Consider the following 56897-nt stretch of genomic DNA (forward strand, 5'->3'; position numbering starts at 1 on the left):
TTTTGCCTGGCGGCAATAGCGCAGTGGAACCACCTGACCCCATGCCGAACTCAGAAGTGAAACGCTGTAGCGCCGATGGTAGTGTGGCATTCGCCATGCGAGAGTAGGACACTGCCAGGCACCCAATACAAGAAACCCCGCTTACTCGAGCGGGGTTTTTTATTGCCTGAAATTCACGTTATCCATCCATATCTGGTTGATTTACCACCACAATTGTATCGTTATACAACCTGATCAGCACAGGGCAGCTCCATGTTGACTATCCCATCTTCCAGCTGAATATCGATCTTGAAACCGAGCCGTTTGGCCAGATTGATCATGCCGCGATTGCTGGGCATGGTCATGCCAGAGAGCTGGCCTATGCCACGCTCTCTGGCATAGCGCACGATCTTTTCCATCATCAACTTGCCGAGTCCGAGCCCTTTCAAGTCTGAGCGGACCAGGATGGCAAACTCCGCATCCGATTGATCCGGGCTGGCAATGGCTCGCACTACTCCCAGGATCTGCTGGCTGAAAGGGCCGTCCTGACCCACGGCGACGAAGGCCATTTCCCGGTCATAATCGATCTGGGTCATGCGGGCCAGCTCCTCATGCCCCAGCTCCCCCACGTCGGCGAAGAAGCGTTTGTACCTGTCTTCATCAGACACCTGCCGTACGAACTGCTTGTGGGCCGGCTCGTCTTCGGGGCGGATGGGGCGCAGCAGTACATGACTCTGATCTTTCAGCCAGGCACCCTCTTCCAGCTCGGTGGGATAGGGGCGAATGGCCAGTGGCAGCACTTGTTGTCCTCGCTCTGCCAGGACGAGCCGGGCATCCAGGATCACCATCTCTTCACCACAGGCCTGCAGCGGGTGCAGATCCAGTTCTTGTATCTCGGGGAAGGCCAGCAGCAGCTCGGAGAGCTGGCACAGCACCTGGCCGAGGGCGTCGATATCGAGCCGTACTGGACTGGCCTGCTCGCGGATCTTGCCATCCTTGAGGGCACCAATGATCTGGTAGCGAGCCAGTGCCTGGTTGAGGGGAGGAAGGGCCGCGACCATCTCGCGGGGCTCGGCACCCGACTCCCCGAGCAGGATGACGGGGCCGAAGACCGGATCCTGCTGCAAACGGATCCGCAGCTCCAGACCCCCGCTGCGGCGTGCCATGCGTTGTACTAGAAGCCCTTCTATGCGGGCGCCAGGGTCGTGCTGACGTACCCTGTCCAGAATGGCATCCGCCGCTTGGGCGACTTCTGCCGAGGTGCGCAGGTTCAGCATGACACCGTGTACATCGGATTTGTGGGCGATGTCGGGAGATCGCAGCTTCACCGCTACGGGGTAGCCAATCTGTTCTGCAGTCAGTGCGGCCTCGATGGCATCGGAAACGATCCAGGTCGCGAGGGTGGATAGCCCGGCTGCCTGCAAGATGGGGTGGGCCAGATGGGTATCCAGTACCCGCTGCTGGCGGTCCAGCGCTTGCCCAAGGAGCTGCTGGCAGCGCTCGACATCGAGCCTGTCGCCCTGCAGGGAGGCCGGGGTTTCCATCAACTGCTTCTGGTTGCGGCGATATTCCACCATGTGCATGAAGGCCGTGACGGCGCTTTCCGGGGTGCGATAGGTCGGGATGCCCGCCTCGTTGAACAGGCGTCTCCCCTCCTGGGCGGAGTATTCGCCTGCCCAGTTGGTCAGGATGTTGAATCGTCTGGCCCTGGGATGCTGCTTGATGAAGTCGATCAGGCTGCTGGCGAGGGTGACGCCTCGGGCGGTGAGGGACGGTGCATGGATCAGCAGGATGGCATCGGCACCGTCCCCTTGGAGCAGCGTCTCGAGTGCACTCTTGTAGGCCACGATATCTGCATCGCTGCCGATGTCGAGGGGTGGCATCGCCAGCTTGCCTCCCCGAGACAGCAGTACGTCTGCGGCCATGTTGGCGAGGCCGCGCCCGTTGGAGAGGATGGCGAGCCGCTCCCCCTTGAGGGTCAGGGAGTGGCTCAGGGTCTCGACAGTAGCAAACAGTTCGTGGGTATCCCGGACGCGCAGCATGCCAGCCCGGCGGATGGCGGCATCATAGACATTGTCGAGACCGTTGGCCGGGTCGTGCCGACCGCTCTTGAGGATCAGGATGGGTTTGTTGCGCGAGGCGGCACGGGCGGCGGAGAGAAAGTGCCTGGCATCGTGCAGCTTGTCCATGTAGATCAGGATGGCGCGGGTCGTCCCGTCCCGGGAGAGCTGATCCAGCAGTTGGCCAAAGTTGATGTCGCAATGATCGCCCAGGGAGATGAAGGCCGAGAAGCCGATTTCGCGCTGCTTGGCCCAATCCAGGATGGTGGTGCTGACCGCTGCCGACTGGGAGAGAAACGCCACCTGTCCCGGAGTCGCTGCAATGGGGGAAAAGCTGGCGTTGATACCCTGCCCGGGGAGCAGCATGCCCATGCTGTTGGGGCCGAGCAGCCGGATGCCGTATTGCTGGCACAGATGCTTGAGCCGCAGGCGCTCGTCAGTGGAGAACTGGGCGGCCAGTATGATGGCGGCTCCGGTTCCTTTCTTGCCGAGCTCCTCGATGAGCGGCAGCACCCGTTCGCGCCGGGTACAGACGATGGCGAGATCGGGGGAGAGGGGAAGGCTCTCTATGTCCGGATAGGCGAGCACGCCAGCGATGGCCTGGCTGCGGGGGGCTACGGGTAGTATAGGGCCCTGGAACTGACCCGCCAGCAGGTGCCGAATGACCACATGGCCTGCCTTCTGCGGATCACTGGAGGCGCCGATGACGGCGATCGAGTGAGGTTTGAAGAGCCGATCCAGGCCGCTTTGTTTCATGGGCACTCCTCGTGGTGGCCCCCGGGGCGAGGGGGGCGGATGGTGCCAGTCTAATACGCTTTGCGTGCGGGTTCTGTGACCGATTGCGGATCACGATCTGGCCAGTGCGCTGGCGCGCAGATAAAAGCGCAGCTCCCCCTGAATGCATTGCACCGTGGCGAGGTGCCTGTCCTGGAGATAGATCTCCTGCTCCCGATCGAGTTCATGGCGCTGGACCCCGAGACTTTGCAGATATTCTGCGAACAGGATGGCACTGCGGATTTCGACAAGATGCTGGCTCACGCTCTATTCCTTGATGGTGGCTGGATGGTGCCGGCCAGTGTCCCCTCTTCTCCCCCACTTTCATACTGATACATTTGACACTTACTGTGGCTCCGACGCCTGCCGGATCAGCGAAGGCCTCCCTGGCCGCGTGCGGTGTCCCAGAAGGCGCGGATCAGCGGCTCTTCCAGCCGCTTCTTGAGCACGGCGATGCCGACGTCGAACGCCTTGAGCGCCGGTTTGGGCTCGACCACACGCACCTTGTCCCCCATGGGGCTGTGATCGATGACGGCGGCAGGCACGACACCTACACCGAAGCCGAGGGCCACCATGGCGACGATGCCCTCGTTGCCCGCCACTTCTGCATAGATGTTGGGAGCTATCCCCTTGTTGCGAAACCATTGATCACAGCGCTTTCGGGCCAGCCCCTGTTCGGAGAGGATCAGCGGCAGGCGCTCCCAGTCAGGTTCGCCCTGGGGGAACCACTGACCCTGCTGGGGGGCATTGCGGGGGGCGATGAACACCAGAGGGACTTGTTGCAGGCTGGCGAATTCCAGCTTGGACGAGAGCGCATCCGGCCTCGCTGCGATGGCGAGATCGGCTTCGTCAGCCAGGATCTTGTCCACTGCCAGTGCCGGGTCGCCGGTCTCCAGCTTGATCTCCAGCTGGGGATAACGGCGACGAAAGCGTTCCAGTACCTCGGGCAGCAGAAAGTAGCTGGCGGTGACCGAGCAGAACACCCGCAGCCGCCCTTGCAGCGGCTCGTCGCTGCGCTTGAGCTCCTGTTTGAGTTGGCGCCACTCCTGCAGCAAGGCACCGCCAAACTCCCGTAGCTTGTCACCAGCAGGGGTGAGCCGCACCGAGCGGTTGTCCCGCTCGAAGAGCACGCAGCCGGTCTCCTGCTCCAGTCGCTGGATGGCGCGGCTCAGGGTGGAGGGGCTGACCGCCATGGCATCGGCGCTTTTGCCGAAGTGGAGGGAGTCGGCGAGGTGGAGAAACAGTTCGAGATTGCGAAGGTCCATCTTTTTATTCCTGCGGCGTTGTCAGGCGCCCTGTAGCACGATGGCTCGGCGGCGGGAGATTACGGGAAATCACATTTCAATTCCTGCAACGTACTGTTTCGAATATATCAGTTCAGGCAATAAGTGTCCCGCGCTATAGTGGTTTCGACAACGCCGCTATCCGGCATGGAATCAATCGAACGGAGCAATCACCATGGCTAACTATTTCAACACCTTGAACCTGCGTCAGCAGTTGGCCCAGCTGGGCAAGTGTCGTTTCATGCAACGCGAAGAGTTCGCGGACGGCTGCAACGTGCTGAAGGGCAAGAAGGTGGTGATTGTGGGCTGTGGCGCCCAGGGCCTGAACCAGGGTCTGAACATGCGCGACTCCGGGCTGGACATCTCCTACGCCCTGCGCAAGGCCGCCATCACCGAGAAGCGCGCCTCCTGGCAGAAGGCTACCGACAACGGCTTCGTGGTCGGCACCTATGAAGAGCTGATCCCGACCGCCGATCTGGTGCTGAACCTGACTCCGGACAAGCAGCACTCCGACGTCGTCAAAACCGTGATGCCGCTGATGAAGCAGGGCGCCGCTCTGGGCTACTCCCACGGCTTCAACGTGGTGGAAGAGGGTCAGCAGATCCGTTCCGACATCACCGTCGTGATGGTTGCACCCAAATGCCCGGGCACCGAAGTGCGTGAAGAGTACAAGCGTGGTTTCGGCGTACCGACCCTGATCGCCGTCCACCCGGAGAACGATCCCCAGGGTGAGGGCATGGCCATCGCCAAGGCGTGGGCCTCTGCTACCGGTGGCGACCGTGCCGGCGTGCTGGAATCTTCCTTCGTCGCGGAAGTGAAATCCGACCTGATGGGCGAGCAGACCATTCTGTGCGGCATGCTGCAGGCCGGTTCCCTGCTCTGCTACGACAAGCTGGTTGCCGAGGGCACCGACCCGGCCTATGCCGGCAAGCTGATCCAGTTCGGCTGGGAGACCATCACCGAGGCCCTGAAGCAGGGCGGCATCAGCCTGATGATGGACCGTCTCTCCAACCCGGCCAAGCTGCGTGCCTTCGAGCTCTCCGAGCAACTGCGCACCCTGATGCGTCCGCTGTTCGAGAAGCACATGGATGACATCATCGCTGGCGAGTTCTCCCGCGGCATGATGGCTGACTGGGCCGAAGACGATGCCAAGCTGTTCGGCTGGCGCGAAGAGACCGGCAAGTCCGCCTTCGAGAATGCCCCTGCCTATGCCGGCAAGATCGCCGAGCAGGAGTACTTCGACAATGGCGTGGTCATGGTGGCCATGGTCAAGGCGGGTGTCGAGCTGGCGTTCGAAACCATGGTGGCCTCCGGCATCTATGAAGAGTCCGCCTACTACGAGTCTCTGCACGAGCTGCCGCTGATCGCCAACACCGTCGCCCGCAAGCGTCTGTACGAGATGAACGTGGTCATCTCCGATACCGCGGAGTACGGCAACTACCTGTTCGCCAACGCCGCCGTGCCGCTGCTGCGCGAGCACTTCATGCCGACCCTGCAAGCAGGGGACCTGGGCAGTGCCCGTGCCGAGAGCAAGGCGGTGGACAACCTGGCCTTGCTGGCTGCCAACGAAGCGACCCGCAACCACCCGATCGAGAAGATCGGCCAGACCCTGCGTGGTTACATGAAGGACATGAAGCGTATTGCCGTCGGCGGTTAAGCCTTCGCTGAGCGGCATCGGAAGGGGCGGGGATGACGATCCCCGTTACTGGCTGGCTTAGACACCTGGCCTGTCGTCCGGATGATGCAAACAGACAGATTGAAGCCTATAAAAAAGCCCCGCTCATCGAGCGGGGCTTTTGCATTCTGGAGGGCGGGAGAATCAGGCCTTCCAGGCTTTCCAGGTGTTGATCAGGCCGTTGGTGGAGCCGTCGTGGCTGGTGACGGCCTCATCGGTGCCCAGCTCCGGCAGGATCTTGTTGGCCAGCTGTTTGCCCAGCTCCACACCCCACTGGTCGAAGGAGAAGATGTTCCAGATTGCGCCCTGTACGAAGATCTTGTGCTCGTACATGGCGATCAGGGAGCCGAGGGTTTTCGGGGTCAGCTGCTTGAACAGGATGGAGTTGGTCGGGCGGTTGCCTTCGAACACCTTGAACGGCACCAGATCCTTGACTTGCTCCAGCGTCTTGCCGGCGGCCAGGAACTCGGCCTCCACCGCTTCCTTGCTCTTGCCGAAGGCCAGGGCTTCGGTCTGGGCGAAGAAGTTGGCCAGGAGCTTCGGATGGTGGTCACCGATGGGGTTATGGCTGATGGCCGGCGCCAGGAAGTCGCAGGGGATCAGCTTGGTGCCCTGATGGATCAGCTGGTAGAAGGCGTGCTGGCCGTTGGTGCCCGGCTCACCCCAGATGATGGGACCGGTCTGGTAGTCAACCGGATTGCCGTCGCGATCCACGTACTTGCCGTTGGACTCCATGTTGCCTTGCTGGAAGTAGGCAGGGAAGCGATGCATGTACTGATCGTACGGCAGGATGGCTTCGGACTCGGCACCATGGAAGTTGTTGTACCACAGGCCGATCAGGGCCAGCAGTACGGGCACGTTCTGCTCATAGGCGGCAGTGGCGAAGTGCATGTCCATCTCGAAGGCGCCTTGCAGCAGGGCCTCGAAGTGCTCGAAGCCGAGGGAGAGGGCGATGGGCATGCCGATGGCGGACCAGGAGGAGTAACGGCCGCCGACCCAGTCCCAGAACTCGAACATGTTGTCGGTGTCGATGCCGAACTCGGCCACGGCCTTGCCGTTGGTAGACAGGGCGGCGAAGTGCTTGGCCACGTGAGCCTTGTCACCGGCGTGACCGAGGAACCAGTCGCGGGCGGTCAGGGCGTTGGTCATGGTCTCCTGGGTGGTGAAGGTCTTTGAGGCCACCAGGAACAGGGTGGTTTCCGGATCGATCTTCTTGAGCGTCTCGGCGATGTGGGTGCCGTCGACGTTGGAGACGAAGTGCATCTCCAGGTGATTCTTGTAGGGGCGCAGGGCCTCGGTGATCATGACGGGGCCCAGATCGGAGCCACCAATGCCGATGTTGACCACGTGCTGGATGGCCTTGCCGGTATAGCCCTTCCACTCGCCACCGATGACCTTCTCGCAGAAGCCCTTCATCTTGGCCAGTACGGCGTTCACTTCCGGCATCACGTCCTTGCCGTCAACCTCGATGGGACGGTCGGAGCGGTTGCGCAGGGCGGTGTGCAGTACGGCGCGTCCTTCGGTCATGTTGATCTTGTCGCCGTTGAACATGGCGTCGATGGCGCTGCGCAGATCGGTCTCGCCAGCCAGGTTCACCAGCAGCTTGAGGGTCTCTTCGGTGATCAGGTTCTTGGAGTAGTCGACCAGGATGTCGCCACCGAAGGTGAGGGAGAACTTGTCAAAACGCTTGGGATCCTGTGCGAACAGATCCTTGAGACGCATCTCCTTGTTGGCTGCAAAATGGGCTTCCAGTGCCTGCCAGGCCTGGGTCCGGGTTGGATTGATATTTTTCATAGGATTATCAGTCTTCCAAGTTGTGTTTGAACCTTGCAGGCAAGGCTCCCGCCAAACCTTATTATGCGAGCATTATACCGGGCACTCCGTGCGCCCCGTGTAACAGAGCATTACCAATTGTCTGCAACGAGGGAGTGTACAACCAAAACAGTGCGATTATGAGTCACCCAGTACCCCGGGATCTTGCGTTCGCGCATGCTTGTTCGGGTTGAAAAGGCTTTCATTTCAAGGGGAGCACGGCCGTGGCTCTGGAAAGCTGGCGTGACAGATAAAAGGGTATTCAACAGACGCTCATCGGACGGTTTTTTGAGCAGACGCAAATGGCGGGCAACAGACGCTGGCTACCATATGAGCCGAATGGACGAGATCTCCCAGGGATGGCCAAGGTATGGAATCAATGGTGTGGAATGAGGAGATCGAGATGAAAGCCCTGTTATCCCTGTTTGCCCTGAGCCTGATCGCCACCGGCCTCATCGGTTTGCTGACCCTGACGCTGGCCAATGCGGCGCCGACGCTGGAGATCCGCGTGATGGTGGTGATCGGAGCCGTGCTGGGGGGCTATGTGCTGATGCAGCCCCTGCTCAACCGGGTTGCACGCCGGCTGGGGTGAGAACGCGGTGCTATCTGGTGCGCAAGACCGGCCTGTGGCCGGTTTTTTCATGTCACAGAAGGCAGAAACGACAGTGCCAGCCCGAAGGCTGGCACTGGAGAACGTACACCGAGGATCAATCCGCCGTCTTCTGCATGTGAACCACACGCTGGGGGAAGGGGATCTCAATGCCCTCGGCGTCGAAGGTGAGCTTCACCTTCTCGTGGAAGTCGAACCAGACACCCCAGTAATCACCGGTCTTGACCCAGGGACGCACCACGATGTTGACTGAGGAGTCGGCCAGCGCGGCAACGGCAATGGTGGCTGCCGGCTCCTTCAGGATGCGGGGCTCTTCGCTCACCAGCCGCTCCAGGATCTGTTTGGCCTTGCGCAGGTCGGAGCCGTAGCCGATGCCGAAGGTCATGTCGACGCGGCGGGTATCCATGCGCGAGTAGTTGACGATGGTGCCGTTGAGGATGGCGGAGTTGGGCACTACCACCATCTTGTTGTCACCCGAGGTGAGGGTGGTGGTGAAGAGCTGGACCGATTGCACCACGCCATTGGTGCCTGCCACCTCGATAAATTCCCCTGCCTTGATGGGGCGGAAGATGATGAGCAGGAAACCGGCGGCAAAGTTGGAGAGAGAGCCCTGCAGCGCCAGACCGATGGCCAGACCGGCGGCACCGATAATGGCGACGAAGGAGGCGGTCTGCACCCCGACCCGGCCCAGGGCGGCGATCACCACGAACACCAGGATGGTGTATTTGAGGATGCTGCCGACGAAGTGGGTAACGGTGGTGTCCAGCTTGCGGGTCTGCATCACCTTGACCACGCCACCGCTGAGAAGGTTGGCTGCAATGTAACCGACCAGCAGGGTGATCAGGGCGGCGGCGATGTTGACCGCATACTCGATGATCAGTCCCTGGTTGTTGGTCAGCCAGGTCTGTGCTTCGGTAATGATCTCGGGTTCCATAGGATGTCCTGTTGGTGTGAAGATTTATGGCAGATGAATGTAACACTTGAGCGCGACAAGCTGGGTCGCATCTGGTGCTTGTCTCTTCTTTTGTGCCACAAAAAGCAAGGGAGGCCAAGGCCTCCCGTTTTGTCACAACCCTGCTGGCGCAGGAGCGCATCGAATGTACGCACTCAGCTTTGCAGCAGCTGGCTGCGGATAAACTGCCACTGATCTTCAAACCCGGCAGTGGGTTTGATTTTGAGCTCGGAGCAGACGTGCATTGGTTGATGCGGTCTGCTGGCTCAGCTTTGCAGCAGCTGGCTGCGGATGAACTGCCACTGATCTTCAAAGCCGGCAGTGGGCTTGATTTTGAACTCGGAGCGGACGTGCATTGGTGGATGCGGTCTGCTGGCTCAGCTTTGCAGCTGCTGGCTGCGGATGAACTGCCACTGATCTTCAAACCCGGCGGTGGGTTTGATTGTGAGCTCGGAGCAGACGTGCATTGGTTGATGCGGTCTGCTGGCTCAGCTTTGCAGCAGCTGGCTGCGGATAAACTGCCACTGATCTTCAAAGCCGGCAGTGGGCTTGATTGTGAACTCCGAGCGGACGTGCATTGGTTGATGCGGTCTGCTGGCTCAGCTTTGCAGCAGCTGGCTGCGGATGAACTGCCACTGATCTTCAAACCCGGCAGTGGGTTTGATTTTGAACTCGGAGCGGACGTGCATTGGTTGATGCGGTCTGCTGGCTCAGCTTTGCAGCAGCTGGCTGCGGATAAACTGCCACTGATCTTCAAACCCGGCGGTGGGCTTGATTTTGAACTCCGAGCGGACGAACTGGCTGATGCGGCCCTCGGTATAGGCCAGCAGCAGGTTGGCCAGCATGGTCTCGTCGAGCTGGAAGCCCTGGCCTTCCCGCAGCCGTTTCTCGCGCAGTACCTGCTTGATCTGGGTCTCCAGCTTGTCGAACAGGATGCTGATGCGATCACGCAGCCGATCGTGTTCGCCCAGCAGGGCATCGCCATTGAGAATGCGGGTGATGCCGGGGTTGCGCTCGGCGAACACCAGCAGCAGCTGCAGTATGTGATGGCAGCGGGACATGGTGTCCTTCTCTTCGGCCATGATCAGGTTGACCCGTGACAGCAGGGAATCCTCGATAAAGTCGATCAGCCCCTCGAACATCCTCGCCTTGCTGGGAAAATGCCGGTAGAGGGCCGCCTCGGACACGCCCACCTCGGCCGCGAGGCGTGCCGTGGTGATGCGCTGGCCCGGGCTGGTTTCCAGCATGTGGGCGAGTGCCTGCAGGATCTGATCGCGCCGACTCTGTTTCTGGTTACTGCTTGCCACGGATTCCCCTAAAAAAAACAATGGCTTGATTCTATTATTTGGCACGTGCCCCAGGGGGCCGTGTGGTCTTGTTATTGGCGACCAGAAGAACCAAACCCGCCTTCACCCCGTTCACTCTGATTGAATTCGTCGACCAGCTGGAAGCTGGCCTGTACCACCGGCAGGATCACCAGCTGGGCGATGCGCTCGCCAGGCTGCATGGTGAAGCTGTCGTTGCCACGGTTCCAGACCGAGACCATCAACTGACCCTGGTAGTCGGAGTCGATGAGGCCGACCAGGTTGCCCAGCACGATGCCGTGCTTATGGCCGAGGCCGGAGCGGGGCAGGATGGTGGCGCACAGACCCGGATCCTGGATGTGAATGGCCAGCCCGGTCGGCACCAGCGTGGTGTCGCCCGGGGCCAGGGTCAGCGGGGCATCCAGCAGGGCGCGCAAGTCCATGCCAGCGGAGCCCGGTGTGGCGTAGGCGGGCAGCGGGAAGTCGGTGCCGATGCGGGCATCCAGGATTTTCAGTTCAATTTGTGTCGTCATGAATCTTTTTCAATTGGATCGCCTGGCGATCGGGTGGTACTGCAGGAGCCTGGGGCTCCCGGCATGTTCAATGGGCTCAGGGTCGATAATGGCGTGCAATCAGGGCGACAAGATGACGGGCGAGCGTCAGCTTATCGGCCAGGGGCAGGGCGGCTTGACCCCCTTGCCAGAAGACGGTCAGGGCGTTGTCATCGGCATTGAAGCCCTGGCCTGCACGGGACACATCGTTGGCTGCGATCATGTCCAGCCGCTTACGTCGAAGTTTGTCGAGGGCGTATTGTTCCACATCCACGGTTTCGGCGGCAAATCCGACGGTGAAGGGTTTCTCTGACAACGCCCCCACATCGGCGATGATGTCGGGGTTTTTGACCAGGGTCAGCTGCATCTGGTCGTTGTCGCCGGTCTTCTTGATCTTTTGCTCGGCCACCTGGGCGGGACGGTAGTCGGCGACGGCAGCGCAGCCGATAAAGAGGTCGCACTCACCGACCCGGCTCATCACCGCTTCGTGCATCTGCAGGGCACTCTCCACATCGATGCGGGTAACGCCGGCCGGGGTGGCCAGTGCCACCGGGCCGCTCACCAGGGTCACCTCCGCGCCCGCTTCGCGCGCGGCGCGGGCGATGGCGTAGCCCATCTTGCCGGAGCTGTGGTTGCTGATATAGCGCACCGGATCCAGCGCCTCGCGGGTCGGCCCGGCGGTGAGCAGCAGCCTGACGCCTGCCAGGAGCGGTTCGGCGGCGAGCTGCTGGCAGCAGCGTTCCACCAGTTCCAGGGGATCCAGCATCCGGCCCGGGCCCACGTCGCCGCAGGCCTGGCTGCCGGAATCCGGCCCCCACAGCTGAATGCCGCGCTCGGCGAGGGTCTGGAGGTTGGCCTGGGTAGCAGCGTTGCGATACATCTGCTGGTTCATGGCTGGCGCCAGGGCGACAGTCGCCGGGGTGGCCAGGCAGAGGGTGGTGAGCAGCTCGTCCGCCATGCCGGCGGCCATGCGGGCCATCAGGTTGGCGCTGGCGGGTGCGATCAGCACCAGATCGGCCCACTTGGCCAGTTCGATGTGGCCCATGCCCGCCTCGGCAGCCGGGTCCAGCAGACTGTCGGCCACCGGGTGGCCTGAGACGGCTTGCAGGGTCAGCGGGGTAATGAACTCCTTGGCTGAGCGGGTCATCACCACTCGCACCTCGGCCCCCTGATCTTTCAGGCGACGTACCAGTTCGGCACTCTTGTAGGCGGCGATCCCGCCACTGACACCCAACAGGATGCGTTTATCGGCCAATCTCATCTGCTGCTTCTCTTCCGGCTCACTCTGACTGGTCGGCTAAGATAGCACAGGCAATGGGTGGCGACAGAGGCTGACATGGGGGAGTTGTGGTCGGGCTCGCGGGATTCTTTGCTATGTTTTCTCTCATTAGCCATGAGGGAGAGACAAATGAGCATCAAGGAGTGGCCGGAAGAGGAGCGCCCGAGGGAAAAGCTGCTGCGCCGAGGGGCGGCGACGCTCTCCGATGCCGAACTGCTGGCCATCTTCCTGCGCACCGGGGTCAGCGGGTTGAGTGCGGTGGATCTCTCCCGCCAGTTGTTGCAGCAGTTTGGTTCCCTGCGGGCACTGCTGGGAGCCGAGCAGCAGGATTTTTGTGGCGCTCACGGGCTGGGACCTGCCAAGTATGCCCAGTTGCAGGCGGTGCTGGAGATGGGGCGGCGCCATCTGGCCGAACAGTTGCAACGGGGAGAGGCGCTCACCTCGCCCGGGCTAACCCGGGACTTTCTGCAAGCCCAGTTGCGGGATCGGGGGCGGGAGGTGTTCGCCCTGCTGCTGCTCGACAACCAGCACAGGGTCATCCGGTTTGTCGAACTTTTTTACGGCACCCTCGACTCGGCGAGCGTCTGGCCCAGAGAAATCGTGCAGATCGCGCTCAAACATAATGCAGCCGCCGTGATTCTGGCGCATAATCACCCGTCCGGCGTGGCCGAGCCCAGTCGGGCGGACCGCCAGATCACGGATCGGATCCTGGCCGCCCTGGCCCTGGTCGATATCAGAGTGCTTGATCACCTGGTGATCGGTGATGGCATCACGGTTTCTTTCGCAGAGCGTGGTTGGTTGTGACTGGGCTCTGGCACTGTATTAGTTGATCTTTGATCACGGATGCTGTATAAAATGCCGCCTTCTGTTTGCCCCGCAATCGAAGGCCAGCGGGGCAGATATTTGCTCGAGCAATGAAGTAAGATTTGGAGAGACTGACATGTCTAGAGTATGCCAAGTAACCGGCAAGCGCCCGGCAGTTGGTAACAACCGTTCGCACGCTAACAACGCTACCAAGCGTCGTTTCCTGCCGAACCTGCACACTCACCGTTTCTGGGTTGAGAGTGAAAAACGCTTCGTGAGCCTGCGCGTATCCGCAAAAGGCATGCGTATCATCGACAAGCGCGGCGTTGAAGTGGTTCTGGCTGAACTGCGTGCCAGCGGCGTTAAGGTATAAGGAATTAGATCATGGCTAAAGGTATTCGCGATAAGATTCGCCTGAACTCCAGCGCCGGTACTGGTCACTTCTATACCACTACCAAGAACAAGCGCACCATGCCCGAAAAAATGGAGATCAAGAAATTTGATCCCGTGATTCGTCAGCATGTGATCTACAAAGAAGGCAAAATCAAGTAATTACTTGGTTTCGCTGCAAAAACCCGGCCTCGTGCCGGGTTTTTTTATAGCTGGAATTCAGTACACTGCCGATTCGAAGGGAGGCTAGCCATGTTCAAACTGAGCCGCAAAGGCTGGAACAACGTGATCATCGTGGTCGTGTTGATCGTCATTACCCTGTTGCACCGGCTGGAGCAGGCCCAGCAGGAGAACAGTACCAAACGCGCGCGTCCACTGTTGCCGGAGAGCGCCGTGGTGCTGACCTGGCAGGGGCCGAGCTGGCAGATAGAGCGTATCGGCCAGGGCTGGCGCAGCGCGCCGGATCTGGGGCTTGGCAGCGCCCAGCTGGCGGCCCGCATCGAGATGTGGCAAGGCTGGCTGCTGCCCCCCGGCGAGCCCGTGCGCGGCACCCCGGTGACCCTCAAGATCTGGATCGCCGGACAGAGCGATCCGGTGGAAGTCGGGCTCTATCAGGACGACGGCAAGTTTGCCGCCCTGCTGCCCTCCTCGACCTGGCTCAGCCTGAGTCAGGCGCAATACCGTGACCTGATGCGTCCCATTCCCTGAACGAGAGATCGCCCATGCCTGAATTACCGGAAGTCGAAGTCAGCCGCCAGGGCATCTCCCCCTGGCTTACCGGCATCAAGGTGACCCGCGTGGTGGTGCGGGACGGCCGCCTGCGCTGGCCCGTGCCCGGCGAGATCCAGGAGCTGGTGGATCTCGTCATCCACCGCGTCAGCCGCCGCGCCAAATACCTGTTGCTGGAGACCGACTTCGGCACCGCCATCCTGCATCTCGGGATGTCCGGCAGCCTGCGGGTGCTGGACATCGGCACCCCGGCCGAGAAGCACGATCACGTGGATATCGAGCTGGCCAACGGCAAGCTGCTGCGGCTCAACGATCCTCGCCGTTTTGGCGCCCTGCTGTGGACCCGCGAACCGGCCGAGGCCCATGCCCTGCTCGCCAAGCTGGGGCCGGAACCCCTCACCGATGCCTTCCATGCCGATTACCTGCGGGAGCGGGCGAAGGGTCGCAGCACCGCCATCAAGCAGTTCCTGATGGACAACCACGTGGTGGTCGGGGTGGGCAACATCTACGCCAACGAGGCGCTCTATGCCGCCGGCATTCATCCCAGGCGGGCGGCGGGCAACATCAGCGCCGAGCGGCTGGGCACCCTGGTGAGCGAGATCAAGCGGGTGCTGGCCGAAGCCATTCGCCAGGGGGGCACCACCCTCAAGGATTTCACCAGCGCCGACGGCAAGCCTGGCTATTTCGTCCAGCAGCTGCAGGTTTACGGCCGTGGCGGCCAGCCCTGTTTCCACTGTCACACCCTGCTCACCGAGGTGAAGATGGGCCAGCGAACCACGGTGTTCTGCTCCCACTGCCAACGCTGAAAGTGGGATTTTTGAGCCGGGATCGGCCAAGTTGTAAGAGAGTATTTCCGGTCTGTTGAAGCGGCGTCAGCCCATGACTACTATCTCGCCAGTTCAGGCTGCGAGGTAATAAAATGACAGCTAAATCAATAGACTGGGAACAATTATCCCGGCAGGGGCACTATTGTGCCCACGATATGGCCCGCTTCCTCTATCCCGAAGACAGCGCCCGCAAGATCTTCAATCGCGGCAAGTTTTTGCTGCGCAGTCTGCTCTACCGTGCGCAGTTGAACCGGGTATTCGAGCTGTTCCAGAGCGCCCCCCTGCGGGCGCTTCCCGCCCGCCACCCCGAGCTGCTCGACAAGCCGATGCGCCCCTATCGCTTCGCCTGCTCGACGGTGAACCAGCGGGTCAAGATGGTGGAGGATCACTACCGCCTGCTGCTGGGCCTGTACCCCGAGCTCATCGACCCGCTCTATCTGGGGGAGGGGGTAGTGCTGGGCCATTATCCCGATGGCGGCTGGCGCATCGTGCTGCGTCACGACGGCACCTTCCGCCGGGAGGCGGAGCTGGCGCTCTCCATCGTCAACGCGCGGGGGGAGCGACTCTACAGCTGTGCTTTCTCCCTGGCGGGCAGCGAACAGGAGCTGGCCCTGGTGATCGGGTCGGTGCAGGGGCCGGAGCCCTGTGTCGAACAGCCCCAGGAGCAGGTACGGGCATTGACCCGGGCGGGTCAGGGTCTGAGACCCAAGTCGCTGGTGGTGATGCTGGTGATGTCTCTGGCCGGGGCCATGGGGGCCCACCGGGTCTGTGCGGTGCGCATGAAGGCTCACATCTTCCAGGCAAGACGGTACAGCAAGAAGAAGAAAGCCTGCCTGCAGGCGGACTACGACGAGCTGTGGCAGGAGTTTGGCGCCCTCGATCAGGACGCCAACTTCGTGCGGCTGCAACCAGTGGTGCGCAAGCCGCTGGAGGAGATCGCCTCCAAGAAGCGGGCCATGTACCGGCGCCGTTACGAGTGGCTCGATCAGCTGGAGCTGGCGATCCGCCAGCAGTTTGCCCGCAGCTAGGCGTGCAGTGCGTTGATGCAACAAGGGCTACCCGCGGGTAGCCCTTGTTCGTTTCTGCCCATCAGGGGAGGGGATTAGCGCTGCTGCCTGGCGGCGATGGCCTGAGCCACCAGGGGGTCGACGAACTGGTGGATGTCACCTCCGTGCAGCGCCACCTCCTTCACCAGGGTGGAGGAGATGAAGGAGTTCTCCTCCGCCGGGGTGAGGAAGACGCTCTCCAGGGTGGGCATCAGGCGACGGTTCATGTTGGCGAGCTGGAACTCGTATTCGAAGTCGGAGACGGCGCGCAGGCCGCGGATCAGCACGTTGGCCTGCTGCTCCCTGGCAAAATCCACCAGCAGGCCTGAGAAGCCCACCACCTTGACGTTGGGCAGGTGAGCCGTCACCTGCCGAGCCAGCTGAACGCGCTCCTCGAGATCGAACAGCGGCCGTTTGCTCGGGCTGTTGGCCACCCCGACCACCACCTCGTCGAACAGTCTGGCGGCGCGGCCAATGAGATCGGTATGGCCGTTGGTGATGGGGTCGAAGGTGCCGGGATAGATTACCTTGTTGGTCATGCTGCTGATTCCTGAAACCGGAAAACTGGTCGCATTATAGGGGCTGTTGCCGGTTTGTCGCGACCGGGATGGCGCGGATTTCTGGCGCTGATCGGCGGCCGGGGTCGCACAAATCGGAGCCCCGTGGCGTCTTCGCTTGAGAATCGCCCTGCATCAGGCAAGAATACCCGCATCGCGCATCAAGCCTCCTTCGCTGGTGACAGGGAGCATAGGGATTTTTTATGAAACGTATTCTGGTAGTCCGCAATGACAAGATTGGTGACTTCATGCTGGCGTGGCCGAGCTTTGCCATGCTCAAGCGCTCCATGGAGTGTCATGTGACTGCCCTGGTTCCCGCCTACACGGCGCCCCTGGCCCGCCTCTGCCCCTGGATCGACGAGATCATCCTGGATCCGGGTGCCCGGGCCGACAAGGAGCAGCAACGCGCCCTGCTGGCGCGCATCAAGGCGGCCGCCTTCGATGCTTCCATCTGCCTCTTCTCCAACACCCGCAATGCCAAGCTGGTGTGGAAGGCGCACATTCCCTACCGGCTGGCCCCGGCCACCAAGCTGGCCCAGGTGCTCTACAACCAGCGCCTGGTGCAGCGCCGCTCCCGCTCCCAGAAGCCGGAGTACGAATACAACCTGGATCTGGTGCGCCGCTTCCTCGCCGATCAGCATCAGACCGTGGTGGAGCCACAGGGCCCCTACCTCGACTTCGACCCCGAGAGCCTGCTGCAGGTGCGCGAGCAGGTCGCCGCCCGTCTCAGGCTCGACGCCAGCCGCCCCTGGCTGATGGTGCATGCGGGCAGCGGTGGCTCGGCCAACAACCTCTCCATCGAGCAGTACTCGCGCCTCATCATCAAGCTCAACCAGGCCTGTCCCGAGTTGCAGTGCGTGCTGACGGCAGGCCCGGGGGAGGAGGGGAAGGCGGAGCAGTTGGCGGCCGAACTGCTGGCCCATGGGGGCAACGGCTGGATCTATCGCTCCGACGAGGGGCTGCCGAAGTTCTGCCAGGTGATGGCCAACGCCGCCCTGTTCGTGGCGGGCAGCACGGGGCCCCTGCACATCGCCGCGGCCATGGACGTGCCGACCGTCGGTTTCTTCCCGGCACACCGTTCGGCGACGCCGCTGCGCTGGCGGCCGCTCAACGGCGAGGGGCGCCATCTGCCCTTCAGCCCGCCGGAAGACAGTGACCACCCGGAGGACATGAGCCAGCTCGATCCCAAGGCCATGGCGGCAGAGATCGCCCGCTGGGCGCCGCCCTTCTGGCGCACCGAGCGCTGAGAGCGCACACAGAACATACAGACAGGGCCCCGCGGGGCCCTGTCTTGTATGGGGATGCGCCCTGCTGGTAGACCGGCCTACCGGGCGTGGCTCCCAACAGCCCCCTTGACGGGCCTGCCCGGGCCCCGGGCAGGGGAAACCTGTCGGTATACGCCGGAGTCGGGTCATGTTGCCAATATCCATGCATTCGGCTTATAGCGGCCAGTTTTCGTCCGTGGCGCCCGGGTTTGCGCCGTGAGCGGCCCCGCGAGGGCTGCGCCCGCTCCATGGCAATAGGGTTTGCCCCTTGTCCCGCTGGAACAAGGGGTGAGTGATTAATGCGATGTTTGAGGCGCGATGCCCTATTTCGGCTGCTGGGGCTGCTGGCGAACCCAGAGATCGGCGTATTTGACGAAGGTGGAGTGAGCGGAGAGGATGGCCAGCAGCAGGCCCTGCTTGCCGTCGAGGAAACCGGCCTTGAGCAGGTACATCTTGAGGAAGCAGCCGACGGCGTGGACCAGCCCCTGGCCGAGGGATCCCTTCTTGCCGCGGGCGGTGCGCTGATCGGCCCATGCGCGGGCGTAGCCGGCGGATTTGACCAGGTAGTGTTCCAGATCCCGGTAGGTGTAGTGGAGGAGGTCGCCCTGCAGGTTGACGATCTTCATGTTGGCGCGCACTTCCACCTTCTCGTGTACCAGCGCCTCGTTGTAGCCGGTCAGCGCCTTGGGGTAGAGGCGCAGCACCCGATCCGGGTACCAGCCGCTGTGGCGGATGAAGCGGCCGAACACCCAGGAGAGGCGCGGGATGGAGTAGATGGTGTCGCTGGCCGGGTTGGCCATGACCCCCTGGATGGCTTCCCTGAGTTCCGGGGTGAGCCGCTCGTCCGCGTCCAGCCACAGCACCCACTCCGACTGGACATGGGACTGGGCGAGGCGGCGCTGACGGCCGAAACCGGGCCAGGTGGTGTTGACGAAGAAGCGGGCGCCAAATTCGGCGGCGATGGCCGGGGTGTCATCCTGACTGCCGGAGTCGAGAATGACGATTTCATCCGCCAGGCCTTCGAGGGAGGCGAGGCAGGCACGGAGGTTGTCGGCTTCGTTCTTGACGATCAGGACGGCCGCCAGGGTCGGTTTTTTCACAGGCAAGGGACTCTTGTTGGCACCCGGCGGGCGGGTCATGCTCGGATTGGCGCCCATTCTAGCCTAAAACCCCGCGCGGGGCATGACCCGAGGGCCCGGTGGGCCCGCTTTTGAATGCGGGGGAAGGGGAATATCTGCTACCCGGCAGTCGGTGGCCCAGGGCACGCCGTGTCCGGGTCGAAGAGGGCCTCAGGAGGGATGCGCGGGGGAGCAGATCCTGCCAGGTAGGCGTTTTGCGGGAGCAGACGGGTATCTTCTGTTATTTCTTCGGCCTTTCTTGGGGCATAATCTCGCCCAGTAACGATCAACAGCCGGGCCAGCCCCGAGAGAAGACGCGCGATGAAGATATTGGTGATCGGCCCCTCCTGGGTCGGCGACATGGTGATGTCCCAGAGCCTCTACAAGGCGCTCAAGAGCAACCACCCGGGCAGCGAGCTCCATGTGATGGCGCCGGCCTGGTGCGTTGCGCTGCTGGAGCGCATGCCCGAGGTGGACAAGGCCATCCCCATGCCGCTTGGCCACGGTGACTTCAAGCTGGGGGCACGCCGCCGCCTTGGCAAGCAGTTGGCCGCCGAGCAGTACGATCAGGCCATCATCCAGCCCAACTCCATGAAGTCGGCCCTCATCCCCTGGTTTGCCAGGATCCCGGTGCGCACCGGCTGGAAGGGGGAGCACCGCTTCGGTCTGCTCAACGACATGCGCAGCAACAAGCAGGCCTTCCCGCTGATGGTGGAAGGCTATGTGGCTCTGGCCTACCCCAAGGGGCAGATGAAGAGTCGGGACGACATTCCCGCTATTCCCCATCCCTCCCTGCACGTGGATCTCATCAACCAGGGCAAGGCGCTGGAGCGGCTCGGCCTGAATCGTGCCCGCCCTGTGCTGGTACTCTGTCCGGGGGCCGAGTTCGGCCCGGCCAAACGTTGGCCGGAGGGGCATTACGCCGTGGTGGCGCAAAAGCACCTCGACGAGGGGTGGCAGGTGTGGATCTTCGGCTCGGGCAAGGACGTGGACGTGGCCAACACCATCCGCGATCGGATCAACCCCCTGTCGCGCCCCAACTGCCACGTGCTGGCGGGCAAGACCAGCCTGCACGAGGCGATCGATCTGATGGCGCTGGCCGGTCGGGTCATCGCCAACGACTCGGGCCTGATGCACGTGGCGGCCGCCCTCAACCGGCCGCTGATCGGCGTCTACGGCTCCACCTCGCCCCTCTATACCCCACCGCTGGCGGACAGGGTCGAGATCGTCCACACCGACATCGAGTGCCGCCCCTGCTTCAAGCGCACCTGCAAGTTCGGCCACCTCAAGTGCCTGATCGAGCTGATGCCGGAACAGGTCATCGAGGCGGGAAATCGGCTGGAGCGTGGTGAAACGGCAGATCTGACCATAGTGCGGCAGCCGGTGGAATCCTCTGCTGCTGAACCAGGTAATAGCTAGCATGATCTACCGGTTGCTCTACAACCTGCTGATCCACCTGGGGTTGCCCCTGGCGCTGCTGGCGCTCTACAAGCCCAAAAAAGGCAAGCCCGGCTTCGGGGCGCGCTGGGCCGAGCATCTGGGACGATTGCCGCCGACCGGACAGGAGGCTCCCCTCTGGATCCATGCGGTGAGCGTGGGGGAGACCCTGGCCATCACCCCCTTCATCCGCGCCCTCAAGGCCGAGCGCCCCGAGCTGCCCATCCTGCTCACCACCACCACCCGCACCGGCGCCGAACAGGCGGCCAAGCTCGGGGAGCTGGTGGTGCACCGTTATGCGCCTCTCGACTACCCCTGGGCCGTCTCGGCGTTTCTGAGCACCGTCAAGCCCCGCGCCCTCTGGGTGATGGAGACCGAACTGTGGCCGAACTGGCTGGCGGCCTGCGAGGCACGGCACCTGCCGGTGACCATCCTCAATGCCCGCCTCTCGGAGCGATCCTGTCAGCGCTATGGTCGCTTCCAGGGTGCCTTCGATGCCCTGAGCCGCCCGCTGACCCACCTGCTGTGCCAGCATCAGGACGATGCGGATCGCTTCCATCGACTGGGGATAGGGCGCAACCGGCTGGCGGTGACCGGCTCCATCAAGTTCGACATCCAGTTTGGCGACGAGGTGCAGGCCAGGGGCCGTGCCCTGCGCCAGCAGCTGGGGGAGGCACGACCTGTCTGGATCGCCGCCAGTACCCACCAGGGGGAAGACGAGCAGGTGCTGGCCGCCTTCGATCGGGTGCTCAAGGCACATCCCTCCGCCCTGCTCATCCTGGTGCCGCGCCATCCCGAGCGTTTCGATCGGGTGGCCGAGCTGTGCGCTCCCTACGGTTGCGTGCGGCGCACCGCGGGCAGTGCGGTCGGCGAGAGGGACAAGATCTACCTGGGTGACACCATGGGCGAGCTGCCGCTGATGCTGGCGGCGGCGGATCTCGCCTTTGTCGGTGGCAGCCTGGTGCCCGTGGGCGGTCACAACCTGCTGGAACCGGCGGCGCTGGGCAAACCCTGCCTGACCGGCCCCGTCTATTTCAACTTCAGCGACATCACCCGCCAGCTGGTGGCCCAGGGTGGCGCGGCCGTGGTGGCGGACGCCGAGGCGCTCGGCCACCGGGTGAGCACCCTGCTCGGCGATGCCCCTGCCCGCCGCGAGATGGGGGAGCAGGCCCGCGCCGTGGTGCTGCGCAACCAGGGGGCGCTGGCGCGCACCCTCTCCCACTGCCTCGCCAGCCTGGAAAGTGACGACTGAGGCGGGGCGGCGTGGTGGCCGCCTCGCCAGCATGTCTGCCAAACCCCGGGAGACAATCCGCGCCTCTTTCCTTTATGCTCTGCCCTTTGCCCCTGACCCTGTGATGCCCCGATGAACCGCGCTCCCCTGCTGTTGATGATACTGGTCACCTTGCTGGCCGCCGCTGGCTGGCTCTTCTCGAAAGAGGCGATTCGCGAACTGCCCACCGCCGCCTTTATCGGCAGCCGCTTCCTGTTGGCCGCCCTGCTGCTGTTGCCGCTCGCCTGGTTGCGCGAGCCGCCCCCCAATGGCTCACAACTGCTGCGTGCCGCCGGGTGCGGCACCTTGCTCGGGGCCAGCCTGCTGTTCTGGGTTACCGCCATCAGCCAGAGCGATGCCCTCGGCAGCGGCGCCTTCATCATGAGCGTGGCCACCCTGATGGCGCCGCTCGCCGCCTGGGCCGCCTTCAAGGCCAGACCCGGCCGTCACTACTGGCTGACTCTGCCCGTGGCCGTCGCGGGTCTGCTGCTGCTCTCCAGCAGCACCCACTGGGGCGTGTCGCTCTCCCTGTTCTGGTTTCTGGCGGCGGCCGCCACCCTGGGGGTTCAGCTCGCGGTGCACCGCCACTTCGCCCAGTCCATTCCCCCTACCTGGCTCACCTGCATCCAGCTGGCGGTGACCGGACTGCTCGGCACCCTGCTCTCCCTGCTGACCGAGCAGTGGCCCGCCAGCATCGGCACTGGTATCTGGGGCTGGTTTGCGGCCAGCGTCCTGATCGCCACCACATTGCGTTACTGGCTGCTCACCCACGCCCTGAGCCGGATGACCACGGCCCACGCCGCCCTGCTGATGCTGCTGGAACCGGTCTGGACCCTGATCTTAAGCACCCTCTTCTATGACGAACCCCTGGGCCCCGCCAAGCTGGCTGGTGCCGGCCTGGTGCTGGGTGCTCTGGTGCTCTACCAGCTCCCCCTGCTTCTGAGAAGCGCCAGGCTCAAAGCGACCCGCTGATGGAAGAGCCGCTCCGTCGACAGTAACGGGGTGGCTATCGGAAATGAAAACGGGCCTGCACTTGCAGGCCCGTTTTTATGGCTGGATACCCATCCCTTGGCGCTTGTAGGTAACGGCCAGAGAAACATGGGAATCAGTACGCCTCAGAGACAGGAGGCGAAAAACTGATTCACCCGCTGGATAAAGTTGCGCTTGCGTTTGTATTCGGTTGAAAGCGCCCAATGTTGCCGATTGACTGGGCGGAAATAAGAAGGCACCGAGTCCCAGTCCCCTTCTTACGGGTACGCACCAAGCGAAAGACAGGCCCCTTACAAGGAACTGACCTCTTGGCCTCCCCTTTGTACCCCCACCAACAAGTCATAAATAATTTGTCCAAACTCCCTGGCTTTCACCGAGTCAGACAGCAGCTGCATCATCTGTTCCTGATGGGCTGCACTGCTGCCCAGAATCGCATCATCAAGGGCTTTCGGGAAATCCCCCAACATGGCTTGTTCACGGCTATTATTGGCAATCTGGCTCATGACGGTTTCATTCTCGGTCAGCTTGTCACGCACCGTCACGGCATAGTTGAGCATGTCCTTGTCGGTCAGATTGTCGGTGGCAAACAGCTCGTTCAATCGCTCGATGACAATCGACAAAAACTCCTCTTTCTTGTCCTTGGCCTTGGCGGTCCCCATCTCATTGCCTGGCTGCAGCTGGTACTCCCCCTTGCTCTCTTTCAGCTGAATATCCTGCTGGCGGATCTTGGCGAGCCGATAGTGACTCATCACCACATTGCCAAGATCCAGCCCATCGTCATCCGTCACTTGCTCTCGCAGCAAGGGGCGCAAATGACGGGCATAGAGGCTTAACTTCTCCAGCTCCTTGTCGTCGTAATCGACAATCTGCGACATGAACTCATAGAAACGGACGAAGCTGCCGAGATCCTTCTTGAAGATCTCCAGCCGATCCTTCTCCTGTTTGCACTCCTTGAAGCTGTTCTCGGCATTGGCAATCAACACAGCATCATCTGTCTTCTTGGTGCGTTCAAACATCGCCTTGGCATGCTGGTAGGCCTCTACCGCCGAGCGGTAACGGTGTCGCCAGCGATCTGCCGCAGGCTTGCAAATATTGCTGATCACGGCATTGGACTTGTTCTTGGTAAAGAAGGCTTCGACGAACTGCTCTACCTCAGCCCACATAAAGATACCGCTGGCCTGCAGCTTCTCGAACAGATCAAAAATCTTGTCAGGATTGGAGACATCCTCCAGCTCTGCCACCTGATAGTAGGGCTGGAACGCATCAAGAATATCTTGCGGATCATTGAGAAAATCGAGCACAAAGGTGCCGGTCTCGGCCTTGCCGGGGTAGGTGCGGTTGAGGCGCGAGAGAGTCTGCACACACTCAACTCCTGCCAGCTTTTTATCGACGTACATGGCGCATAGCTTTGGCTGGTCGAAACCGGTCTGGAATTTGTTGGCCACCAGCATCACCTGATAGTCATCACTGTCGAACGCCTTGCGCAGATCCCGCTTTTTCAGATCGGGGTTCATATTGTGCTCGGTATACTTCTTGTCGAGCAGCGCCAGGCTATCCGGATCATCAGGGTGAAACGCCACTTCGCCGGAAAACGCCACCATGGCCCGAATGCCGGAATAGCCGTTATCGGCCACATATTTGTCAAACGCCAGCTTGTAACGCACCGCCTCCTTGCGTGAACTGGTCACCACCATGGCTTTGGCCTGTCCCCCCAGCAACCCCATCACGTTTTTCTTGAAGTGCTCCACAATCACTTTCACCTTCTGCGAGATGTTGTGATCATGCAGCCGCACCCAGTGATTGAGCCTGATCTTGGCCTTGCCTGCATCAACCTCTTGATCCTCTGACTCCAGCGTCTGCTTGAGCTGATAGATCACCTTGTAGTTGGTGTAGTTCTTCAGCACGTTGAGGATAAAACCCTCTTCAATCGCCTGACGCATGGAGTAGACATGATAGGCCTCCGGTTTATTACGCCGGGAAGCTGGCTGACTCGGGTCGGGCAGACGGCCAAACAACTCAAGGGTTTTCGACTTCGGGGTCGCCGTAAAGGCGTAGTAACTCAGATTCGGGCTACCACGGCGCGCCGCCAGTGTCGCATCGATAATATCTTCCGATGTCAGCTCGCCATCGTCGACGTCATCGCTCATCAGTACCTCTTTGAGCTGACGAGCGGTCCCTCCGGTCTGCGACGAATGTGCCTCGTCGGCGATGATGGCGTAACGCCGCTCCTTGAGTGAGGCCGAGTTCTCGATGGCCTGCAGCACAAACGGAAAGGTCTGGATGGTGACTATGATGATCGGCTGGGATGAGGACAACGCTGCGGCCAACTGCTCCGACTTGGAGCCCTCACCCTCCTTGCGATTGATGCGCCCAACCACACCATCGGCGTGTTCAAACTGGTGGATGGTCTCCTGCAACTGATCATCCAGCACTGTGCGATCGGTGACCACAATCACGGAATGAAACTGCTTGTTGCCTGCGGCATCGTACAGGGTGGAAAGCTGGTGAGCCGTCCAGGCGATGGAGTTGGATTTGCCGGAGCCCGCACTGTGCTGGATCAGATACTTCTGTCCCGTCCCTTCTGCTGTGGCCGCAGCAATCAATCTGGTCACCACGTCCCACTGATGATAACGGGGGAAGATCAGGCTCTCTTTCTTGTATTTTCGCCCCTCCCAATCCTCCTTCTCTTCAATCTGCAGATGAATGAAGCGACCCAGAATATTGAGCAGGCTATCCGGGGTTAATACCTGATCCCACAGATAGTCGGTGGCGTAACGGGTCGGATCATCAGGAATATCATTCCCTTTGCCCCCGTCCTGGGTGCCCTTGTTGAACGGCAAGAAGAAGGTCTCTTCACCTGCCAGCTGAGTGGCCATATAGACCTCGAACTGACTCACGGCAAAATGAACCAGCGCCCCCCGCTTGAATGTCAACAACGGCTCCGGCTTTTTGGTCGCTGGATCCTTGGGCGGGCGGGTCAGCTTGTATTGAGCAATGGCATCGGCAACGGTCTGCTTGAACTCAGACTTGAGCTCAAGGGTGGCGACCGGCAAACCATTGACGAAGAGCACCAGATCGATACGCCACTTCTTCGCCTGTGCCCCGGTGGCCTCCAGCTGCTCCCGGGTGGCGTAGGGGCTGTACACCAGCTCGGGCACCAGGCGACAAATGTTTTGCTGATAGCCAGCCAGCGTCTCTGGATTGAGCTGATGTTCCGGCTTGAACTGACATAACGAGAAACGGGCATTGCGGATCTTAAGGCCATGGCGCAATACGCCAAGGGTGCCATAGCGACGGGAGGCGCGATCGGTGGCGTTCACATCGGCCTTTTTCAGCCGGGCCACCAGCGCATTCACAAAGTGATGTTCCGGGTCGACGGGGAACACCTTGCACAGCTTCTCCCACTCTCTGGGCTGGCTCTCTTTGACAAAGCGCAGTGCATCCGCCTGATAGAGCGCCGACTCGCGGTCATACTCCGCCGAGCGGCCCCGTTGCCACCCTTTGGCCATCATCTGCTCGATAATATCCGCTTGAAAATTGCGTTCTGCCGTCGTGTCGGTGGTCATCGCATATCCTTGATATTTTTATTCTTTATCTTGTGCCAGACGCTGTTTGGCACTCTCTGTTGCGTGATGCAGTTTCTGCTTCAACAGCTCGATAGGGGGTAAGACGGTGAGGTACTCGGCCACATGAATGCCCGACTTGTCGAGCTCCAGCAGCTCGATCTGCTCCTGCTTCTTGCTGCTGCACAGAATGATGCCAAGGGGCGGCAACTCGTCGGCTTCTTGCTCATATTTTTGCAACCAGCGTAGGTAGAGCTCCATCTGGCTTTTGTGGGCGTGCCTGAACTTCTCGGTTTTCAAGTCGATGGCCACCAGTCGCTTCAACTTGCGGTTGTAGAACAGCAGATCGATATAGAAGTCATCTTCATCGATCTGGATCCGCTTCTGCCGTGCGACAAAGGTAAAGCCGGCCCCCATCTCCAGCAGGAAGTGCTCGATATCCCGCAGGATCGCATCTTCGAGATCCTTTTCCAGATAACGGTCACTCAAGTCGAGAAAGTCGAGCAGATAGGGATCTTTGAGCAGCAGGCTCTGGTTTACCCGACCCTGATCGCGCAGCAGGTCGAGCTCGGCCCTGATGGTCTGCTCGGGCTGTTTCGAGATGGCGGTGCGCTCAAACAGCAGCGAGCCGATCCGCTCATCCAGAGTGCGGGTTGACCATCCTTCACCGACCGCCATCTGACGGTAGAAGTCACGTTTGAGCGGATCATCGATATAGATCAGGGTCTTGATATGGGTCCAGCTCAATTCTCTCCGCAGTGCGGAGACAATCTCGGGATCGGCGATGCTCTCGGCAAATCGCATGCAGTGGCGCAACTGCTGGGTGCTCCACCCCTTGCCAAACTGCGCCGTCAACTGGCGGGCCAGCGAACTCACCACTTGCTTGCCATAATCGGCCCGCTCACCGCCGAGCACTTCCCGGTTGATCCGCTGCCCCACCTGCCAGTAGAGCAGGGTCAGCTCGCTATTGACCGCCACCGCCGCCCGCTGTTTGGCCCCGGCGATAATGGCGATCACCTCCTGCGCCAGAGGGAGCGATGGCGTTGTCATAGACTGGTCTCCTGAGTGGCGTGACAGACCTGCGAGGTGGGGGCCTGCCACTGCCGTACATCAATCTTGCCGGTAACGGCGGCGGAAATCAGGGCTGTGCGGCGCTCTTGCAGTAATTGAATTTGTTGCTTAGATTGGCTTTCTATTTTGTCTATTTTTTCTATTGCCACATCCAAATGTTTCATGATAGCCCATCGTTCAGCTTTGGGCGGAATAACTAATGGTGTTTCTTTAATATTGCTAGACGATATAGATGCAAGATTGGTACTTTGCTTTGCAACAGAATAAAAATAATACTTTGCATAAATGGCACTGGTTAGCCAACTCAACCAGTCTGATTCAATACCCGTCACACGAATAGAGAACACATGATTCTGATGTATACAGGGTGATATCACCCCTGGCCACACAGCACCTCTTCCTAATTTGTCATTATCACCGCCCTCATTCATTAGAACATCACCGACTCTGAGTGAATAACGTTCTAACTCATGAGGCTCAATATCTATTTCATACACATCATTAAGATCTAAATACCCATCTTGGACATTAGCAACACGTAACATAGGCACAGAAACTCTACGCTTCCCTGTTAAATCTTTACCTTTAGGAATTCCTGATTGGATCGTAGCTGTATGTTTTAATCGCCTTACAAACCAATGTTCTGGAATATCGCCCAACCAAGTAACGCCTGAGTCTTTCATCGGCACATTCGGGTTTAACCCTTTAGTTACAGCATGGCTAATCACTGCCTGACGCTTTTCTTTCAATAAATTAATCAGCTGTTTCTGCTGTTCAAGCAATGCATCAATCTTGGTCGTTTCATAATCAAGAAAACTGGTTATACGGGCCCGCTCACTTTCATCATCAGGAATCGAGAACTGGCAGTTACCAAGATGCTCTTGAGTCATGCTTGGCAAAGCGGTATTTGTGGCATAACGACCGAACTGAATTGTCAATGCCAAATAGTATAGATATTTCGCATCAATTCCTTTGTGCATTTCGGTGTAGTACATAGTATCCACAGTCCAAAATGGCTCATTGATGTACAGCGGTTTGTCGATAGTCCCCTTGCGGCCCAACAACACAGAGGGCTGGTCATACATGAACTCCGTGGCGTAAGCAAATTGACCACCCGACCCCATAACCGGAAAACCTGAGTCTGATTGAACCAACTTGAAATCCTGACCATTTTTTATGGTTGCCAGATACTTTAATCGACACACTTTCCAGTGGGCTGGAATATTACCCAACCACTCAACGCCAGAGTTTTTATACTCTGGATAGGCGGTATATTTCATGCTGGAGGTGGCATTACCCATTACGAATGCACCTCTTGCAGCAGACGCATAATATCGGCACTCACCCGATCCAGTTCGGCATCGATGACGGCCAGCGCGCGGGGGGGCTGATAGACATAGAAGTGGCGGTTAAAGGGGAGCTCGTAACCGACGACGCCGATCTCGCCATCCTGCCCGTCCCGCTTGTCGGCATTGATCCAGGCATCGGCCACATGGGGCTGCACTTCCCGCTTAAAGTACTCCTCTATCAGCGTGACGGTATTGCGGTCGGGGTCGAGGGGAATATTCTCGTAGTCCCGCAGATCGCTGTCCTGCTCATACTCCACCACCTTGCCCTGATAGTGCTTGAGCGACCCCGCGTAGGCAAAGGCTCCGTAGAGCGGCTGGGGCTCCTCTTTCACCACCTTGCTCACCACGGGCTCGGCCGCCGGGTTTTTCCAGCTGATAGCCTCGATAAACTGTTTCTTCTCTTTGGCATCGAGCTTGACACCGCTGCTCTGCAGGGCCTTTTTCAGCGCCAGCTCGAACCGGTTGAAATCATCACATTGGGCGGTGCCGAGTGCCGCCTGCAAGGCCTCTGTCTTATCCATCAGGGCGCGCTGGCTCTGCCACAGGGAGGGGGCCAGCAGCTCCTTGACCTGCTTCTCCTTGAGCTCGGGGAAGTCTGCCTTGATCAGGGCTCGTACCTCGGCTTCGACCTCGCTCAGTGAGCCATAACCGTCATCAGCCCAGGTGGTGCCAAATTTCTCATATACCGCCATCATCGCGCCGTTGAATGGCTTAGGGGCAAAACGCAGCGAGGCGATGGCCTCGTCACTGACGGCGACCGAGAGGCGCAGCGGTCGCTCTATGGTGACCCGTCGATAACCGAAGCGATGAGTGTCAAAGATTTTGCTGGTGAGCGGCTTGCCGCTCTCGGTCAGGGTATCGATGGCGACAAAGTCGCCAAAGTTGCGGGTGATGGCGGCGATCTCGTCATCGCTCAGTACATTGCGCTTGGAACCAAGGGATTTGCGCATCTTGCTGCCAAGGGTGGCGCCGTTGATCAGCTGCACCTTGCCCTGGCGCTCGGCTTTTTTCTTGTTGCTCAGCACCCAGATATAGGTGGCGATACCTGTGTTGTAGAACATGTCGGTCGGCAGGGCGATGATGGCCTCCAGCAGATCCGACTCAAGAATAAAGCGACGGATCTCGCTCTCGCCGCTGCCAGCCCCGCCGGTGAAGAGAGGGGAGCCGTTGAGAATGATGCCGATCCGCCCGCCGTCGGTCACGCTGCCATCAAGGGCATGGGTATCACGCATCTTGCTGACCAGATGCAGCAAAAACAGCAGGGAGCCGTCGGAGACACGAGGCAGGCCGGGGCCAAAACGACCGGCAAACCCTTTCGCACTCTCTTTTTTGATCTCCTCTTCAATCTTCTTCCAGTCCACCCCAAACGGCGGATTGGAGAGCATGTAATCAAACTTGTCGCCGGGCAGTTGGTCGTTGGAGAGGGTATTGCCGAGCTTGATGCGGCTGACATCCTGCCCCTTGATCAGCATGTCTGCCTTACAGATGGCATAGGATTCGGGGTTGAGCTCCTGACCAAAGGCACGCATGACCGCCTTGGGGTTGAGTTCGTGCACATACTCCATCCCCGATGAGAGGAAGCCCCCCGTGCCCGCTGTCGGGTCGTAAATGGTGCGAATAATCCCCTCTGTGGTCAGCGCCTCGTCATCTTCCATAAAGACCAGCGAGGTGGTGAGCCGCACTATATCGCGCGGGGTGAAGTGCTCACCGGCAGTATCGTTGGAAGATTCGGCAAAGCGGCGGATCAGCTCTTCAAACACCAGCCCCATCTCGTGGTTGGAGATGGCGGCTGGGCTAAGGTCAGTGGTGGCAAACAGCTTCACCACCTTGAACAGCAGGTTGGCATCTTCCAGCAGGGCGATAAATTCATCGAAGTTGAAGTGCTCGAAAATCTCCCGCGCATCTTTCGAGAAGGAGTGAACATAGTGCTCCAGGTTGGCCTTGATCCCGTTTTGCCCCATCTTGGCCAGATCCATCGGCGAGGTGTTGAAGAAGGCCAGCCCCTCGGGATTGGCCTTGCTCCGGGTCGCGCGCAGTAAGAGCTTCTCCTGCGCCTCTTCCGACAATTTCATCGTGCTGACCCGCTGATGCTCCGCTACCACGGCATCCTTGGTGGGGGCCAGCACGCACTCGAGGCGGCGCAATAGGGTGAAGGGCAGTATCACCCGTCCATACTGGGATTGTTTGAAATCACCGCGAAGCAGATCGGCGACCGACCAGATAAAGGCTGCAGTCTGGGAAAAGTTGTGGTTGGTCATCTTGTCTTCCAAAAAACATTCGAATCGATTGTCTTGACGGCAAAGCACTCGTAAGAAGGCCGACATCTGGTACGACTTTCCTGGCAGCGAGAGCATTTTGGTGCAACAGGCATTTCACTCCAGCTCGTGAACATCATGACGCCATCGAGGGGTTGGCTCATGTTGGGAACAAAAGCAGAGAAAGAGGGGCTTATTCTGCCATGAGTGGAGGGAGGTGGACCATGCTATCGACCATCAAAATGGAAGCCCCCGGGTGGCGGGGGCTGGTGCATCGATGAGGGAGATCACTCGATGTTCTGGATCTGCTCGCGCATCTGCTCGATGAGCACTTTCAACTCGACGGCGGACTGGGTCACCTCGGCGTTGATCGACTTGGAGCCCAGCGTGTTCGACTCGCGGTTGAACTCCTGCATCATGAAGTCGAGGCGACGGCCACAGGCGCCACCCTTCTTCATGATCTTGTTGGTTTCGCTGATGTGCATCTCCAGACGATCCAGCTCTTCGGCCACGTCGATCTTCTGGGCCAGCAGCACGATCTCCTGCTCGATGCGGGCCGGATCCAGCTCCACCTTGGCTTCGGCCAGGCGGTCGGCGAGCTTCTGGCGCTGCCACTCGATGATTTGCGGCAGGTGCTCGCGCACCTTCTTCACTTCCACCTGGATGCCGTCCAGGCGCTGTTCGATCAGCGCCTTGAGGTTGGCCCCTTCGCTGGCGCGGGAGGCGAGGAAATCTTCCATGGTCAGATCGAAACCGCCGAGCAGCTCGGTGGCGACCACGTCCATGTCCTGCTCGGCGGCAGCCATGACCCCCGGCCAGCGCAGCACGTCCACCGGATTGAGCTGACCTTGGCCCGCCTCTTTCATCACCCAGTTGGCGCTGTCGATGATGAGTTTGGCCAGCTCTTCATTGATGTGCTGCTGGCTGGCAGCGGCCTGGGCGGCCTCGAAGCGCAGGTTGCACTCCACCTTGCCGCGCTGCAGCTTGGCGCGGAAGCGCTCACGCAGAACCGGCTCCAGGCTGCGCAGTTGTTCCGGCAGGCGAATGTAGGTCTCCAGATAGCGCTGGTTGACCGAACGAATTTCCCAAACGGCTGTGCCCCAGTCGCCCTTGAGTTCCTTGCGGGCGTAGGCGGTCATGCTGTGAATCATTGATTGTTCCGGGCTTGATGAAGTGTGCGGCCAGTATACTCAGCCAGGCCTGCTCAGTCAGCCGACGAGGTGGTTTTAGCGGCTGATATTTGAGTAGCGATCGCTTATACTCCTGCGCCAATTCAGCCAGCCCAGAGGTCAGTCCCATGTCCCGTCCCAGCGATCGCAGCGCCGCCCAGGTGCGTCCGGTAACCATCACCCGCCACTTCACCAAGCATGCTGAAGGGTCCGTGCTGGTGGAATTCGGCCACACCCGCGTGCTCTGCACCGCCAGCGTCGACACCAGCGTGCCGCGCTTCCTCAAAGGCAAGGGGCAGGGGTGGGTCACTGCCGAGTACGGCATGCTGCCGCGCTCCACCCACTCCCGGATGAACCGCGAAGCGGCCTCCGGCAAGCAGAGCGGCCGCACCCTGGAGATCTCCCGTCTGATCGCCCGCTCCCTGCGCGCGGCGGTAGACTTGAGTGCCCTGGGCGAGCACACCATTACCGTTGACTGCGACGTGTTGCAAGCCGACGGCGGTACCCGTACCGCCGCCATCACCGGTGCCTGCGTGGCGCTGGTGGATGCGCTGAACTGGATGGTGGAGAAGGGGCTGATCAAACAGAGCCCGCTCAAGCAGATGATCGCAGCCGTCTCCGTCGGCATGTTCGAAGGGGAGGCAATCTGCGATCTGGAGTACATCGAGGACTCCGCCGCCGAGACCGACATGAACGTGGTGATGACCGAAGATGGTCGCATCATCGAGGTGCAGGGCACCGCGGAGGCCGAACCCTTCACCCACGAGGAGCTGCTGGCCATGCTGGCCCTCGCCAAGGGCGGCATCGCCGACATCATTGCGCTGCAGAAGCAGTCGCTTGCCTGATACCAGGACCTGTTGATGTTTCGGCACAAGTCGCGTTGCAGTGTCAAAGGATGCCAGGCTAGGCGCAGGATGCCGCCAATGGTTATTCCCTTGGCAAGTCCTGCAACAACGCATGGCATCCTTTGCCACGCAACCCGTAGGGACGGGTCTGTTTTTGTGCATAACGTCGTTATTCGATGCCTCGTTTGGATTACCAAACTTCGCATCTCATGCCTAGTTCTGCGCAAAAACCGACTCCGTCGCGGCTGTGACGAAGCGTCAACAGATCCTGCAAACGCGGCACTGTCCGCGTTTTTTTATACCCCCACACAAGACAACGACAAGCCAAGCAAGGAGCCAGAATGAAAGCCTACCAGCGTCAATTTATCGAGTTCGCCCTGGAGAAGCAGGTCCTCAAATTCGGTGAATTTACCCTGAAATCCGGTCGTAAAAGCCCCTACTTCTTCAACGCCGGCCTGTTCAACAGCGGCCGCGATCTGGCCCGTCTCGGCCGCTTCTATGCCGCCGCCCTGATGGATGCCGGCATCGAGTTCGATGTGCTGTTTGGCCCGGCCTACAAGGGGATCCCCATCGCCTCCGCCACCGCGGTGCAGCTGGTGGAGCAGCACGACGTGGACGTGCCCTGGTGCTTCAACCGCAAGGAGGCCAAGGATCACGGCGAGGGCGGCAATCTGGTGGGCAGCCCGCTCAAGGGGCGCATCATGCTGGTGGACGATGTCATCACTGCCGGCACCGCCATCCGCGAATCTATGGATCTGATCCAGGCCAACGGCGCCTCCCTGGCTGGCGTGCTGATCGCGCTGGACCGTCAGGAGAAGGGCAAGGGCGAGCTCTCCGCCATTCAGGAAGTGGAGCGTGACTACGGCGCTCACATCATCGCCATCATCCAGATGAGCGACTTGATCCAGTATCTGGAAGAGAAGCAGGCCGAGCAGCCGGAGCTGGCGGCGCAACTGGCCGCCATGAAGGCTTACCGCGCCCAGTACGGTATTTGACGACCCGGTTTCCCCCTCATCCCCGACCCTTCTCCCGCGAGTGGAGAAGGGAGCAGATCGGCATGCAGCCGAGCCCGTCAACGGCGCCCAACGGCGCCGTTTTTTATTTTCACAAAAAGTCGGTGCGCTCACTTGAGCTTGCCCTTACAGTAAAGGTTAAGGTTTGGTCATTGGCGCGGGTTTCGGCCGACGGGTTCCGGGGAGGAACAACATGACCACTCATCTTCAATCACCCATTCATTTGCAGTTGCCGCTCAGCGGCATGAGCTGCGCCAACTGCGCCGGCCGCATCACGACCGCCCTCAACAAGCTCGACGGGGTATCGGCCACCGTCAACTTCGCACTGGAGCAAGCCGCCATCGAGCTGGCCAGCCCTGATCGTTTGCCGGCGGTGCTGGAGAGCATCCAGGCGCAGGGTTACGACTACGGCAGCGAGACCATATTGTTTCAAATCACCGGCATGACCTGTGCCGGTTGCTCGGCCCGTCTGAACAAGATGCTGGCGGCGCTGCCCGGCGTCATCTCCGCCGACGTCAACTTCTCCATCGAGCAGGCCCGGATCGTGCTGGTACCCGGGATGCAGACGCCCGCGGCCCTGCGCGAGCAGATCGAGGCCCTCGGCTTTGGCGCCCAACTGGCGCAGGGCTCGGCCAGCGGCCGCCGCCAGCAGTTGCTGGAGCGGGAAGCGCAGGAGGCCGCCAGCGCCCGTCAGGCGCAAACCCGGGTCATCGTCTCGACTTTGCTGACGTTGCCGCTGCTGGTGGGGATGCTGGCCATGGCCGGGTTGTTCCCCTGGCATCTGCCCGCCTGGCTGGAGCTGCTGCTCGCCACCCCGGTGCAGTTCTGGATCGGGGCCCGCTTCTATCGCGGCGCCTGGCTTGCCATCAAGAACCGCTCCGCCAACATGGATGTGCTGGTGGCCACCGGCACCAGTGCCGCCTACTTCTACAGTCTCTATCTGTTGTTGACGCTGGGGATGGCTGCCAGCGGCAAGCTCTATTTCGAGGCGAGCGCCATCATCATTACCCTGATTTCGTTGGGAAAACTGCTGGAGGCTCGGGCCAGACGCAGCACCCAGTCCGCCATTCGCGAACTGATGGCGCTGCGGCCGGAAACCGCCACCGTCTGGCGTGGCGAGAGTTGGCAGAGCGTCGCCATCGATGAGGTGCTGCGCGGTGATCGGCTGCGGGTGCTGGTGGGTGAGCGGGTGCCGGTGGACGGCAAAATCGTGAGCGGCGAGAGCGAGCTGGACGAGTCGATCCTCACCGGTGAGAGCCTGCCGGTGCTGCGCAGTGCGGGCGACAAGGTGCTGGGCGGTGCCATCAACCGCTCCGGCGTGCTGGAAATTGAAGCCACTACGGTGGGGGAGGACTCCAGCCTCAGCAAGATCATCGCACTGGTGGAGAACGCCCAGATGGGCAAGGCGCCGCTGCAACAGCTGGTGGACAAGATCTCTGCCGTGTTCGTGCCGGTGGTGATGGCCATCGCCCTATTCACCCTGCTGGTGTGGTACGCCATCAGTAACGACTTCGGTCAGGCGCTGCTGGCGGCGGTGGCCGTGCTGGTCATCGCCTGCCCCTGTGCGCTGGGGCTGGCCACACCGGCGGCCATCGTCACCGGTACCGGGGTGGCGGCGCGCCACGGCATTCTGATCAAGGATGTCGATACCCTGCAGAAGGCCCACGCCATCAAGGCGTTGATCTTCGACAAGACCGGTACCCTGACCCAGGGCCGGCCGGTGCTGGCCAGCTGGAGTGGCACAGCCGAGCAGCTGCGCCTCGCTGCCGCTCTGCAGCAGGCGAGCGAACACCCGCTGGCGCTGGCCATGCGCGAGGCGGTCGACAAGGAGACTACGCTGCCCCAGCCGGAGGCGGTGGAGGTGCGGGTCGGTGCCGGTATTGTCGGTCAGGTCGCCGGTCATACGGTCGCCATCGGCAATGCCAGTCTGCTGGCCCAGCTCGGCATTGAGGTGCCCGCGCAGGATAAACAGCCTGCCGACGGCGCGACCCGGGTCTGGGTGGCCATCGACGGCGTGGTGGCTGGCATTGCGGCGCTGGCCGATACCCTGCGCCCGGAGAGTCCGGATGCCATCGCCACCCTGCGCCAGCGCGGCATCGCCAGCTGGCTGGTGAGCGGTGATGCGCCGGCGCCGGTGGCCCATATCGCCGCCAAGCTGGGGCTGGACGGGGCCTTTGACTCCGTGCTGCCAGCCGGCAAGGTGGAAAAAGTCGAGGCGCTGCGGGCGCAAACCAGCGGGCTGGTCGCCATGGTGGGGGACGGGGTGAACGATGCCCCTGCGCTGGCTGCGGCGGATGTGGGCATCGCCATGGGCTCCGGCTCCGACGTGGCGATGGAGACCGCCGCCATCACGCTGATGCGCTCTGATCCGCGACTGGTGGCCGATGCCATCGACATCTCGGCGGCGACCTGGCGCACCATCCAGCAGAACCTGTTCTGGGCCTTCGTGTTCAACATCATCGGCATTCCGCTGGCGGCGCTGGGTTACCTCAGCCCCGAGCTGGCGGGGGCGGCCATGGCCCTGAGCAGCATCACAGTTTTGAGCAATTCCCTGTTACTGAAACGCTGGCAACCGCGGGCGCTCGCCCATGCCAGCCACCATGTCAGCACTGAATCGAACCGTTAAGGAGTCATCCATGAACATCAGCAAGGTAGCCAAGGCGACGGGACTGACCGCCAAGACCATCCGCTACTACGAGAGCATCGGCCTCATCTCGGCGCCGGTGCGCAGCGACAACGGCTACCGCAGTTACACCGACTCGGCCCTGCGCGAGCTGCGCTTCGTCAAACGGGCACGGGAGACCGGCTTCAATCTGGAGGAGTGCCAGGAGCTGCTGGCGCTCTATCGGGATGAGCACAGAACCAGCGCTCAGGTGAAGAAGCTGGCCCAGGAGAAAATCGTCGATCTGCGCTCCCGCATCGCCGGTTTGCAAGCCATGCTCAGCGCCCTCGAGGAGGTGGTGAGCTGCTGTCACGGAGATGCGAATCCCCAGTGCCCCATCCTCGACGAGCTGGAGAAAGGGTGAGGGAGGGCTGCGCCATTCGACCCTGCAGAAAAGGGTCTGTCGGGGCCTGTGCGGGAGAGGACGCGCTGAGTGGCAGCTTAATAGCGGTCGATTGATTGTTGAGCAGGAAAGGGGAGTGTTAAACTGTGCGGCTCTTGTACAGGGAGTACCCAGTTGACACAGAGTGTGAAATATCAGGTGCGGCGGGCCATCATGGTCCAGCTCTATACCCACGCCTCCTTCAGCCTGCCTTGCCTGGGGCTGCTGGCGATCAGCTGGAGCCTGCTGTTCCACGATTACCTGCCGGCCAGCGAGTCGCTGGGCTGGCTCGGTCTGGTCCTGCTGCTGTTGCTGGGGCGCTGGTGGCATTTGCGCTGGCGCCAGCCCAGGCTGGCGGAGCTTCCGCTGCCGGTGCTCGAGCGCGAGCTCTTTGTCGGGGTGACCATCACCTCCATCATCTGGGCACTGGGCGTGCTGCTCTATATGGACAAGCTGCCCGACACCTATCGTGCCGCCATGATGATGCTCTCCAGCCTGATCCTGACCGGCAGCGCCATCATGCTGTTCGGCAGCCGTCGTACCCTCTATGGGGCCGTGCTGCCCCTCGGGTTTGCCATGTTGTTCGAGCTCAGTGGCGGCAACACCCAGGAGCGTATCGTCTCCTGCATGCTGGCGGGGTATCTGTTCGTCTTTCTGCCCACCCTGCTGCGGCGCCTGCGGCGGGATCAGGTGGCCTCTCTCTACCACAGTTTTTCCAATGCGGATCTGGTGGCCGAGCTGAAGGCGGTCTCCGAGCACCTCAAGCTCACGTCCCGCCTCGACGGTCTGACCGGCATCGCCAACCGGGCCCATCTCGACGACTCCCTGGCGCGCGCCTGGCGTCGCTGCCACCGTGCCAGGGCGCCTCTTTCTCTGGTGCTGGTGGATGTGGACTACTTCAAGCAGTTCAATGATCACTATGGTCACCAGGTGGGGGACCAGTGCCTGCAACAGGTGGCGAGCCTGCTGGCCGAAGTGCTGCGGCGGGAAGACGATCTCGCTGCCCGTTACGGCGGAGAGGAGTTCGCCCTGCTGCTGCCCTGCACCACCTTGCAGGGGGCGATGCAGATCGCCGAGCAGGTGCGTACCTCGTTGCGAGCCCTCGGCATTCCCCACCACAAATCCCGGGTCTCGGGGCGGGTCAGTTGCAGCTTCGGGGTGGCGACCCTGGTGCCGGATCAGCATCACTCCATTGCCGAGCTCATCCAGAAAGCGGATGCGGCCCTCTATCAGGCCAAGCATAATGGCCGGGATCGTATCGAAGTAGCCTTGATGGGTAAGGTTGCCTGAGTTTCACAAGACAGATTAAAGAGGTCGTCTATGCAATGTCATCGTATCGAAGAGCTGCTGGAACTGCTGCAGCCTGCCTGGATCAAGGAGCAGGATCTCAGCCTGGTGCAGTTTGTTGCCAAACTGGCCGAGGAGGCGGGATTTGACGGTCCCCTGTCCGCACTGACCGACGACATGCTGATCTACCACCTCAAGATGCGGGAATCCGACAAGCAGGCGATGATCCCGGGGCTGGCCAAGGATCACGTGCCCGACTTCAAGGAGGCCCTGCTCAAGGCACGCGGCATCAAGTAATCCGGGCGTCACATCGCCATCAGAGAAAGGTTTCAAGAGAATCTGTGAAAAGGCGCATAGTCAACTGGCTATGGGCCTTTTTTGTTGCCTGAAATTGCGACGGGACTCGAACTATAGATACATTTAACCCACACAATTAGCAGGTTGTTTAAGATATAATCGCTTTCATAACAATATGAGTGGAGCGATGTGCTGCAATGGCCGACAAGGACAAGATCGACATCAAGGATGTGACCGGTGACGTCACCGGGACCTTCAATCCCAACACCTTCAAGGCGGGAGATGACAGGTTCAACCCCGGCAACCGCATCTATGTCCGCTCCCAGACTGGCTACTGGCAGCGGGTGCGCAAGGCCATGGGCTGGTTCTTCGTCGCGCTCTTTGTTCTCCTGCCCTGGTTGCGTTATGACGGCCGTCAGGCGGTGCTGTTCGATCTGGAGCACCAGCAGTTCCATATCTTCGGTGCCACCATCTGGCCGCAGGATCTCACCCTGCTGGCCTGGGTCTTCATGATCGCGGCCTTCGCCCTCTTCTTCGTGACCACCTTCCTGGGCCGGGTCTGGTGCGGCTATCTCTGTCCCCAGACGGTGTGGACCTTCCTGTTCATCTGGTTCGAGGAGAAACTGGAAGGGGCCGCCAACAAGCGTCGCAAGCTGGATGCGGCACCCTGGAGCGGCGAGAAGCTGGCCCGGAAGGGCGCCAAGCACCTGGCCTGGATCCTGCTGTCGCTGGGCACGGGGCTGACCTTCGTCGCCTACTTCCAGGATGTCTTCCACCTGGTACCCGATTTCTTCACCCTGCAGGCGGGAGGCTGGGTCATCTTCTGGGTGCTGTTCTTTGCCGCCTGCACCTATGGCAACGCCGGCTGGATGCGCGCCATCATGTGTATCCACATGTGCCCCTATGCCCGATTCCAGTCCGCCATGTTCGACAAGGACACCTACATCGTCGGCTATGACAGCCAGCGTGGCGAGACCCGCGGCGCCCGTGGTCGCAAGGCCGATCCCAAGGCCCTGGGGCTGGGGGACTGCATCGACTGCGACCTCTGCGTGCAGGTCTGCCCGACCGGCATCGACATCCGTGACGGTCTGCAGTACGAGTGCATCAACTGCGGCGCCTGTGTCGACGCCTGCGACCAGACCATGGAGCGGATGGGGTATCCGAAGGGGCTCATCAGTTACACCACCGAGCACAAGCTGGCCCACAGTGAAACCCAGGTAGCGCGGCCCAAGCTGATTGGCTATGGCCTGGTGATGGTCGTCATGCTGGGGGTCTTCGTCTATAACGCCATGTCCATCATGCCCATGGGGCTCGATATCCTGCGGGATCGCAACCAGCTGTTCCGGGAAAACAGTGAAGGGCTCATCGAGAACACCTATACCCTGAAGATCCTCAACAAGACCCTGAACTCCCAGACCTACCGGCTGGACGTGGAAGGGCTGCCGGAGTACCAGTGGTTCGGACCCCGCGAGGTGACCCTGAAGGCGGGCGAGATCTATACCCTGCCGGTGAGTCTGGCGGTGGATCCCTTCAACCTGAAGCGCCCCACTCTGGACGTCCAGTTCGTGCTCAAGCGGGAAGGCGCGGCGCCGGATGACAGCAAGGGGACCTTGCGCCAACCGAGCAAGTTTATCAGCAGGTTGTGACGGCAAGGCGCACCGCCATGCACGGCAACGGCAGACAGTGGTGATAGAATGGGGCGCAACAGCGCCCCTTTTCTATGGTGGATGACATGCGTTTCAACTATTCCGACCTCAATCCCGATCTCATCATGGATGCCATCGATCTCAGCGGCTTGCGCATCGACTCCGGCCTTATCGAGCTCAACAGTTACGAGAACCGCGTCTATCAGTTCCAGGATGAGGATCGCCGTCGCTACGTGGTGAAGTTCTACCGCCCCGGTCGCTGGAGCCGGGCCCAGATCCTGGAAGAGCACGCGTTTGCCGCTCGCCTCTGTGAAGCTGAGATCCCGGTCGCCGCTCCCATTGCCTTTGCCGGCGAGACCCTGCTGGAGCATCAGGGCTACCCGTTTGCCATCTGGCAGAGCGTCGGGGGGCGTCAGTTCGAGGTGGACAACCTGGACCAGCTGGAGTGGGTGGGGCGTTACCTCGGTCGCATCCACAGCGTCGGTGCCAGCCATGCCTTTCATCACCGGGTTCCGCTGGATGTGGAGAGCATGCTGCACGAGCCGCGTCAGTTGCTGGCGGCAGGCGAGTGGTTGCCGAGCGGGCTGGCCAAGTCCTTCTTCGGGGTGCTGGACGAGCTGATCCGGCACGTATGCGACGCCATGACCCTGGATGTGGCGCGCATCTCCCTGCATGGGGACTGCCACCCGGGCAACATCCTGTGGCGTGACGGCCCCCTGTTTGTCGACCTCGACGATTGCCGCACCGGCCCTGCCATCCAGGATCTCTGGATGATGCTGAACGGGGAGCGTCATGAGCAGCAGATCCAGCTCGATACCCTGCTGGCGGGGTATGAGGAGTTCATGGAGTTCGACCCGCGGGAGCTGGCGCTCATCGAGCCGCTGCGCGCCATGCGCATCGTCCACTACATGGCCTGGCTGGCAAGACGCTGGGAAGATCCCGCCTTCCCCCGCCACTTCTCCTGGTTCAACACCGAACACTACTGGCGCCAGCAGATTGCGACCCTGCATGATCAGCTCGAGGCATTGAAGGCCCCGCCGCTCAGCCTGATGCCGCAGTGGTAGGGGCGCGAACCCGGCAGATCGCCACGCCACGGGGCGTCCGTTGGTGGTGTCGCCCGCACCATTGCCACAGCGGCAAGGTGCCCGTGGGAGGCGGGATGGCGGTCCCGCCTGTCTGCCTTTGCCATTGACGGCACGAGGGTGAGGCAATAGGCTTGGACTGCTTCGGTTCGCCGGGCGTGCCTCACAGTGATCCCTTAACAGGAAACGTCATGAAAAAAGTACTATTTTTCCTCGCTGCCATGCTGATGATCCCCATGGTTCACGCCGCCCCGCAATTCAAGGAAGGTGTCAACTATGACGTGGTCAGCCAGACCGGCAGCGCCCAGCCGGAAGTGATGGAGTTCTTCTCCTATTTCTGCCCGCACTGCGCCAAGTTCGAGCCGATTGCCGAGGATCTGAAGAAGAGCCTGCCGGAAGGCGTGCCGATGAAGAAGAACCCGGTGGCCTTCCTGGGCCGTGAAATGGGCCCCGAGATGCAGCGTGCCTACGCCGTCGCCAATCTGCTGAACGTGGAAGGCAAGCTGACCCCGGCCATCTTCGACAAGATCCACACCCAGCGCCAGATCCCCCAGAGCCGCGCCGACGTGAAGCAGGTCTTCGTGGACAATGGCGTGCCGGCCGAGGAGTTCGACGGTGCCGTCGACAGCTTCGCCGTCTCCGGCATGGTCTCCCAGTTCGATCGCAACACCGAGAGCTACAATGTGCGCGGTGTGCCGGCCTTCCTGGTCAACGGCAAATACATGGTGAAGATTGAATCCATCACTTCCCAGGAGCAGTTCAACCAGCTGGTGAAATTCCTGCTGGCCAAGAAGGACTGATCATTCCTGAGTCGATACAAAAGCCCGCCGGTGCAAACCGGCGGGCTTTTTGTTTGGCATCTCGCGGGCCTGACTCAGACCCCGACGTGGAAGGCCTGCTTGAGGTTGCGAATGAAGTCCGCATCCCGGCAGAGGGTCTTGCCCGGGCTGTCGGAGATCTTGGCAACCGGGCCGCCGTTGCACTCAATCAGCTTGAACACGATGTTCATCGGGCTGACGCCGGGCAGATCGCAGGTGAGCTTGGTGCCGATGCCGAAGCTGGTGTTGATGCGGCCGCGGAAGTGGCGCAGCAGCTCGACGGCCTTGTCGAGGTTGAGCCCATCGGAGAAGACCAGCGTCTTCTCGGCAGGGTCGATGCCGAGCCGCTGATAGTGGCTGATGGCCTTCTCGCCCCACACCACGGGATCACCGGAGTCGTGGCGCAGCCCCTGGTAGCGGCTCGCCAGCTCGAAGTCGAAGTCACGCAGGAAAGCATCCATGGTGATGCAGTCGGTGAGCGCGATACCGAGGTGGTTGGTGAATTCGTCCAGCCAGCTGGTGAGGGCGGCGCGCTGGCTGAGCTCCAGCGGGAAGCCGAGCTGCTGGTGGGCCTGGAACCACTCGTGAGCCTGGGTACCCACCGCCGGCAGGCCGTACTTCTGGGCCAGCAGGTAGTTGCTGGTGCCGCGAAACGCCGGCAGCCGCTCCTTGAGGCGATCCACCACCGCATCCTGCACCGCGAGGGAGAAACGGCGTCGGGTGCCGAAGTCGATGAGGTTGAAATCCTGCATCTCTTCCCGGCTCAGCTCCCGCTCCAGCTTGTCGATCTTCTGATCGAGCCGCTCCAGCGCCTGAGTGACGCCGAACTGGGGGTAGCGGAAGCGGTTTCGCATCTCGCTGATGATGGCGAGCACCGGGATCTCCCACAGGATCACATCCTGCCAGGGGCCCTCGACCCGCACGTTGATGCGACCATCCTGTTCGAACACCTTGAGCAGGGAGGCGTCCAGCGGCTTGCGGCGCAGGTGGTCCAGGTAGTCGGGCGTGAAGAAGGGGCGTTCGGCCAGGAAGTCGAGTTCGGACCGGGTCAGGCGCAGGGAGCCGGCGAGGCGCAGTTGTTCCTCGATCTGGCCCATCATGGGCAGCAGGTCTTCTTCGTTGCGGCTGTGGAACTCGGCGACGACGTCGGCATCCGGATAGCGATGGAACACCGCCTGCTGCATGTGCAGCTTGTAGGCATCGGTGTCGAGCAGGCTGTGGAGGATGGGAGGCATATCAGGCTCCTGTGATGAGTGCTGCGCGGGCAACGCACTCTGGCTGCATCTGTGACGGGTGGGCGCCGGTGTCGGGTGGGCAGTGGAAAATGGAAGGCATGTCAGGCATCCAGCAGGCGTTGAATGTCGGCCAGGGTCTGGGCCAGCTCAGCGCCGGCCTCGATCATCCGGGTGCGGGCCTGGTCGATTGTCTCGGGGTCGATGCCGCGGCAGGCGTCGAGGTGGACGATGACCCGGAAACCGGCGCGACGCAGTTGCAGCACGCTGGTCTTGACGCAGTAGTCGGTGGCGAGACCGCCGACCAGCACGGTAGTGACGCCGCGGGCTTGCAGAAACTCGATGAGCCCGGTGCTGCGCCGCTCTGCCAGGTCGTGATAGCAGGCGCCATAGGGATGCAGATCCGGCTCGACCCCCTTCCAGACGAAGAAGTCGTAGTCGATGGGGGAGGGCAGGCCGTCGAGCAGCTCGAACCCAGGTGTGCCGGGCACGCAGTGGGTCGGCCAGGTGAGATCGGCATTCGCCAGAGCAAGGGGTTGCAACATGGCGCCGGGTTCGGTCACCACCCAGGGGGCGTTCGCGGGGTGGGCATCCTTGCTGCCGGTTCGCAGGGTGGCGAGGGCAGCCTGGGCATTGAGCGCCGCCACTATGGTATCCCCGCCAGCGACGGGCAGCTCGTTCGGGCAGAGGGGGGTGAATCCCTTCTGCGCATCAATATCCAGGCTGGCGATGATTCCCATGGATGGCTCCTTCACATAATATTCTTGTGATATTATCTACCAAACATTATTAGAAGGCGAGCAGGTCGACCAGGATGCCGAGAATGAGTCTGGATATGGTGGTGCTGCGGTTGCGCGAGGAGCGGCTCGAGCTGCTTCTCGAGACCCGGGATCGCCCCCCCTTTGCCCACTGCTGGCAGTTGCCGGCCCTGCGCATCGACGAGACCCGGGATCGGGATCTGGACGCGGCTCGCCATCGCCTGCTGGCAGAGTGGGGGCTGGAGCACTGTTACAGCGAGCAGGTCTGTACCCTCGGCAACCTGGAACGGGATCCCCGCGGCTGGTCCACCACCCTGGTCTATCTCTGTCTGGCGGATCCCGATGGGGGGGCGGTGCGCGGTCGCTGGCATCCTCTGGACGATCTGCCCGGCCTGCAACTCGCCTTCGATCACGGCCAGCTGGTCGCCATGGGGCTGGAGCGGCTGCGCATCAAGAGCCGTTACAGCACCCTGCCGCTGCATCTGCTGGGGGCAGAATTCACCCTCTCCGAGGTGCAACGGGCGTTCGAGATCGTCCTGCAGACCCCCATGAACACGGCCGCATTTCGCAAGCGGCTCCACCGTGCCGACATCCTGGTGGACACAGGGCGCAAGCGCACCGGCAAGCAACGTCCCGCCATCCTCTATCGGCTGGAGACCCCCTGCTGCGTCATGTTCGATCAGGTGATGCACGGTGCGGAAGCATAAGCCGATGTCTGCGAAAGCCGGATTGTCGCCCCATAGCGGGTCTGGTGCACTGGCACCTCACACAGGAAGTGAAAGCATGGGAGAGACGGGAATGCACAAGGTGCTGGTGAGCGCCTGTCTGCTGGGGCAGCCAGTACGTTACGACGGCCAGAGCAAGGGGATTGTCAGCGACTGGCTGCAGGCGCTGGGAGCCGAGGGGCGGGCACTGGCCTTCTGCCCCGAAGTGGCGGGTGGCCTGCCGACGCCACGCCCCCCTGCCGAGCGCCAGGGGGAGCGGGTGGTCACCGAAAGCGGGCTGGATGTGACGGAGGAGTTCGATCGGGGCGCCGCCCTTGCGCTGGCCCTCTGTCAGCAGCAGGACATTCGCTTCGCCCTTCTGAAGGAGGGGAGCCCCTCCTGCGGCAGCGGTCGCATCTACAATGGCCGCTTCGAAGGGGTTTCACTGGCGGGAGAGGGCAAGACCACGGCTTTGCTGCGCCGCCATGGCATCGCGGTGTTCAGCGAGGATCAGCTGCCCGAGCTGGCCTCGGCGCTCGCCTTGGCTGCCTGCGGATCGGTCTGAGCCGCCGCATCGGCCGCCTGCCACTGCGCCAGCACCTCGTCTTTTTCCTTCCAGCGTGCATTCAGCCACTCCTGGAAACCGCGTTTGAACTGCTTGTCGTTGAAGTAGTCCCCCACCAGTTGCTCGTCCACCGGCAGCTCCTCGATCCGCACCCGGATGCGCTTCATCTTCCCCATCAGGAAATCCTTGAAGGGGGTGTCGGGGTTGTCCGGGTAGCTGATGGTGACGTTGATCAGGCTGTCGAACTGATCGCCCATGGCTGCCAGGGTGAAGGCGAGTCCTGCCGCCTTGGGGGGCATGAGATGGCGATAGCGGGAGCGGGCGGCCTCGCGCTTCTGATCGGTGAAGCGGGTCCCCTCCACGAAGTTGATGACAGTGGTGGGAATGTGGCGAAACTTCTCGCAGGCGTTGCGGGTGGTCTCGATATCCTTGCCCCGCAGATGCGGATTTCTTAACAGAAACTCTCTCGAATAGCGGCGCATAAAGGGCATGTCCAGCCCCCAGCAGGCGAGCCCCAGCAGCGGGATGTAAATGAGCTCGTGCTTCATGAAGAACTTGGGCACCGGCAGCCGATTGCGAAACAGGTGGCCGAGCACCACGATATCGGTCCAGCTCATGTGGTTGCTGATGATGAGATACCAGCCATCCTTGCGCAGCCGGGTATTGTCCTCAATCTGCCAGTCGATGCGGGTAGTGAGGCGGATCACCAGGGCGTTGCAACCGAGCCACAGGCCCATGAAGCGATTGTTGAGCCGGCTGCAGGCGCGACCAAAGGCCGGCACGGGCAGCAGCAGTTTGGCCAGAGAAACCAGCAGGATCAGGCTGGCACACAGGGCGGTAAACAGTATGGTCAGGCCGGCGCTGATGAACAGCACCAGGGGGCCCGGGAGCAGGTTTGGCATGAGTGTCTTACTGCGTCTTGTCCGCCAGCAGCTTATCCAGGGTCTGGTCCTTCTCGTGCCAGATCCCGTTCAACCACTGTTGAAACTCTTGTTGGAACTCGGGGTCATTGAAGTAATCCCCCACCAGATTGCGTTCGATCGGCAGAAAGCGGACCCGAACCTTGATCTCCTTGACCCGACCGCACATGAAGTCCCAGTAGCTGGGGACGCCGCCGGGATAGGCGATGGTCACATCCACCAGCTTGTGCAGTTGATCCCCCATGGCCGCCAGGGTGAAGGCGATACCCCCTGCTCTCGGGTGCAGCAGATGACGATAGGGTGCCCCTTGCCTGTCGTGCTTGCCGACGGTGAAGCGGGTCCCTTCCACGAAGTTCATCACACTCACCGGCATATGGCGGAAACGGGCACACGCCTTGCGCGTGGTTTCTATGTCTTTTCCCCTCAGATGCGGGTGCTTTTCCAGAAATTTTCGGGAATAACGCCGCATGAATGGGAAATCCAGCGCCCACCAGGCCAGACCGAGAAAAGGTACCCAAATCAGTTCTTTCTTGAGGAAAAACTTCAGGAAGGGGATTTTTTGATTAAAAATCCGCTGCAATACCAGTATGTCGACCCAGGATTGGTGGTTGGCAATCACCATATACCACTCATTCCGGCGCCCTTTGTCCACTCCGACCACATCGAAAGGGGTGTTGATGATGGTTTTCTGGATCAGATTGTTAAAACCTATCCAGTGGGTGGCGCAGCCGTCCAGGAGGGTGTTGCAGAGACGTCGCGCCCCCTTGAAGGGCAGCAGCAGCTTGATGAGGCCAAGCAGCAGGACGGGGACAAACCAGAACAGGGTGTTGATGAAATAGAGCAGGGTCGAGAGGCTGCCGCGCAGTCGCTCTATCAGCTTGTTGAGCATGGTGGAATCCGTCTTCGTATCGGTGGATGGCAACCAAGTGGTCAGATCTGTTGCCATAATATCAGCCGGCCCACGACTAGACCATGGTGGCGCCCTTTCCGGGTCGGGAGGTGGCTGCTGCCGTTCCCCCGCTCACTGGCCCCCGCGCAGCCGTGACAACAGCCTGTCCATGGCACGATAGCCCAGGGCTTCGATCAGATGCGCTCTCTCGATGGTGGCGTGCCCCGCCAGATCGGCGATGGTGCGCGATACCCGCAGGATGCGGTGCCAGGCCCGGATGCTGAGCCCCAGCTTCTGGATGGCACCCTCCAGAAACTCGGCATCCTGTGGCGATAATCTGCAAACATCTTCGATTTCACGACTATCCAGCAGGTTGTTGAGTTTTCCGCTGCGACTCAGCATGCGCTCTCGCGCCCCCAGCACCCGTTCGCGTATCTGCTGGCTCGATTCCCCCCGCTCCGCCTTGCCGGTCAGGCTCCCCCTGGGCAAGAGCGGGACCTCTACCGTCAGATCGAACCGATCGAGAAAGGGGCCGGAGAGCTTGCCCAGATAGCGCAAGATCTGATCCGGGCTGGAGCGGGTCTGGCCGTCGCCATAATGGCCGCAGGGGCTGGGATTCATGGCACCCACCAGTTGGAAGCGGGCGGGAAAATCCACCTGGCGGGCGGCACGACTGATGGTGATGTGCCCGGTCTCCAGCGGCTCGCGCAGGGAGTCGAGCACCTTGCGCTCGAACTCCGGCAGTTCATCCAGAAACAGGACCCCGTTGTGGGCGAGGGAAATTTCGCCAGGCCTGGGATGGGTACCCCCGCCCACCAGCGCCACCGCCGAGGCGCTGTGATGGGGCGTGCGATACGGCCTGTGGTGCCAGTGGCCGGCGCGGGGGGTGAGGCCGCCGATGGAGTGAATGGCGGCGGTCTGCTGCGCCTCCTGTTCGCTCAGCGGTGGCAGAATGCCGGGCAGACGGCTGGCCAGCATGCTCTTGCCGGTGCCGGGGGGGCCGATGAACAGCAGGTTGTGGCTGCCAGCTGCGGCGATCTCCAGCGCCCGCTTCGCCTGGGACTGACCGATCACATCCTGCAGATCCGGCACGTCGGGTAGGATCTCCGCGCTCTGGGGTTCCGGCAGCGGCAGTTCGTACTGGCCCGCCAGCCAGGCGGTGACCGCCAGCAGCTGGTGGGCGGTGCGCACCTCGGCATCCTGTATGAGGGAAGCCTCCGGACCGTTCTCCCGTGGGACCAGCAGGGTGCGCCCCGCGTCGCGGCAGGCGAGCACCGAGGGGAGCACCCCAAGCACGGGGCGGATCTCGCCCGTCAGGGCCAATTCCCCTAAAAATTCGTGATCGAGCAGGTATTTTGCGGGTATCTGCTCGGATGCGGCGAGAATGCCGATGGCGATGGCCAGGTCGAAGCGGCCCCCTTCTTTGGGCAGATCCGCAGGGGCCAAGTTGACCGTGATGTGCTTGGCCGGAAATTCGAAATTGCCGTTGAGCAGGGCGCTGCGCACCCGATCCCGCGACTCTTTCACCGAGGTTTCCGGCAACCCCACCATGTTGAAGGCGGGCAGGCCGTTGGAGAGGTGCACCTCCACCGTGACTTGCGGCGCCGCTATCCCCAGGCTGGCACGGCTATAAACAACAGCTAATGACATAAATACCGTCCTTGGTTTGATGTATATGCTGGTTAACCGTTTTTTATTAGTTTTTTGTTCCAATTGTCAGGTTTCAGAGCAGTAAAAATCAGAGTCTTGTCAGGTAAAAAGTGCTTGCCCAATAAAAATCACCGTGCTAGTTCTAATAGCCATTCGCGGCAAGCTCCGCTCCCATTTCACAGGATTTCCGGTTGTAACTATGAACATGGCCTCCCGTTTCGTCAGCATTATTGTGGTCCTAGTGGTGATTATTATCTCACCGCTCGGGGCTCGTTTGGCTGCACGGAACAAGGGATAGACCCACCACCGGACAGAACGAAACAAGCGACCCCCGAGCCTCACGGCCCGGGGGTTTTTTTTCGACCAAAGGACAGGATTTTCCACATGAACGGCGCGCAGTTTTTGGTACAGGCTCTCAAGAAACAGGGTGTGACCCAGGTGTTTGGTTACCCGGGCGGAGCCATCATGCCGGTCTACGACGCCCTGTATGACGGTGGCTTGGCCCATCAGCTCTGCCGCCACGAGCAGGGTGCCGCCATGGCTGCAGTGGGTTATGCCCGCGCTTCCGGTCAGGTGGGGGTCTGCATCGCTACCTCTGGCCCCGGCGCCACCAACCTGGTCACCGGCCTCGCGGAGGCACTGCTCGACTCTGTACCGCTGGTGGCCATCAGCGGCCAGGTGCCCTGCGCCGCCGTCGGTACCGATGCCTTTCAGGAAGTGGACGTGCTCGGCATGTCCCTCTCCTGCACCAAGCACTCCTTCATGGTGACGGACCCGGCGGATCTGGGACGGGTCATTGCCGAAGCCTTTGCCATCGCCACCGAAGGGCGTCCGGGCCCCGTGCTCATCGACCTGCCCAAGGATGTGCAACTGGCCGCCGTTCCCTCTCAAAGCCCGCTGTTTGCAGTGGAGGAACCCGCCCCCCTGAATCCGGCCGAACTGACGGTCGCCCGTACCCTGCTGGCCGGTGCCGAGCGTCCGGTACTCTACGTTGGCGGCGGGGTGGGCATGGCCAATGCCGAGCAGCAGCTGCGCGACTTTGCCGCCACCACGGGGATGCCGGCGGTCACCACCCTCAAGGGGATAGGTGCCCTCGACCCCGACAGCCCCGTTTATCTGGGCATGCTCGGCATGCACGGTACCAAGGCCGCCAACCTGGCGGTACAGCAGTGCGATCTGCTGGTGGTGGTAGGTGCCCGTTTCGATGATCGGGTGACCGGCAAGCTGGAGGAATTTGCCCCCGAGGCGAAGGTGATCCACCTGGATGTGGACGCCGCCGAGTTCGGCAAGCGCCGCGCCGCCGATGTGGGGATCACCACGGATCTCAAGCGTGTGCTGCCCGCCCTGGCGATGACGCTGACCCTCGACCCCTGGCGCGAGTACTGCGCCACCATGGCTCGGGAATACGCCTTCCGCTACGACCATCCGGGTCAGGCCATCTACGCCCCGGCCCTGCTCAAAGAGCTTTCAAGCCAGCTGCCTGACACCAGCGTGGTGGCCTGCGACGTGGGTCAGCACCAGATGTGGGTGGCCCAGCACATGCGTTTCACCAGCCCGCGCAACCACCTCTCCAGTGCCGGCCTCGGCACCATGGGCTTCGGCCTGCCCGCCGCCATCGGCGCCAAGATGTCGCGCCCCGATGACGAGGTGGTGCTGGTGAGCGGGGACGGCTCTTTCATGATGAACGTGCAGGAGCTCGGCACCATCCGCCGGGCCCGGCTCAAGGTGAAGATGGTGCTGCTGGACAACCAGCGCCTCGGCATGGTGCGCCAATGGCAGGAGCTGTTCTTCGACGGTCGCTACAGCGAGACCAATCTGTCCGACAACCCCGATTTCGTCGCCCTGGCTGCCGCCTTCGGCATTCCCGGCGAGACCATCACATGCAAGGAAGAGATAGGTCCGGCACTGGATCGCCTGCTGGCGAGCGAGAGTGCCTATCTGCTGCATGTGGCTATTTCAGAGGAAGAAAATGTCTGGCCCCTGGTTCCGCCAGGAGTCGCCAACCACAAGATGATGGAGCAACGCCCATGAACCAGCTCAATACCAGCACCCTGGAAATCCATGCCCAACCCAGACCCGAAGTGATGGAACGGGTGCTGCGGGTGGTCCGTCACCGCGGTTTCAATCTCTGCGCCCTCAACATGGAGCAGGATTGCCAACAGCTGCGGATCACGGTTACTGTCGAATCGGTACGTCCCATCCAGCAGTTGTGGAGCCAGCTGGTGAAGCTGGTGGATGTCTCCCGGGTCGATGCACTGGAACAGCAACCCCGGATCAGAGCTTAAGGAGCCAAGCCAATGTCACAGCCTTCCCAATCCGCCGCCCACCCCCAATACATCTGGTTCAACGGCAAGCTGGTCCCCTGGCAGGATGCCCAGGTGCATGTCATGAGCCATGCCCTGCACTACGGCTCCTCGGTGTTCGAGGGGGTGCGGGCCTATGACACTCCCAAGGGGACCTGCATCTTCCGCCTGCAGGAGCACACCCGCCGCCTGTTCGACTCCGCCAAGATCTACTGGATGGACGTCCCCTACAGCGAGTATGAGGTGAATGAAGCCTGCCGCACCGTGGTGCGCGAGAACGGCCTGAAGAGCGGCTACCTGCGCCCGCTGGCCTTTGTCGGCAACGTGGGGCTGGGGCTGCATCCGCCGCTGGATGCCAAGGCCGACCTCATGGTCGCGGCCCTGCCCTGGGGCGCCTACCTCGGTGAAGAGGGGTTGAAAAACGGAGTGGATGTGTGCGTCACCTCCTGGAACCGGCTCGCTCCCAACACCATCCCGACCGGTGCCAAGGCGGGAGGCAACTATCTCTCCTCCCAGCTCATCAGCCGCGAGGCCAAGCGCAACGGCTTCGCCGAGGGGCTGGCGCTGGATGTGAACGGCTATCTGAGCGAAGGGGCGGGGGAGAACCTGTTTCTGGCGAAGAACGGCGTGCTGTTCACCCCGCCCGCCACCGCCGCCATCCTGCCCGGCATCACCCGCGACACCATCATGACGCTGGCGCGCGACTTGGGTTACGAGGTGCGCGAGCAGGCGCTGCCCCGTGAAGCGCTGTACGTCGCAGACGAAATCTTCATGACCGGCACCGCCGCCGAGGTGACCCCGGTGCGCTCGGTGGATCGGATGAAAGTGGGCGCCGGTTGCCGTGGCCCGGTGACCGAGCAGTTGCAGAACGCCTTCTTCGGCCTGTTCAACGGCAAGACCGAAGACAAGTGGGGCTGGCTGACGCCGGTCAACGACTGATGATAGCGGGGAGGCGTCACGCCTCCCCGAGTCGCTTCCGGTGAAGGCTCCCCGAGGTGCCTTCACCAGGATCGATTCCCGATCCGCGAATCACACATTCATGTTGAAAGACAATGCGCCCCAGGGGCATTCAGGGAGTAGAGACAATGCCGAAGTTGAGATCCGCCACCACCACCCACGGACGTAACATGGCCGGGGCCCGCGCCCTCTGGCGTGCCACCGGCATGACCGATCAGGATTTCGGCAAGCCCATCATCGCCGTGGTCAACTCCTTCACCCAGTTCGTGCCGGGCCACGTCCACCTCAAGGATCTGGGCCAACTGGTCGCCCGCGAAATCGAGGCGGCTGGCGGGGTCGCGAAGGAGTTCAACACCATCGCCGTGGATGACGGCATCGCCATGGGCCACGGTGGCATGCTCTATTCCCTGCCGTCCCGCGAACTCATCGCCGACTCGGTGGAGTACATGGTCAACGCCCACTGCGCCGACGCCATGGTCTGCATCTCTAACTGCGACAAGATCACCCCGGGGATGCTGATGGCTGCCCTGCGCATCAACATCCCGGTGATCTTCGTCTCCGGCGGCCCGATGGAAGCGGGCAAGACCAAGCTTTCCGACCAGATCATCAAGCTGGATCTGGTGGACGCCATGATCCAGGGCGCCGACCCCAAGGTCTCCGATGCACAGAGCGATCAGATCGAGCGCAGCGCCTGCCCCACCTGCGGCTCCTGCTCCGGCATGTTCACCGCCAACTCCATGAACTGCCTGACCGAGGCACTGGGTCTCTCCCAGCCGGGCAATGGCTCCCTGCTGGCGACCCACGCCGATCGTGAGCAACTGTTCAAGCTGGCGGGCCAGCGCATCGTCACTCTGGCCAAGCGCTGGTATGAGCAGGACGATGCCTCGGTACTGCCGCGCAACATCGCCACCAAGGCGGCGTTCGAGAACGCCATGGCGCTCGACATCGCCATGGGCGGCTCCACCAATACCGTGCTGCACCTGCTGGCGGCAGCCCAGGAGGCGGGCGTCGACTTCACCATGGCCGACATCGACCGCATGTCCCGCAAGGTGCCCCAGCTGTGCAAGGTAGCGCCTTCCACCCAGAAGTACCACATGGAAGACGTGCACCGCGCCGGCGGCGTGGTTGCCATCCTGGGTCAGCTGGAAAAAGCGGGCCTGGTGCACGGGGATACCCGCAACGTGCTGGGCACTTCCCTGGTGGAGCTGCTGGCCGAATATGACGTCAGCCGCAGCAATGACAAGGGGGTTCACGACTTCTACCGTGCAGGCCCTGCCGGCATCCGTACCACCAAGGCGTTCAGTCAGGATTGCCGCTGGCCCGAGCTGGATCTGGACCGCGCCGAGGGGTGCATCCGCTCCTTCGATCACGCCTACAGCCAGGAAGGTGGCCTGGCGGTCCTCGCTGGCAACCTCGCCCTCAACGGGGCCATCGTCAAGACCGCCGGGGTGGACGAGGAGAACCTCACCTTCCGCGGCCCGGCCCGGGTATTCGAGAGCCAGGAGAGCGCGGTGAGCGGCATTCTGGACGGCACGGTGAAAGCCGGTGAAGTGGTGGTGATCCGCTACGAGGGCCCGAAAGGGGGCCCCGGCATGCAGGAGATGCTCTATCCCACCACCTATCTCAAGTCCATGGGATTGGGCAAGGCGTGTGCCCTCATCACCGACGGTCGCTTCTCCGGCGGTACCTCGGGTCTCTCCATCGGCCACGTCTCCCCGGAGGCGGCCTCCGGTGGCACTATCGGTCTGGTGGAGGATGGCGACATCATCAACATCGACATCCCGGCCCGCAGCATGGTGCTGGAGGTGGCCGACAGCGTGCTGGCCACTCGCCGCGCCGACGTCTCTGCCCGTGGCTGGAAGCCGGTCGATCGTCAGCGCGAGGTCTCCTTTGCCCTGCGCGCCTACGCCATGTTCGCCACCAGCGCCGACAAGGGCGCGGTGCGCGATCGCACCCTGCTGGGGGAGTGAGAGAATGAACTGTCATGATATGGGCGCATTGCGCGCCCTTCGCCACGAGACGGGGGTATAAACCATGGTCTCTGCGGCGGATTATCTACGCAAGGTGCTGCTCTCCCCCGTCTACGAGGCGGCGAGGGTCACCCCCTTGCAAACCCTGAAGAAACTCTCCGAGCGGCTCGGCAATCACGTCAGCCTGAAGCGGGAGGATTTGCAACCGGTTCACTCCTTCAAGCTGCGCGGCGCCTACCACAAGATCGCCACCCTGACCCAGGAGCAGAAAGAACGCGGCGTCATCGCCGCCTCTGCCGGCAACCACGCCCAGGGGGTCGCCCTGTCGGCCGCCAAGCTCGGCATCAAGGCGATCATCGTGATGCCCAAGACCACGCCGGACATCAAGATCGACGCGGTGCGCCGTCAGGGCGGCAACGTCATGCTGTTTGGCAACAGCTTCGATGAGGCCTACGGCGAGAGCCGCCGACTCGCCGAGTTGGAGGGCTACACCCTGATCCCGCCGTTCGACGACGTCGAGGTGATCGCGGGCCAGGGCACCATCGGCAAGGAGCTGCTGGAGCAGGATACCCACCTCACCCACGTCTTCGTGCCGGTGGGCGGCGGCGGCCTGGCCGCCGGGGTGGCGGTCTACATCAAGCAGCTGCTGCCGGATGTGAAGGTGATCGGGGTGGAGGCGGAGGGGTCCGCCTGCCTCAAGGCGGCGCTGGCGGCCGGCGAGCCGGTCAATCTGGAGCGGGTCTCCCTGTTTGCGGACGGGGTGGCGGTCAAGCGCATCGGCGAGGAGACCTTCCGCCTGTGCAACCAGTATCTGGACGAGGTGGTGACCGTCTCCAACGACCAGATCTGCGCCGCACTGAAAGACATCTTCGATGACTGTCGCGCTATCGCCGAGCCGTCGGGGGCCTTGTCCCTGGCAGGCCTCAAGGCCTACAGCGAGCGAGAGCAGGTGAAAGGGGGACGGATGGCGGCCATTCTGTCCGGCGCCAACGTGAACTTCCACAGCCTGCGCTACGTCTCCGAGCGCTGCGAGATCGGCGAGAAGCGCGAGGGCATGCTGGCGGTGACCATCCCCGAGCGCAAGGGGGCCTTCCTCGACTTCTGTCGTCAGCTGGGGCCGCGCATGGTGACCGAGTTCAACTACCGCTATGCGGATGCCGAGCAGGCGTCGCTGTTCGTTTCGGTGCGCCTCACCGGCGGTGACGAGGAGCTGGGCCAGATCATCGATCAGCTCGGCGGCAACGGCTATCCGGTGGTCAACATGACCGAGAGCGAGCTGGCCAAGAACCACGTGCGCTACATGATTGGCGGCCGCCCGGCCCGGCCCCTCGGTGAGCGTCTTTACAGCTTCAAGTTCCCGGAGCAGCCGGGGGCCCTGATGCGCTTCCTGGAGACCCTGGGCTGTCGCTGGAACATCAGCCTGTTCCACTACCGCAACCACGGCGCCGACTACGGCCGGGTGCTCTGTGCCTTCGAGCTGCCGGACGAGGACGTGGCGGCTTTCCACGATTACCTGCACGAGATTGGCTACGGCTGGAAAGAGGTGAGCGAGGATCCCGCCTACCGGCTGTTCCTGGCGAGCCAGGGCAGTCAGTGAGCGGGGGCCATCCCCTTGCCAGATGAAAAACGAAGAGCCCGGCTCTTCGTTTTTTTATGGGCAACGCGCCGGCCCCCATGATTGGGGGCACGGTGGCTGATAATGTCGCCAATATCACACTCCTGAGTCCCTGGTCGTTTGAGGCTGGTTGCAGATGGGATAATCTGAATGCGGGGCTTGGGTTCAGGGCCCCGTCAGGGAAGAGAGACGCAGCAGCGTCATAACAATTCATTGCAGGGGCTCATCCATGAACAGATCTATGCTCGCCGTCCTGATCGGCGCTTTGATGGCAACAGGGACGGTGCAGGCTGCCGCCCAGGACAACACCTGGTATGTCGGCGGCAAGGCCGGCTGGTCAAATTATTACGGGGTGGATTACAACGCTCAGGTCGAAGAGCTGTTCGATGCGACCAAGGTGAACGAGAACAGCGATGATCTCGGTCTGGGGCTGTTTGCCGGTTATCAGGTGAACAGAAACGTGGCGGTTGAGCTCGGCTATGACTGGCTCGGCAAGTATCAGGTGGACAAGCACTACTCGGGCAACGGGGTTGATTTCGCACTCGATGGCGAGGCCAAGGCCCAGATGGTGCAGGCCACCATGAAGATCATCCTGCCTGCAACCTCGGCACTGGATATCTACGGCCGTCTCGGGGGGGCCTATGCCTGGACCGAGAGCTCACTCAACGTCCGGGCCAGCGATGGCACCAGCAGCCTCTCCGAATCCCATGAGGGCAACAAATATCATGGTGCCGCCTTTGTCGGGGCGCTGGGGGTCGAATACGCCATCGACAAGGATTGGGCCGCCCGCCTCGAATACCAGTACACCACACCCCTTGGGAAGACTTCCCTCGACGAATCAGGCATCGAGATGGACAACGGCCTGCTGTCGGTCGGCATGCTCTATCGCTTCGGCCAGATAGGCGACGAGCCGGTGGCACCAACGCCTGCGCCCGAACCTGCGCCCGCCCCGGCCCCCGTGCTGGTGGAGAAGCAGTTCAGCCTGGATTCCGATGTGCTGTTCGAGTTCAACAAGGCGACCCTGAAGCCGGCCGCCAGTCAGGCCCTCGACAACCTGTTTGCCCAGATCCTGGCGGCCAATCCGAAAGACGGGGTGGCGACGGTGATCGGTCATACCGACCGCATCGGCTCGGAGGCCTACAACCAGTCCCTCTCCGAACAGCGTGCCCGCACGGTGGCGGAT

At 61.6% G+C, this 56897-nt stretch carries 49 protein-coding genes, 1 rRNA gene and 2 pseudogenes (1 of these 52 running past the window's edge); 30 read left to right on the top strand and 22 right to left on the bottom strand.

Annotation, left to right across the window (positions count from 1 at the left end; genetic code table 11):
- Positions 1–5 precede the first annotated feature (5 nt).
- Positions 6–120, top strand: a 5S ribosomal RNA gene (gene rrf / locus C3418_RS06850).
- 101 nt (positions 121–221) lie between these two features.
- On the opposite strand, the gene C3418_RS06855 is transcribed toward rrf, so the two are convergent.
- The 3 genes from C3418_RS06855 to ilvY form a co-directional block, all read right to left on the bottom strand.
- A complete protein-coding gene (locus tag C3418_RS06855) occupies positions 222–2795 on the bottom strand; it encodes a bifunctional acetate--CoA ligase family protein/GNAT family N-acetyltransferase (RefSeq protein WP_103858203.1) in 2574 nt (857 codons plus the stop codon).
- A 90-nt stretch (positions 2796–2885) separates the two neighbouring features.
- Positions 2886–3077: a hypothetical protein gene (locus C3418_RS06860; protein ID WP_010676124.1), complete on the bottom strand. Its 192-nt coding sequence runs from the start codon at positions 3075–3077 to the stop codon at positions 2886–2888.
- A 107-nt stretch (positions 3078–3184) separates the two neighbouring features.
- Positions 3185–4078, bottom strand: coding sequence for an HTH-type transcriptional activator IlvY (ilvY, locus tag C3418_RS06865; protein ID WP_010676123.1), 894 nt, complete (start codon positions 4076–4078; stop codon positions 3185–3187).
- Positions 4079–4271: 193 nt separating this feature from the next.
- Here ilvY and ilvC point away from each other — a divergent pair, with 193 nt between their 5' ends.
- Entirely contained in the window at positions 4272–5753 is a 1482-nt protein-coding gene (gene ilvC, locus C3418_RS06870; RefSeq protein ID WP_039041087.1) for a ketol-acid reductoisomerase, read from the top strand.
- Positions 5754–5915: 162 nt separating this feature from the next.
- Here the strand turns inward: ilvC and pgi are convergent, their stop codons facing one another.
- Positions 5916–7565, bottom strand: coding sequence for a glucose-6-phosphate isomerase (pgi, locus tag C3418_RS06875; protein WP_039040994.1), 1650 nt, complete (start codon positions 7563–7565; stop codon positions 5916–5918).
- 421 nt (positions 7566–7986) lie between these two features.
- Here pgi and C3418_RS06880 point away from each other — a divergent pair, with 421 nt between their 5' ends.
- On the top strand, positions 7987–8175 hold the full coding sequence (locus tag C3418_RS06880; RefSeq protein WP_053288183.1) for a hypothetical protein: 189 nt from the start codon (positions 7987–7989) through the stop codon (positions 8173–8175).
- A 115-nt stretch (positions 8176–8290) separates the two neighbouring features.
- Here C3418_RS06880 and C3418_RS06885 read toward each other — a convergent pair whose 3' ends face one another.
- The 6 genes and pseudogenes from C3418_RS06885 to coaBC all read right to left on the bottom strand — a co-directional run bounded on the left by C3418_RS06885 (position 8291) and on the right by coaBC (position 12261).
- Positions 8291–9127, bottom strand: coding sequence for a mechanosensitive ion channel domain-containing protein (locus C3418_RS06885; protein WP_039040993.1), 837 nt, complete (start codon positions 9125–9127; stop codon positions 8291–8293).
- A gap of 284 nt (positions 9128–9411) precedes the next feature.
- Positions 9412–9495 (bottom strand): annotated as a pseudogene (locus C3418_RS06890) (nucleoid occlusion factor SlmA); the annotation flags it as partial.
- Positions 9496–9744: 249 nt separating this feature from the next.
- Positions 9745–9828 (bottom strand): annotated as a pseudogene (locus C3418_RS25070) (nucleoid occlusion factor SlmA); the annotation flags it as partial.
- Between the two features lie 27 nt (positions 9829–9855).
- A complete protein-coding gene (slmA, locus tag C3418_RS06900; RefSeq protein ID WP_005307475.1) occupies positions 9856–10452 on the bottom strand; it encodes a nucleoid occlusion factor SlmA in 597 nt (198 codons plus the stop codon).
- A 71-nt stretch (positions 10453–10523) separates the two neighbouring features.
- On the bottom strand, positions 10524–10982 hold the full coding sequence (dut, locus tag C3418_RS06905) for a dUTP diphosphatase (RefSeq protein WP_010676116.1): 459 nt from the start codon (positions 10980–10982) through the stop codon (positions 10524–10526).
- Positions 10983–11058: 76 nt separating this feature from the next.
- Positions 11059–12261 carry a bifunctional phosphopantothenoylcysteine decarboxylase/phosphopantothenate--cysteine ligase CoaBC gene (coaBC, locus tag C3418_RS06910; RefSeq protein ID WP_103858204.1) on the bottom strand — a complete coding sequence of 401 codons (1203 nt, stop codon included), beginning with the start codon at positions 12259–12261 and terminating at the stop codon, positions 11059–11061.
- A 147-nt stretch (positions 12262–12408) separates the two neighbouring features.
- Here coaBC and radC point away from each other — a divergent pair, with 147 nt between their 5' ends.
- The 6 genes from radC to C3418_RS06940 all read left to right on the top strand — a co-directional run bounded on the left by radC (position 12409) and on the right by C3418_RS06940 (position 16057).
- Positions 12409–13083 (top strand): DNA repair protein RadC, encoded by a 675-nt coding sequence (radC, locus tag C3418_RS06915; RefSeq protein ID WP_039040991.1) that lies wholly within the window; start codon positions 12409–12411, stop codon positions 13081–13083.
- A 136-nt stretch (positions 13084–13219) separates the two neighbouring features.
- The gene (rpmB, locus tag C3418_RS06920; protein ID WP_005307492.1) at positions 13220–13456 is read left to right on the top strand and encodes a 50S ribosomal protein L28; all 237 of its coding nucleotides are present in this window, start codon (positions 13220–13222) and stop codon (positions 13454–13456) included.
- A gap of 11 nt (positions 13457–13467) precedes the next feature.
- Positions 13468–13635, top strand: coding sequence for a 50S ribosomal protein L33 (gene rpmG / locus C3418_RS06925; RefSeq protein ID WP_005323752.1), 168 nt, complete (start codon positions 13468–13470; stop codon positions 13633–13635).
- Positions 13636–13725: 90 nt separating this feature from the next.
- Complete coding sequence (locus C3418_RS06930) at positions 13726–14181, top strand: hypothetical protein (RefSeq protein ID WP_103858205.1); 456 nt, start codon at positions 13726–13728, stop codon at positions 14179–14181.
- Between the two features lie 14 nt (positions 14182–14195).
- Complete coding sequence (gene mutM, locus C3418_RS06935) at positions 14196–15008, top strand: bifunctional DNA-formamidopyrimidine glycosylase/DNA-(apurinic or apyrimidinic site) lyase (RefSeq protein WP_010676112.1); 813 nt, start codon at positions 14196–14198, stop codon at positions 15006–15008.
- A 176-nt stretch (positions 15009–15184) separates the two neighbouring features.
- A complete protein-coding gene (locus tag C3418_RS06940; protein WP_103858206.1) occupies positions 15185–16057 on the top strand; it encodes a VirK/YbjX family protein in 873 nt (290 codons plus the stop codon).
- A gap of 74 nt (positions 16058–16131) precedes the next feature.
- Here the strand turns inward: C3418_RS06940 and coaD are convergent, their stop codons facing one another.
- Positions 16132–16614, bottom strand: a complete 483-nt coding sequence (coaD, locus tag C3418_RS06945) for a pantetheine-phosphate adenylyltransferase (protein ID WP_010676110.1) — start codon at positions 16612–16614, stop codon at positions 16132–16134.
- Positions 16615–16835: 221 nt separating this feature from the next.
- Between coaD and C3418_RS06950 the strand changes: the two genes are divergently transcribed.
- Complete coding sequence (locus C3418_RS06950) at positions 16836–17879, top strand: glycosyltransferase family 9 protein (protein ID WP_103858207.1); 1044 nt, start codon at positions 16836–16838, stop codon at positions 17877–17879.
- A gap of 341 nt (positions 17880–18220) precedes the next feature.
- Here C3418_RS06950 and C3418_RS06955 read toward each other — a convergent pair whose 3' ends face one another.
- A complete protein-coding gene (locus C3418_RS06955; protein WP_010676108.1) occupies positions 18221–18997 on the bottom strand; it encodes a glycosyltransferase family 2 protein in 777 nt (258 codons plus the stop codon).
- Between the two features lie 339 nt (positions 18998–19336).
- Here C3418_RS06955 and waaF point away from each other — a divergent pair, with 339 nt between their 5' ends.
- The 3 genes from waaF (at position 19337) to C3418_RS06970 (ending at position 22694) form a co-directional block, all read left to right on the top strand.
- Positions 19337–20434: a lipopolysaccharide heptosyltransferase II gene (waaF, locus tag C3418_RS06960; protein WP_010676107.1), complete on the top strand. Its 1098-nt coding sequence runs from the start codon at positions 19337–19339 to the stop codon at positions 20432–20434.
- Between the two features lies 1 nt (position 20435).
- Positions 20436–21704 (top strand): lipid IV(A) 3-deoxy-D-manno-octulosonic acid transferase, encoded by a 1269-nt coding sequence (gene waaA / locus C3418_RS06965; protein WP_102948961.1) that lies wholly within the window; start codon positions 20436–20438, stop codon positions 21702–21704.
- Between the two features lie 111 nt (positions 21705–21815).
- The gene (locus tag C3418_RS06970; protein WP_103858208.1) at positions 21816–22694 is read left to right on the top strand and encodes a DMT family transporter; all 879 of its coding nucleotides are present in this window, start codon (positions 21816–21818) and stop codon (positions 22692–22694) included.
- 308 nt (positions 22695–23002) lie between these two features.
- On the opposite strand, the gene C3418_RS06975 is transcribed toward C3418_RS06970, so the two are convergent.
- The 5 genes from C3418_RS06975 to C3418_RS06995 all read right to left on the bottom strand — a co-directional run bounded on the left by C3418_RS06975 (position 23003) and on the right by C3418_RS06995 (position 32101).
- The gene (locus tag C3418_RS06975) at positions 23003–26278 is read right to left on the bottom strand and encodes a type I restriction endonuclease subunit R (RefSeq protein WP_103858209.1); all 3276 of its coding nucleotides are present in this window, start codon (positions 26276–26278) and stop codon (positions 23003–23005) included.
- Between the two features lie 18 nt (positions 26279–26296).
- On the bottom strand, positions 26297–27325 hold the full coding sequence (locus C3418_RS06980) for a YhcG family protein (protein WP_103858210.1): 1029 nt from the start codon (positions 27323–27325) through the stop codon (positions 26297–26299).
- On the bottom strand, positions 27322–28647 hold the full coding sequence (locus C3418_RS06985; RefSeq protein WP_206618384.1) for a restriction endonuclease subunit S: 1326 nt from the start codon (positions 28645–28647) through the stop codon (positions 27322–27324). The genes C3418_RS06980 and C3418_RS06985 overlap by 4 nt, the downstream gene beginning before the upstream one ends.
- Entirely contained in the window at positions 28647–30953 is a 2307-nt protein-coding gene (locus C3418_RS06990; RefSeq protein WP_103858211.1) for a class I SAM-dependent DNA methyltransferase, read from the bottom strand. The genes C3418_RS06985 and C3418_RS06990 overlap by 1 nt, the downstream gene beginning before the upstream one ends.
- A gap of 284 nt (positions 30954–31237) precedes the next feature.
- A complete protein-coding gene (locus C3418_RS06995; protein ID WP_103858212.1) occupies positions 31238–32101 on the bottom strand; it encodes a YicC/YloC family endoribonuclease in 864 nt (287 codons plus the stop codon).
- Between the two features lie 146 nt (positions 32102–32247).
- Here C3418_RS06995 and rph point away from each other — a divergent pair, with 146 nt between their 5' ends.
- From rph to C3418_RS07040, 9 genes are all read left to right on the top strand, one after another.
- The gene (gene rph / locus C3418_RS07000) at positions 32248–32964 is read left to right on the top strand and encodes a ribonuclease PH (protein ID WP_010676103.1); all 717 of its coding nucleotides are present in this window, start codon (positions 32248–32250) and stop codon (positions 32962–32964) included.
- 341 nt (positions 32965–33305) lie between these two features.
- Positions 33306–33959: an orotate phosphoribosyltransferase gene (gene pyrE, locus C3418_RS07005; protein WP_010676102.1), complete on the top strand. Its 654-nt coding sequence runs from the start codon at positions 33306–33308 to the stop codon at positions 33957–33959.
- Positions 33960–34170: 211 nt separating this feature from the next.
- On the top strand, positions 34171–36603 hold the full coding sequence (locus C3418_RS07010) for a heavy metal translocating P-type ATPase (protein ID WP_103858213.1): 2433 nt from the start codon (positions 34171–34173) through the stop codon (positions 36601–36603).
- 10 nt (positions 36604–36613) lie between these two features.
- Positions 36614–37003, top strand: coding sequence for a Cu(I)-responsive transcriptional regulator (cueR, locus tag C3418_RS07015; protein WP_103858214.1), 390 nt, complete (start codon positions 36614–36616; stop codon positions 37001–37003).
- Positions 37004–37156: 153 nt separating this feature from the next.
- Positions 37157–38311, top strand: a complete 1155-nt coding sequence (locus tag C3418_RS07020; protein ID WP_043153375.1) for a diguanylate cyclase — start codon at positions 37157–37159, stop codon at positions 38309–38311.
- A 30-nt stretch (positions 38312–38341) separates the two neighbouring features.
- Positions 38342–38605, top strand: a complete 264-nt coding sequence (locus C3418_RS07025) for a YihD family protein (RefSeq protein WP_010676098.1) — start codon at positions 38342–38344, stop codon at positions 38603–38605.
- Between the two features lie 197 nt (positions 38606–38802).
- On the top strand, positions 38803–40251 hold the full coding sequence (gene ccoG / locus C3418_RS07030; RefSeq protein WP_010676097.1) for a cytochrome c oxidase accessory protein CcoG: 1449 nt from the start codon (positions 38803–38805) through the stop codon (positions 40249–40251).
- Positions 40252–40325: 74 nt separating this feature from the next.
- Positions 40326–41315: a serine/threonine protein kinase gene (locus tag C3418_RS07035; protein WP_039039688.1), complete on the top strand. Its 990-nt coding sequence runs from the start codon at positions 40326–40328 to the stop codon at positions 41313–41315.
- Positions 41316–41524: 209 nt separating this feature from the next.
- Entirely contained in the window at positions 41525–42133 is a 609-nt protein-coding gene (locus tag C3418_RS07040) for a thiol:disulfide interchange protein DsbA/DsbL (protein WP_010676095.1), read from the top strand.
- Between the two features lie 74 nt (positions 42134–42207).
- Here C3418_RS07040 and pncB read toward each other — a convergent pair whose 3' ends face one another.
- Both pncB and C3418_RS07050 read right to left on the bottom strand, forming a co-directional pair.
- Positions 42208–43386 carry a nicotinate phosphoribosyltransferase gene (pncB, locus tag C3418_RS07045; protein WP_103858215.1) on the bottom strand — a complete coding sequence of 393 codons (1179 nt, stop codon included), beginning with the start codon at positions 43384–43386 and terminating at the stop codon, positions 42208–42210.
- A 101-nt stretch (positions 43387–43487) separates the two neighbouring features.
- The gene (locus tag C3418_RS07050; protein WP_103858216.1) at positions 43488–44123 is read right to left on the bottom strand and encodes a nicotinamidase; all 636 of its coding nucleotides are present in this window, start codon (positions 44121–44123) and stop codon (positions 43488–43490) included.
- 74 nt (positions 44124–44197) lie between these two features.
- Here C3418_RS07050 and C3418_RS07055 point away from each other — a divergent pair, with 74 nt between their 5' ends.
- Together C3418_RS07055 and C3418_RS07060 are read left to right on the top strand one after the other, a co-directional pair.
- Positions 44198–44848: a DNA mismatch repair protein MutT gene (locus tag C3418_RS07055; RefSeq protein WP_103858217.1), complete on the top strand. Its 651-nt coding sequence runs from the start codon at positions 44198–44200 to the stop codon at positions 44846–44848.
- Between the two features lie 76 nt (positions 44849–44924).
- Positions 44925–45410, top strand: coding sequence for a DUF523 domain-containing protein (locus tag C3418_RS07060; protein WP_103255145.1), 486 nt, complete (start codon positions 44925–44927; stop codon positions 45408–45410).
- On the opposite strand, the gene C3418_RS07065 is transcribed toward C3418_RS07060, so the two are convergent.
- The 3 genes from C3418_RS07065 to C3418_RS07075 all read right to left on the bottom strand — a co-directional run bounded on the left by C3418_RS07065 (position 45356) and on the right by C3418_RS07075 (position 48869).
- The gene (locus C3418_RS07065; protein WP_039039684.1) at positions 45356–46312 is read right to left on the bottom strand and encodes an acyltransferase; all 957 of its coding nucleotides are present in this window, start codon (positions 46310–46312) and stop codon (positions 45356–45358) included. The two genes, C3418_RS07060 and C3418_RS07065, sit on opposite strands and share 55 nt — an antisense overlap.
- Before the next feature lie 7 nt (positions 46313–46319).
- Positions 46320–47219: an acyltransferase gene (locus tag C3418_RS07070; RefSeq protein WP_103858218.1), complete on the bottom strand. Its 900-nt coding sequence runs from the start codon at positions 47217–47219 to the stop codon at positions 46320–46322.
- Between the two features lie 132 nt (positions 47220–47351).
- Positions 47352–48869: a YifB family Mg chelatase-like AAA ATPase gene (locus C3418_RS07075; RefSeq protein WP_103858219.1), complete on the bottom strand. Its 1518-nt coding sequence runs from the start codon at positions 48867–48869 to the stop codon at positions 47352–47354.
- A 384-nt stretch (positions 48870–49253) separates the two neighbouring features.
- On the opposite strand from C3418_RS07075, the gene ilvG reads away from it, so the two are divergent.
- The 6 genes from ilvG to ompA form a co-directional block, all read left to right on the top strand.
- Positions 49254–50900 (top strand): acetolactate synthase 2 catalytic subunit, encoded by a 1647-nt coding sequence (gene ilvG, locus C3418_RS07085; protein ID WP_103858220.1) that lies wholly within the window; start codon positions 49254–49256, stop codon positions 50898–50900.
- On the top strand, positions 50897–51154 hold the full coding sequence (ilvM, locus tag C3418_RS07090) for an acetolactate synthase 2 small subunit (protein ID WP_010676086.1): 258 nt from the start codon (positions 50897–50899) through the stop codon (positions 51152–51154). Before ilvG ends, ilvM begins: the two co-directional genes overlap by 4 nt.
- A gap of 12 nt (positions 51155–51166) precedes the next feature.
- Positions 51167–52111, top strand: a complete 945-nt coding sequence (locus tag C3418_RS07095) for a branched-chain amino acid transaminase (RefSeq protein ID WP_103858221.1) — start codon at positions 51167–51169, stop codon at positions 52109–52111.
- A gap of 146 nt (positions 52112–52257) precedes the next feature.
- Positions 52258–54099 (top strand): dihydroxy-acid dehydratase, encoded by a 1842-nt coding sequence (ilvD, locus tag C3418_RS07100; protein WP_103858222.1) that lies wholly within the window; start codon positions 52258–52260, stop codon positions 54097–54099.
- A gap of 64 nt (positions 54100–54163) precedes the next feature.
- Positions 54164–55696: a threonine ammonia-lyase, biosynthetic gene (gene ilvA / locus C3418_RS07105; protein ID WP_041211987.1), complete on the top strand. Its 1533-nt coding sequence runs from the start codon at positions 54164–54166 to the stop codon at positions 55694–55696.
- 247 nt (positions 55697–55943) lie between these two features.
- Positions 55944–56897, top strand: partial view of a porin OmpA gene (ompA, locus tag C3418_RS07110; RefSeq protein ID WP_048209598.1) — the 5' portion only. The gene runs 177 nt beyond the window's last position; 954 of the gene's 1131 nt are visible here — the first part of the coding sequence; its start codon is at positions 55944–55946; its stop codon lies beyond the right edge, outside the window.

This window comes from Aeromonas sp. ASNIH8 (genome assembly GCF_002919855.1).
In the GTDB taxonomy this organism is placed as follows: domain Bacteria; phylum Pseudomonadota; class Gammaproteobacteria; order Enterobacterales; family Aeromonadaceae; genus Aeromonas; species Aeromonas caviae.

What these genes read in the sequence shown, in the direction of transcription:
- C3418_RS06855 (WP_103858203.1), bottom strand. Translation starts at nt 2,795, where the DNA reads ATGAAACAAAGCGGCCTGGATCGGCTCTTCAAACCTCACTCGATCGCC.
- ilvY (WP_010676123.1), bottom strand. Translation starts at nt 4,078, where the DNA reads ATGGACCTTCGCAATCTCGAACTGTTTCTCCACCTCGCCGACTCCCTC.
- ilvC (WP_039041087.1), top strand. Translation starts at nt 4,272, where the DNA reads ATGGCTAACTATTTCAACACCTTGAACCTGCGTCAGCAGTTGGCCCAG.
- pgi (WP_039040994.1), bottom strand. Translation starts at nt 7,565, where the DNA reads ATGAAAAATATCAATCCAACCCGGACCCAGGCCTGGCAGGCACTGGAA.
- C3418_RS06880 (WP_053288183.1), top strand. Translation starts at nt 7,987, where the DNA reads ATGAAAGCCCTGTTATCCCTGTTTGCCCTGAGCCTGATCGCCACCGGC.
- C3418_RS06885 (WP_039040993.1), bottom strand. Translation starts at nt 9,127, where the DNA reads ATGGAACCCGAGATCATTACCGAAGCACAGACCTGGCTGACCAACAAC.
- dut (WP_010676116.1), bottom strand. Translation starts at nt 10,982, where the DNA reads ATGACGACACAAATTGAACTGAAAATCCTGGATGCCCGCATCGGCACC.
- coaBC (WP_103858204.1), bottom strand. Translation starts at nt 12,261, where the DNA reads ATGAGATTGGCCGATAAACGCATCCTGTTGGGTGTCAGTGGCGGGATC.
- radC (WP_039040991.1), top strand. Translation starts at nt 12,409, where the DNA reads ATGAGCATCAAGGAGTGGCCGGAAGAGGAGCGCCCGAGGGAAAAGCTG.
- rpmB (WP_005307492.1), top strand. Translation starts at nt 13,220, where the DNA reads ATGTCTAGAGTATGCCAAGTAACCGGCAAGCGCCCGGCAGTTGGTAAC.
- rpmG (WP_005323752.1), top strand. Translation starts at nt 13,468, where the DNA reads ATGGCTAAAGGTATTCGCGATAAGATTCGCCTGAACTCCAGCGCCGGT.
- C3418_RS06930 (WP_103858205.1), top strand. Translation starts at nt 13,726, where the DNA reads ATGTTCAAACTGAGCCGCAAAGGCTGGAACAACGTGATCATCGTGGTC.
- mutM (WP_010676112.1), top strand. Translation starts at nt 14,196, where the DNA reads ATGCCTGAATTACCGGAAGTCGAAGTCAGCCGCCAGGGCATCTCCCCC.
- C3418_RS06940 (WP_103858206.1), top strand. Translation starts at nt 15,185, where the DNA reads ATGGCCCGCTTCCTCTATCCCGAAGACAGCGCCCGCAAGATCTTCAAT.
- coaD (WP_010676110.1), bottom strand. Translation starts at nt 16,614, where the DNA reads ATGACCAACAAGGTAATCTATCCCGGCACCTTCGACCCCATCACCAAC.
- C3418_RS06950 (WP_103858207.1), top strand. Translation starts at nt 16,836, where the DNA reads ATGAAACGTATTCTGGTAGTCCGCAATGACAAGATTGGTGACTTCATG.
- waaF (WP_010676107.1), top strand. Translation starts at nt 19,337, where the DNA reads ATGAAGATATTGGTGATCGGCCCCTCCTGGGTCGGCGACATGGTGATG.
- waaA (WP_102948961.1), top strand. Translation starts at nt 20,436, where the DNA reads ATGATCTACCGGTTGCTCTACAACCTGCTGATCCACCTGGGGTTGCCC.
- C3418_RS06970 (WP_103858208.1), top strand. Translation starts at nt 21,816, where the DNA reads ATGAACCGCGCTCCCCTGCTGTTGATGATACTGGTCACCTTGCTGGCC.
- C3418_RS06975 (WP_103858209.1), bottom strand. Translation starts at nt 26,278, where the DNA reads ATGACCACCGACACGACGGCAGAACGCAATTTTCAAGCGGATATTATC.
- C3418_RS06980 (WP_103858210.1), bottom strand. Translation starts at nt 27,325, where the DNA reads ATGACAACGCCATCGCTCCCTCTGGCGCAGGAGGTGATCGCCATTATC.
- C3418_RS06985 (WP_206618384.1), bottom strand. Translation starts at nt 28,647, where the DNA reads ATGGGTAATGCCACCTCCAGCATGAAATATACCGCCTATCCAGAGTAT.
- C3418_RS06990 (WP_103858211.1), bottom strand. Translation starts at nt 30,953, where the DNA reads ATGACCAACCACAACTTTTCCCAGACTGCAGCCTTTATCTGGTCGGTC.
- C3418_RS06995 (WP_103858212.1), bottom strand. Translation starts at nt 32,101, where the DNA reads ATGATTCACAGCATGACCGCCTACGCCCGCAAGGAACTCAAGGGCGAC.
- rph (WP_010676103.1), top strand. Translation starts at nt 32,248, where the DNA reads ATGTCCCGTCCCAGCGATCGCAGCGCCGCCCAGGTGCGTCCGGTAACC.
- pyrE (WP_010676102.1), top strand. Translation starts at nt 33,306, where the DNA reads ATGAAAGCCTACCAGCGTCAATTTATCGAGTTCGCCCTGGAGAAGCAG.
- C3418_RS07010 (WP_103858213.1), top strand. Translation starts at nt 34,171, where the DNA reads ATGACCACTCATCTTCAATCACCCATTCATTTGCAGTTGCCGCTCAGC.
- cueR (WP_103858214.1), top strand. Translation starts at nt 36,614, where the DNA reads ATGAACATCAGCAAGGTAGCCAAGGCGACGGGACTGACCGCCAAGACC.
- C3418_RS07025 (WP_010676098.1), top strand. Translation starts at nt 38,342, where the DNA reads ATGCAATGTCATCGTATCGAAGAGCTGCTGGAACTGCTGCAGCCTGCC.
- ccoG (WP_010676097.1), top strand. Translation starts at nt 38,803, where the DNA reads ATGGCCGACAAGGACAAGATCGACATCAAGGATGTGACCGGTGACGTC.
- C3418_RS07035 (WP_039039688.1), top strand. Translation starts at nt 40,326, where the DNA reads ATGGTGGATGACATGCGTTTCAACTATTCCGACCTCAATCCCGATCTC.
- C3418_RS07040 (WP_010676095.1), top strand. Translation starts at nt 41,525, where the DNA reads ATGAAAAAAGTACTATTTTTCCTCGCTGCCATGCTGATGATCCCCATG.
- pncB (WP_103858215.1), bottom strand. Translation starts at nt 43,386, where the DNA reads ATGCCTCCCATCCTCCACAGCCTGCTCGACACCGATGCCTACAAGCTG.
- C3418_RS07050 (WP_103858216.1), bottom strand. Translation starts at nt 44,123, where the DNA reads ATGGGAATCATCGCCAGCCTGGATATTGATGCGCAGAAGGGATTCACC.
- C3418_RS07055 (WP_103858217.1), top strand. Translation starts at nt 44,198, where the DNA reads ATGCCGAGAATGAGTCTGGATATGGTGGTGCTGCGGTTGCGCGAGGAG.
- C3418_RS07060 (WP_103255145.1), top strand. Translation starts at nt 44,925, where the DNA reads ATGGGAGAGACGGGAATGCACAAGGTGCTGGTGAGCGCCTGTCTGCTG.
- C3418_RS07065 (WP_039039684.1), bottom strand. Translation starts at nt 46,312, where the DNA reads ATGCCAAACCTGCTCCCGGGCCCCCTGGTGCTGTTCATCAGCGCCGGC.
- C3418_RS07070 (WP_103858218.1), bottom strand. Translation starts at nt 47,219, where the DNA reads ATGCTCAACAAGCTGATAGAGCGACTGCGCGGCAGCCTCTCGACCCTG.
- C3418_RS07075 (WP_103858219.1), bottom strand. Translation starts at nt 48,869, where the DNA reads ATGTCATTAGCTGTTGTTTATAGCCGTGCCAGCCTGGGGATAGCGGCG.
- ilvG (WP_103858220.1), top strand. Translation starts at nt 49,254, where the DNA reads ATGAACGGCGCGCAGTTTTTGGTACAGGCTCTCAAGAAACAGGGTGTG.
- ilvM (WP_010676086.1), top strand. Translation starts at nt 50,897, where the DNA reads ATGAACCAGCTCAATACCAGCACCCTGGAAATCCATGCCCAACCCAGA.
- C3418_RS07095 (WP_103858221.1), top strand. Translation starts at nt 51,167, where the DNA reads ATGTCACAGCCTTCCCAATCCGCCGCCCACCCCCAATACATCTGGTTC.
- ilvD (WP_103858222.1), top strand. Translation starts at nt 52,258, where the DNA reads ATGCCGAAGTTGAGATCCGCCACCACCACCCACGGACGTAACATGGCC.
- ilvA (WP_041211987.1), top strand. Translation starts at nt 54,164, where the DNA reads ATGGTCTCTGCGGCGGATTATCTACGCAAGGTGCTGCTCTCCCCCGTC.